The 56,112-nt window shown below is 69.3% G+C and carries 52 protein-coding genes, 2 tRNA genes and 1 pseudogene; 19 read left to right on the plus strand and 36 right to left on the minus strand.

Annotated elements, in window-relative coordinates:
* Positions 1-39 precede the first annotated feature (39 nt).
* The 7 genes from SSPS47_RS15935 to SSPS47_RS15965 form a co-directional block, all read right to left on the minus strand.
* Entirely contained in the window at positions 40-2,160 is a 2,121-nt protein-coding gene (locus SSPS47_RS15935; protein ID WP_164251681.1) for a hypothetical protein, read from the minus strand.
* Positions 2,160-3,740 carry a hypothetical protein gene (locus tag SSPS47_RS35435; protein WP_239065374.1) on the minus strand — a complete coding sequence of 527 codons (1,581 nt, stop codon included), beginning with the start codon at positions 3,738-3,740 and terminating at the stop codon, positions 2,160-2,162. Before SSPS47_RS35435 ends, SSPS47_RS15935 begins: the two co-directional genes overlap by 1 nt.
* An 83-nt stretch (positions 3,741-3,823) precedes the next feature.
* Positions 3,824-4,048, minus strand: coding sequence for a hypothetical protein (locus SSPS47_RS15945; RefSeq protein ID WP_164251682.1), 225 nt, complete (start codon positions 4,046-4,048; stop codon positions 3,824-3,826).
* Between the two features lie 42 nt (positions 4,049-4,090).
* The gene (locus SSPS47_RS15950) at positions 4,091-4,462 is read right to left on the minus strand and encodes an RRQRL motif-containing zinc-binding protein (protein ID WP_164251683.1); all 372 of its coding nucleotides are present in this window, start codon (positions 4,460-4,462) and stop codon (positions 4,091-4,093) included.
* Positions 4,462-5,349 (minus strand): DUF2637 domain-containing protein, encoded by an 888-nt coding sequence (locus SSPS47_RS15955; protein ID WP_164251684.1) that lies wholly within the window; start codon positions 5,347-5,349, stop codon positions 4,462-4,464. The genes SSPS47_RS15950 and SSPS47_RS15955 overlap by 1 nt, the downstream gene beginning before the upstream one ends.
* Positions 5,346-5,669 carry a hypothetical protein gene (locus SSPS47_RS15960; RefSeq protein ID WP_164251685.1) on the minus strand — a complete coding sequence of 108 codons (324 nt, stop codon included), beginning with the start codon at positions 5,667-5,669 and terminating at the stop codon, positions 5,346-5,348. The genes SSPS47_RS15955 and SSPS47_RS15960 overlap by 4 nt, the downstream gene beginning before the upstream one ends.
* Positions 5,666-5,956 (minus strand): hypothetical protein, encoded by a 291-nt coding sequence (locus SSPS47_RS15965; protein ID WP_164251686.1) that lies wholly within the window; start codon positions 5,954-5,956, stop codon positions 5,666-5,668. Before SSPS47_RS15965 ends, SSPS47_RS15960 begins: the two co-directional genes overlap by 4 nt.
* 616 nt (positions 5,957-6,572) lie before the next feature.
* On the opposite strand from SSPS47_RS15965, the gene SSPS47_RS15970 reads away from it, so the two are divergent.
* Complete coding sequence (locus SSPS47_RS15970) at positions 6,573-7,331, plus strand: helix-turn-helix transcriptional regulator (RefSeq protein ID WP_164251687.1); 759 nt, start codon at positions 6,573-6,575, stop codon at positions 7,329-7,331.
* Positions 7,332-7,333: 2 nt separating this feature from the next.
* Positions 7,334-7,807 (plus strand): NUDIX domain-containing protein, encoded by a 474-nt coding sequence (locus tag SSPS47_RS15975; protein WP_164251688.1) that lies wholly within the window; start codon positions 7,334-7,336, stop codon positions 7,805-7,807.
* Here the strand turns inward: SSPS47_RS15975 and SSPS47_RS15980 are convergent.
* From SSPS47_RS15980 to SSPS47_RS16000, 5 genes are all read right to left on the minus strand, one after another.
* Positions 7,795-8,367, minus strand: a complete 573-nt coding sequence (locus tag SSPS47_RS15980) for an HD domain-containing protein (protein ID WP_164251689.1) — start codon at positions 8,365-8,367, stop codon at positions 7,795-7,797. The two genes, SSPS47_RS15975 and SSPS47_RS15980, sit on opposite strands and share 13 nt — an antisense overlap.
* Complete coding sequence (locus tag SSPS47_RS15985; protein ID WP_164251690.1) at positions 8,364-8,822, minus strand: GntR family transcriptional regulator; 459 nt, start codon at positions 8,820-8,822, stop codon at positions 8,364-8,366. The genes SSPS47_RS15980 and SSPS47_RS15985 overlap by 4 nt, the downstream gene beginning before the upstream one ends.
* 89 nt (positions 8,823-8,911) lie before the next feature.
* Complete coding sequence (locus SSPS47_RS15990) at positions 8,912-10,363, minus strand: hypothetical protein (protein ID WP_164251691.1); 1,452 nt, start codon at positions 10,361-10,363, stop codon at positions 8,912-8,914.
* Between the two features lie 3 nt (positions 10,364-10,366).
* Positions 10,367-10,933 carry a hypothetical protein gene (locus SSPS47_RS15995; RefSeq protein ID WP_164251692.1) on the minus strand — a complete coding sequence of 189 codons (567 nt, stop codon included), beginning with the start codon at positions 10,931-10,933 and terminating at the stop codon, positions 10,367-10,369.
* 533 nt (positions 10,934-11,466) lie between these two features.
* Entirely contained in the window at positions 11,467-13,551 is a 2,085-nt protein-coding gene (locus tag SSPS47_RS16000; protein ID WP_239065277.1) for a discoidin domain-containing protein, read from the minus strand.
* Positions 13,552-14,072: 521 nt separating this feature from the next.
* On the opposite strand from SSPS47_RS16000, the gene SSPS47_RS34850 reads away from it, so the two are divergent.
* The 4 genes from SSPS47_RS34850 to SSPS47_RS16015 all read left to right on the plus strand — a co-directional run bounded on the left by SSPS47_RS34850 (position 14,073) and on the right by SSPS47_RS16015 (position 16,936).
* Positions 14,073-14,237 (plus strand): hypothetical protein, encoded by a 165-nt coding sequence (locus tag SSPS47_RS34850; RefSeq protein WP_187280354.1) that lies wholly within the window; start codon positions 14,073-14,075, stop codon positions 14,235-14,237.
* A 132-nt stretch (positions 14,238-14,369) separates the two neighbouring features.
* Complete coding sequence (locus SSPS47_RS16005) at positions 14,370-14,663, plus strand: Dabb family protein (protein WP_164251694.1); 294 nt, start codon at positions 14,370-14,372, stop codon at positions 14,661-14,663.
* A 255-nt stretch (positions 14,664-14,918) separates the two neighbouring features.
* Positions 14,919-15,839, plus strand: a complete 921-nt coding sequence (locus SSPS47_RS16010) for an RNA polymerase sigma factor SigF (RefSeq protein WP_164251695.1) — start codon at positions 14,919-14,921, stop codon at positions 15,837-15,839.
* Positions 15,840-16,060: 221 nt separating this feature from the next.
* Positions 16,061-16,936 carry an RNA polymerase sigma factor SigF gene (locus SSPS47_RS16015; RefSeq protein ID WP_147878119.1) on the plus strand — a complete coding sequence of 292 codons (876 nt, stop codon included), beginning with the start codon at positions 16,061-16,063 and terminating at the stop codon, positions 16,934-16,936.
* A 172-nt stretch (positions 16,937-17,108) separates the two neighbouring features.
* On the opposite strand, the gene SSPS47_RS16020 is transcribed toward SSPS47_RS16015, so the two are convergent.
* The gene (locus tag SSPS47_RS16020; protein WP_147878120.1) at positions 17,109-17,315 is read right to left on the minus strand and encodes a hypothetical protein; all 207 of its coding nucleotides are present in this window, start codon (positions 17,313-17,315) and stop codon (positions 17,109-17,111) included.
* A 278-nt stretch (positions 17,316-17,593) separates the two neighbouring features.
* Here SSPS47_RS16020 and SSPS47_RS16025 point away from each other — a divergent pair, with 278 nt between their 5' ends.
* From SSPS47_RS16025 to SSPS47_RS16040, 4 genes are all read left to right on the plus strand, one after another.
* The gene (locus tag SSPS47_RS16025) at positions 17,594-18,145 is read left to right on the plus strand and encodes a MarR family transcriptional regulator (RefSeq protein ID WP_164251696.1); all 552 of its coding nucleotides are present in this window, start codon (positions 17,594-17,596) and stop codon (positions 18,143-18,145) included.
* A 14-nt stretch (positions 18,146-18,159) separates the two neighbouring features.
* Positions 18,160-20,703 carry an MFS transporter gene (locus tag SSPS47_RS16030; protein WP_164251697.1) on the plus strand — a complete coding sequence of 848 codons (2,544 nt, stop codon included), beginning with the start codon at positions 18,160-18,162 and terminating at the stop codon, positions 20,701-20,703.
* Between the two features lie 175 nt (positions 20,704-20,878).
* Complete coding sequence (locus SSPS47_RS16035; protein WP_164251698.1) at positions 20,879-21,706, plus strand: YceI family protein; 828 nt, start codon at positions 20,879-20,881, stop codon at positions 21,704-21,706.
* Positions 21,707-21,716: 10 nt separating this feature from the next.
* Positions 21,717-22,187: a PPOX class F420-dependent oxidoreductase gene (locus tag SSPS47_RS16040; RefSeq protein WP_164251699.1), complete on the plus strand. Its 471-nt coding sequence runs from the start codon at positions 21,717-21,719 to the stop codon at positions 22,185-22,187.
* Positions 22,188-22,219: 32 nt separating this feature from the next.
* Here the strand turns inward: SSPS47_RS16040 and SSPS47_RS16045 are convergent, their stop codons facing one another.
* The 8 genes from SSPS47_RS16045 to SSPS47_RS16080 form a co-directional block, all read right to left on the minus strand.
* On the minus strand, positions 22,220-23,014 hold the full coding sequence (locus SSPS47_RS16045) for a TetR/AcrR family transcriptional regulator (RefSeq protein ID WP_164251700.1): 795 nt from the start codon (positions 23,012-23,014) through the stop codon (positions 22,220-22,222).
* A 110-nt stretch (positions 23,015-23,124) separates the two neighbouring features.
* A complete protein-coding gene (locus SSPS47_RS16050; RefSeq protein WP_164251701.1) occupies positions 23,125-25,251 on the minus strand; it encodes a glycosyltransferase family 39 protein in 2,127 nt (708 codons plus the stop codon).
* Complete coding sequence (locus SSPS47_RS16055) at positions 25,248-26,573, minus strand: bifunctional glycosyltransferase family 2/GtrA family protein (protein WP_164251702.1); 1,326 nt, start codon at positions 26,571-26,573, stop codon at positions 25,248-25,250. Before SSPS47_RS16055 ends, SSPS47_RS16050 begins: the two co-directional genes overlap by 4 nt.
* A gap of 26 nt (positions 26,574-26,599) precedes the next feature.
* Positions 26,600-28,273 (minus strand): HAMP domain-containing sensor histidine kinase, encoded by a 1,674-nt coding sequence (locus tag SSPS47_RS16060; protein WP_275405192.1) that lies wholly within the window; start codon positions 28,271-28,273, stop codon positions 26,600-26,602.
* Positions 28,274-28,281: 8 nt separating this feature from the next.
* Positions 28,282-29,028, minus strand: a complete 747-nt coding sequence (locus SSPS47_RS16065) for a response regulator transcription factor (protein ID WP_164251703.1) — start codon at positions 29,026-29,028, stop codon at positions 28,282-28,284.
* Positions 29,029-29,130: 102 nt separating this feature from the next.
* The gene (locus SSPS47_RS16070; protein ID WP_239064927.1) at positions 29,131-29,523 is read right to left on the minus strand and encodes a hypothetical protein; all 393 of its coding nucleotides are present in this window, start codon (positions 29,521-29,523) and stop codon (positions 29,131-29,133) included.
* Between the two features lie 87 nt (positions 29,524-29,610).
* Entirely contained in the window at positions 29,611-30,522 is a 912-nt protein-coding gene (locus SSPS47_RS16075; protein WP_164251704.1) for an amidohydrolase family protein, read from the minus strand.
* Positions 30,523-30,584: 62 nt separating this feature from the next.
* A complete protein-coding gene (locus SSPS47_RS16080) occupies positions 30,585-31,463 on the minus strand; it encodes a DUF2797 domain-containing protein (protein WP_164251705.1) in 879 nt (292 codons plus the stop codon).
* A gap of 29 nt (positions 31,464-31,492) precedes the next feature.
* Between SSPS47_RS16080 and SSPS47_RS16085 the strand changes: the two genes are divergently transcribed.
* Positions 31,493-31,912, plus strand: a complete 420-nt coding sequence (locus tag SSPS47_RS16085; RefSeq protein ID WP_164251706.1) for a hypothetical protein — start codon at positions 31,493-31,495, stop codon at positions 31,910-31,912.
* 4 nt (positions 31,913-31,916) lie between these two features.
* Here SSPS47_RS16085 and SSPS47_RS16090 read toward each other — a convergent pair whose 3' ends face one another.
* The 4 genes and pseudogenes from SSPS47_RS16090 to SSPS47_RS16105 all read right to left on the minus strand — a co-directional run bounded on the left by SSPS47_RS16090 (position 31,917) and on the right by SSPS47_RS16105 (position 35,035).
* Positions 31,917-32,489 carry an isochorismatase family protein gene (locus tag SSPS47_RS16090; protein ID WP_164251707.1) on the minus strand — a complete coding sequence of 191 codons (573 nt, stop codon included), beginning with the start codon at positions 32,487-32,489 and terminating at the stop codon, positions 31,917-31,919.
* A gap of 65 nt (positions 32,490-32,554) precedes the next feature.
* Complete coding sequence (locus SSPS47_RS16095) at positions 32,555-33,118, minus strand: dihydrofolate reductase family protein (protein ID WP_164251708.1); 564 nt, start codon at positions 33,116-33,118, stop codon at positions 32,555-32,557.
* Between the two features lie 95 nt (positions 33,119-33,213).
* Positions 33,214-34,209 (minus strand): annotated as a pseudogene (locus tag SSPS47_RS16100) (IS481 family transposase); the annotation flags it as partial.
* Between the two features lie 10 nt (positions 34,210-34,219).
* On the minus strand, positions 34,220-35,035 hold the full coding sequence (locus tag SSPS47_RS16105) for an NAD(P)H-binding protein (RefSeq protein ID WP_164251709.1): 816 nt from the start codon (positions 35,033-35,035) through the stop codon (positions 34,220-34,222).
* Between the two features lie 87 nt (positions 35,036-35,122).
* Here SSPS47_RS16105 and SSPS47_RS16110 point away from each other — a divergent pair, with 87 nt between their 5' ends.
* The 4 genes from SSPS47_RS16110 (at position 35,123) to SSPS47_RS16125 (ending at position 39,379) form a co-directional block, all read left to right on the plus strand.
* Entirely contained in the window at positions 35,123-35,545 is a 423-nt protein-coding gene (locus SSPS47_RS16110; RefSeq protein ID WP_164251710.1) for a helix-turn-helix domain-containing protein, read from the plus strand.
* A gap of 604 nt (positions 35,546-36,149) precedes the next feature.
* Positions 36,150-37,403 (plus strand): ice-binding family protein, encoded by a 1,254-nt coding sequence (locus SSPS47_RS16115; protein WP_164251711.1) that lies wholly within the window; start codon positions 36,150-36,152, stop codon positions 37,401-37,403.
* Positions 37,404-37,659: 256 nt separating this feature from the next.
* Positions 37,660-38,265: a DUF5819 family protein gene (locus tag SSPS47_RS16120; protein ID WP_164251712.1), complete on the plus strand. Its 606-nt coding sequence runs from the start codon at positions 37,660-37,662 to the stop codon at positions 38,263-38,265.
* On the plus strand, positions 38,255-39,379 hold the full coding sequence (locus SSPS47_RS16125) for an HTTM domain-containing protein (RefSeq protein ID WP_164251713.1): 1,125 nt from the start codon (positions 38,255-38,257) through the stop codon (positions 39,377-39,379). Before SSPS47_RS16120 ends, SSPS47_RS16125 begins: the two co-directional genes overlap by 11 nt.
* A gap of 244 nt (positions 39,380-39,623) precedes the next feature.
* On the opposite strand, the gene SSPS47_RS16130 is transcribed toward SSPS47_RS16125, so the two are convergent.
* Positions 39,624-39,696, minus strand: a tRNA-Arg gene (locus SSPS47_RS16130).
* Between the two features lie 195 nt (positions 39,697-39,891).
* A tRNA-Ser gene (locus tag SSPS47_RS16135) sits at positions 39,892-39,982 on the minus strand.
* 216 nt (positions 39,983-40,198) lie between these two features.
* On the opposite strand from SSPS47_RS16135, the gene SSPS47_RS16140 reads away from it, so the two are divergent.
* Positions 40,199-40,684, plus strand: coding sequence for an SSI family serine proteinase inhibitor (locus SSPS47_RS16140; RefSeq protein ID WP_239064928.1), 486 nt, complete (start codon positions 40,199-40,201; stop codon positions 40,682-40,684).
* A 168-nt stretch (positions 40,685-40,852) separates the two neighbouring features.
* Positions 40,853-44,944 carry a PAS domain-containing protein gene (locus SSPS47_RS16145; protein WP_164251715.1) on the plus strand — a complete coding sequence of 1,364 codons (4,092 nt, stop codon included), beginning with the start codon at positions 40,853-40,855 and terminating at the stop codon, positions 44,942-44,944.
* 70 nt (positions 44,945-45,014) lie between these two features.
* Here SSPS47_RS16145 and SSPS47_RS16150 read toward each other — a convergent pair whose 3' ends face one another.
* The 6 genes from SSPS47_RS16150 to SSPS47_RS16175 form a co-directional block, all read right to left on the minus strand.
* Positions 45,015-46,019, minus strand: a complete 1,005-nt coding sequence (locus SSPS47_RS16150) for an IS481 family transposase (protein WP_164251716.1) — start codon at positions 46,017-46,019, stop codon at positions 45,015-45,017.
* A complete protein-coding gene (locus tag SSPS47_RS16155) occupies positions 46,016-46,354 on the minus strand; it encodes a MarR family winged helix-turn-helix transcriptional regulator (protein ID WP_239064929.1) in 339 nt (112 codons plus the stop codon). Before SSPS47_RS16155 ends, SSPS47_RS16150 begins: the two co-directional genes overlap by 4 nt.
* 95 nt (positions 46,355-46,449) lie before the next feature.
* Positions 46,450-46,830, minus strand: a complete 381-nt coding sequence (locus SSPS47_RS16160; protein WP_164251718.1) for a hypothetical protein — start codon at positions 46,828-46,830, stop codon at positions 46,450-46,452.
* A gap of 73 nt (positions 46,831-46,903) precedes the next feature.
* Entirely contained in the window at positions 46,904-48,568 is a 1,665-nt protein-coding gene (locus SSPS47_RS16165; protein WP_164251719.1) for a long-chain fatty acid--CoA ligase, read from the minus strand.
* A 125-nt stretch (positions 48,569-48,693) separates the two neighbouring features.
* Positions 48,694-49,296 (minus strand): SigE family RNA polymerase sigma factor, encoded by a 603-nt coding sequence (locus tag SSPS47_RS16170; RefSeq protein WP_164251720.1) that lies wholly within the window; start codon positions 49,294-49,296, stop codon positions 48,694-48,696.
* Between the two features lie 544 nt (positions 49,297-49,840).
* On the minus strand, positions 49,841-50,146 hold the full coding sequence (locus SSPS47_RS16175; protein WP_078076311.1) for a hypothetical protein: 306 nt from the start codon (positions 50,144-50,146) through the stop codon (positions 49,841-49,843).
* Between the two features lie 330 nt (positions 50,147-50,476).
* Between SSPS47_RS16175 and SSPS47_RS16180 the strand changes: the two genes are divergently transcribed.
* Positions 50,477-51,478 (plus strand): bifunctional DNA primase/polymerase, encoded by a 1,002-nt coding sequence (locus SSPS47_RS16180; protein ID WP_164251721.1) that lies wholly within the window; start codon positions 50,477-50,479, stop codon positions 51,476-51,478.
* Positions 51,479-51,543: 65 nt separating this feature from the next.
* Here SSPS47_RS16180 and SSPS47_RS16185 read toward each other — a convergent pair whose 3' ends face one another.
* Positions 51,544-52,470, minus strand: a complete 927-nt coding sequence (locus SSPS47_RS16185) for a hypothetical protein (RefSeq protein WP_164251722.1) — start codon at positions 52,468-52,470, stop codon at positions 51,544-51,546.
* Between the two features lie 187 nt (positions 52,471-52,657).
* Positions 52,658-53,113, minus strand: a complete 456-nt coding sequence (locus SSPS47_RS16190) for a lamin tail domain-containing protein (RefSeq protein WP_164251723.1) — start codon at positions 53,111-53,113, stop codon at positions 52,658-52,660.
* Positions 53,114-53,382: 269 nt separating this feature from the next.
* On the opposite strand from SSPS47_RS16190, the gene SSPS47_RS16195 reads away from it, so the two are divergent.
* The gene (locus SSPS47_RS16195) at positions 53,383-54,513 is read left to right on the plus strand and encodes a hypothetical protein (RefSeq protein ID WP_164251724.1); all 1,131 of its coding nucleotides are present in this window, start codon (positions 53,383-53,385) and stop codon (positions 54,511-54,513) included.
* A 650-nt stretch (positions 54,514-55,163) separates the two neighbouring features.
* On the opposite strand, the gene SSPS47_RS16200 is transcribed toward SSPS47_RS16195, so the two are convergent.
* Entirely contained in the window at positions 55,164-55,529 is a 366-nt protein-coding gene (locus SSPS47_RS16200) for a hypothetical protein (protein WP_164251725.1), read from the minus strand.
* Positions 55,530-56,112 lie beyond the last annotated feature (583 nt).

The raw sequence follows: 56,112 nt of genomic DNA on the forward strand, positions 1-56,112 counted from the left end.
GCCCCACTACCCGGTACTCAGTAGCCGTGTGTGGCCGTTTCAGGCGTGGTCGGGGTGGACGTAGACGGAGTGCGGTCCGTTGTCCCGGTAGACCAGCTCCCCGCGCTCGACCGCGCTCCGCAGTGCGGCGCGAACGGTCTTGCGGTCCTTGCGGACCATGTCCGCGACGGCGGACGGCTTCATGCCCGACGCCCCCGCGGACTCGATCGCGTCGACCGCCTGCGCGAGCCATGCCGGACCGCTGTCCGAGCTGTCCTCGTCGCGCAGGGCGGACAGGTTCAGCCCGGTCGCGGCCGGCGGCTGGCTCCCGATGTTCGGTTCGGGGGTGTTGCCGAGGTGGGCGTCGACTTCTTCCATGAACGCCCGTACCGCCGCTTCCTCGTCCACCGTGCCCGTGTCGGCCCCGCCCGTGTCGCGCAGGGCCGACAGGTCCAGCCCGCCACCGCTCGTAGACGCTGTCGGCGCCGCTCCGGTCGACGCGGGGTTGGGGTTGAGGTGGTCGCGCATCCACGCGGTGCGGGTGGTGTCCCAGCGTCGTGCGTAGGCGGGTCCGGCGGCTTGTGCCGAGGGGGTGTCGAGTACGGGGTGGCGGTCGCTGGTGGCGGCGACGATGTCGCGGATCTGGTTGGGCAGGATCCGCCAGTTCTTGAACAGCGCCGCGGGTGACTCGGGGGTGCCCATGAACCCGGATCCCTTGTACGGGGCCTGGTCCACCCTGAGTCCGCGGGACCCGGGGAACAGCTTGGCCAGGTCCATGCCCTCGGTCTCGCCCCCGGTGAGCGCGACGCGCACCTTGGCTTCGCGTCGGATCATGAGGTTGCCGAGGACGGACCCGGTGGCACCGAGCGCGGTCAGCACCGTGCGGATGCCCATGGCGCGGGCAATGCGGATGACTTCGAGGATCTTCGCGGCGAGCTTCCGCATCTGGGGGTCGTTGCTCGCCAGGATCTCCGCACCCTCGTCAATCACCAGCATGACCTGCGGAATCGCCGAACTGATCGGCAGGAGATCGGTGTTGGCCTGCGAGAGGAGGTCCTGGTAGGCCATCTTGCGGTGCTTGGCCACCTTCACCGCCGCATCCAGCATGAGCACGGCTTCGTCGTAGGTTCCGGCGAGCCAGTCCACACCCGGCCGCATCCCGCTCGTGGTCTGCCCGGTGGAGTCGAGCGCGGGACGGACCCAGGGCAGGCCGGCCGACCCGGCGTTCAGGTCGATCACCCACGTCAGAATGTCCGTCGAGCGGGCGAAGCCGGCGAGGATGACGTGGACCATGTTCGTCTTGCCCGACCCCGTCGGCCCGACCACCAGAGCGCACTGCTCGCGCAGGTAGGCGCAGATCTCTTCGGCGTTGGTGCGGTAGCCCCACGGCAAGCCCGTGTAGATGGACAGCGGCCCGTAGTCGGTGGGGTAGTCGAGTTTCGCGGACAGGACATCGGCGGTGGTGACGTCGATCAGGACGCGGCCCTGGTGGATGCCGGGGCCGGCGGTGGCGGTGCAGCCGTGCGGCAGCCTCGCGTCCGCGCTGAGCTTGGCGGACTCCTTCGCGATCCGATCGTACGTCGTTCCCCCGGCGGGGAGTTCGGCGTCGATCGTGAACCCGGTACCGGTCGGCCACATCTCGACCGCGAGCACGCGCAGGGTGATCCCGCAGACGCGCTGAATCCGGTCGACCCACTCCGCTGCGATAGCACGCCGGTCCGCGGACAGCTCCGCTGCGACCTGGCGGGCCGCCGCGGCCAGCGCCTCTTCCTCGCGTGCCTCTTCGTACAGGCCGGCGGTGCGGGCGGCGGCGCCCATGCCGATCCCGATCGTGGCGAGCGAGCCAAGAGCGGTCCAGGTCAGCGGGCCGGTGGTCATGGCCCACGTGGTCCACCCGGCGCCGACGAGCCAGGATGCGGCGCGGGTGGCGATCGTGCGCCCCGCGTTCCGCACCCGGAGCCCTGCGATCGTGTGTCCGAGCGCCCCGGCGACACCGGCCGTGAGTGCCCAGCCGGGCGGCATGCCGGTGGCGGCTCCGGTGGTGGCGACGGCGAACGCCCCGGTGGTGGCGGACAGGGCGCCGGTCACCGGTCCGTGGCCGGCGGCCCAGTCCCACACCGGCCCCGTGCTGTCCTGCTGCTTCTTCGGGGTCTTGTTGCTGGTGGTGGTGTTGGTGGTCATCAGACGTTCCAGCCCTTCTCGGCTTCGGGGCCGTTGCGGGGGTCCTCGTGGCGGGCGATGTCCTGCTCGTGGGCCTGGCGGAAGAGCGGTCCGAGGTCACCGGCTGTGTTCACGGCGTGCATGAGGACCTGGAAGAGGTCGTCGAATCCGTCCGCCACGGTCTTCTCCAGCGGGAACTCGCTGTCGGAGCGCTCGGCGAGGATGCGGAAGGTGTTGGCCACGCAGGTCAGGGCCTCGGGCAGGTTCTCGACCATGGCCAGGATCTCCATGGCGTCGTCGGGGGCGTAGGAGCGGGCGGCGTTCTCCATCTCGGACGCGGCCTCTTCGAACCGGAATCCAGACACGTTCACTACCTCCGGGAATGCGGCGGGAATGCCGGGGATGAGCTGTGCGGGACGCTGGACGCGGTCCCCGATCACGTCGTCTTCGCTGCTGGCCGCGGCGTCGAGTGCGGCCTCTTCCTCTGCCAGCGCTTCACGGATCGCGTGGTCACGGGCGTCGCGGTCCGTGCGGGCGGCGCCGGTCATGCGCCGGTACAGGTGCCGGCCGGGGTGCATCAGCCAGCGCCAGCCGAGCTTGCGGCCCAGCGGGGTGGTGAGCATGCCGAGCACACCCAGCGGCGCGGCCAGGGCGGCGGCGAGCATGCGGCGGCCGTGCATCCGCAGCGCGGAACGGCGCAGGGCCGAACGCGCCCGGCGGCGGGCCTTGGCCTTGCGGAGCGCGTCGCGCTTGCCGTCGACCTTCTGCTGAGCGTTCCGGTCACGCGCCGCACGCACCGCGCGGACCGCCGCGTCACGCATCCGCCCGGCACGGCCTATGCCCTTGGACACGGCGCGGCCGATGCCGCCCTTCGATACCGAACGCGCCGTCCTGGCCGCCGCTTTGGCGGCGCGGCGGGCATCCGCCACCTTCCGCCGGGCGTCGGTGGCCTGCGTACGGGCAGCGGCACGCGTCGGCGCCTGCTGCTTCTGAGCTTGCCGAAGCGCCTTGACCTGCCCCAACCGCCCTGCCGACGTACGGCCGGAGCCGAGCGGAGAACGCCCCGCGCGGCCACCGGCAGACGCCCCGGCGGCGTGCTTTCCCTTGCCCGTACGGGACTTGGGACCCGCGGCGATTCCGCCGGAACGGGACATCAGCCCAGACGTCTTGCCGCGGCCACCGCCCGCGCCCGGACTTCCGGCGCGGCGGGACTGCGCGGGAACGCCACCGAGCCCGCCGGCACCGGTCCGGCGCGGCGTCGCACCGGACGCCGATCCCGCCTTGCGCCGCAACTGGTTGGCCTTGCGGCCGGTGCGGGACTGGCGAGCGGTGCGGGTGGCGGCGACGGTGCCGAGCACGGCGGCGCCGGTGGCAGCGACTGCTGCCGCCATCGGCCCGCCGGTGAGTGCGGCGGTGGCGATCAGGCCGGCGGTGGAGTTGGCGCCGGTCATCGCGAGCGGCACCACCGGCCAACCACCGGCCGTGTGTCCGCTCTGGTCGGCAGCCGGTGCCGGGGCGGGGGTCGTTTCGGGTGTCTTGTCGCTGGTGGGAGGGGGTGCAGCCGCAGGGGCTGCTACCGCTTCCGTACTCGTATCCGTCATGCTTGGGGCACTCCTTTTGGGGAGACAGGAGGCCCGACCGATTGCTGTGGAGGTAGGCGGTCGGGCCTCGGTGAACTGATGGGTCAGACCTGGTTGGGTTCGAGGGAGAAGAAGACGACGTTCGCCCGGTGCAGAGCCGGGGCGGAGCCGGTCAGCTCCGCGTACAGGGCGTTGAAGGCGTCCACGCGGGTCGCCCCGGCGGGCGGGGTGTAACTGCCGCTGGACGTGGCCGAAGCAAGACCCGGCTTCTCCACCGTCAGAACGAAGAAATGGCTTCCCTGCGATCGCGCGTGCGGCTGGCTGGTCACGATGAATCTCCTGGATGTTGAGGCGTTCAGGCGGCGCGCTGATCAGTTGGGGTACGCGCAGGGGACGCACATGCCGAGCGAGGGCGGGATGCAGTACCCGGCGTCCGTGCGGCAGTTGGGGCAGGTACGGCGCGCGAGCATCGCCTTGGCGAGCGCCGCGGCGCGGCCCGGCGTCATCGGCCGGACCGGCTTGGCCCGGTCGCGGCGGTAGAGGTAGGCGACCCGGATCGGCGGCCGGCCGGGGCGGCGGTAGCGGTTGGAGAACCACATGATCTGGATGGCGTCCTGCCCGCCGGGCCGAAGCCCGTCGGCGCGGAGCTGACGGCGCGTCGCGTAGCCGTCCGGGGCCATCCGGAAAGGGAAAGTCGGCATGCCGAAGCGGTCGCCGTCCGGGTCGAAGAACCGGGCGGACATCAGTGTTCGCCCCCGACAGCTACGAGGTGCGGGTGGTGCGAGTCGCTGGTCTCGCGTACGGCGAGGATCTGCTTGCGCGCCCACGACTCGCTCATGCCGTACGCCTCACCCAGCGCGCGGGCACTGAGCGGGCGGCCCGCCTGTGCGGACTCGGCGTACGTACGGCGTGCGTCCTGCCGCGTCCGCTCCAGCTCCGCTTCCTCGAACTGGGCCTGCCGCGCGTCCTCTTCCTGCGCGCCCGGCTCCGGTGTGCGGACAGCGTGCGGGCCGTGCGGATCCTCACCCCGCACACCGTCCACACCCTCCCCTACCAGGGCGGATACGGTCGGCACCGCAGGCACCTTCATGCCCGAAGCCGGGCTGACCGGGCCCACGTGGAGAGCAGGGGCGGGGGTGTGCGGACGGTGTGCGGACTCATCCGCACGCCCCGCATCCGCCGGTTCGCTCACGGTCGTCGGACGGTGGTGAAGCACCTTCGCGACCAGGTCCGAACCGAAGAAGATCGCACCGACCGGGAGGCTGGTGGCCAGGAGTACGAGCGGGTAGTAGGCGTACGGCTGGTCGGCCAGCGCGCCCCAGTTGACCGATTCCCCGTGCAGCTCGGGGATCGCGCCGTGGGTGAAGTTCAGGATCAGCGACGCCAGGGTGTAGCCACCCAGGACCCACAGCGCGACCGTCTTGTCACGGCCCACAAGAACCAGCGTCGCAACGAGCGCGAGAGCCATCAGGCCGTCGACCACGAACGGATAGAGCGTGGCGGCGGTAGTGTCCATCCCCAGCGCACGGGCCACGTCGTAGAGCGCGTTCCACGAGACGCGGAACGCCATGCCGACCACGCCGATCAGCGCGACCACCAGCAGGATCTTGGGCTTGTCGATGCTCTTCATGCCGCACCCCCGTCCGTGGCGGGCGCGTCGCTGTAGCCGTGCAGGTGCACGTCCGCACCGCAGTAGGCGATCGATGCCGTGAGCGACCGCGTGTGACCACTGGTGTGGACGCTGTGCGTGACGCTGTCCGGCGGGATGGCCAGAGCCTCACGCCATACCTCGAAGTCCCCCAGGCCCTCGTGGAACCGCAGCGTGAGCTGGTCGGGGTAGATGCCGCACAGGTCAACGGTGGGGGCGGGCAGGTGCCCGAAGTCCACAGCCAACAGGCGCAGCACACGCAGCGGAGCGGTCAGCGCGTCGAACGTCCGTGACTCGCTCATGCCGCGGCCCTCTTCCCCGTACGCACCCGGCGGGCCGTGCGCGGCAGGGAGACGACGTTGAACAGATCCGGAGCCAGCGCCTCAATCGTCTCCGCGGCAACCGTGCTCGCACGGTCCACCAGCGTGGGGTCGTCCGCGAGGATGTCGCGCGCCGCATCCTCACGCGCGGCCCGCTCCATCTCGCTCTCACCCTCGACACCCAGCCACAACTCCAGCGGCGTACCCAGGGCAAGCTCAACGAACTCATCAGCCGTAACGGCCGTATGACCAGCAACGATGATCCTCATGGGTCGAACTCCTCGTAGACGGTGGGAACGGCCCCAAGCGGCTCCGGTGCTCGAACACCGGAGCCGCGCCGTTCATGGGTGGAGCGCCCCGGCCGGGAGTCGAACCCGGCCTTGCGACCATCGGGGCGGTAGAACGTGGTGCGCGGCCCTGAGCCGCGCCGGCCACCTTGTGCGAGAGGTGACAGCCCGTCGTACGCGATATGGATCTGCGCCTCAGTCCCGCTCTCCCGAGGAATCGCCTTCTCGGTCTCATCGCGCGGCGTGCCCGCCTTCGGGGCAGATCCGTTCTTTTGAGTCGCCCCTCCCTCAGGAGGACTCGACTGGTCTCCACTCGCCCCGACCGGTGCAGTCACGGCCGTCAAAACGCGGTGGATCACGCTATGGAGTTGTTGACCGGTCGCAGTCCGAGGACCGCAACCGATGCAGTACCTCTATTACAGGTACTGCATGAAGTTCCGTCAAGTACGTCGGCGGAACTTCTCGCTTTCGCGCCGGGACTTCCTGGCGCACCATCAGAATCGCCCCAGGTCAGGGGCGATGGTTACCCCACCCATGGACACCTTGTGTCGATCTGGCTACCGTCAAGAGATCCCAAGACGTCCCACCGGGGGTGGAGATGCCCAACGAACGCTTGCGCTCGGCGCTCTTAGCTCAGGGGCTGACCGTGCAACAACTCGCAGAGGCGATCGAGGTCAACCCGAAGACGGTTGAGCGCTGGATCACGCAGGGGAAAGTGCCGTACCGGCGTCACCAGTACGCCACCGCGTCCATGCTCAAAGTCGACGTCACAACGCTGTGGGAGGACGCACGCGCGGTCGACACCTCCGCCGACCTGAGCCGGGCAGAAATCCTCACCGTCTACCCGCACCGCCACATGGTCCCCGCCGACTTGTGGCGGGAGATGTACGGGCGCGCGTCGCACCACGTTGACGCACTCGTCTATGCCGGCCTGTGGCTCTCCGAGGATCCCAAGTTCCTCGCGCTGCTCCGGATGAAGTCGGAGGCGGGGGCACAGGTTCGCCTCATGCTCGGGGATCCCGACTGTGCTGCTGTCCAGCAGCGCGGGATAGACGAGGGTCACCGGATCATGGATGGGAAGATCCGGAACGCGCTGGTGAACTACCGGCCGCTCTTTTCGACTCACCCTGACATCGGCTTCCGGCTCCACGACGCGACGCTCTACAACTCGCTCTTCCGGGCCGACGACGAGATGTTGGTCAACACGCACGTCTACGGCATCGGCGCGTACATGGCGCCCGTCCTGCACCTGCGGCGGCTCCCCGGCGGCGGTCTCTTCGACACGTACGCGAATAGCATCGAGCAGACCTGGACAGGCGGACGCCAGGTAACGGAGCACGACATCACAGGAGCCTGAGCATGGGACGTATCGACTACCTTCACGACCCTGACGCCCCGCCGGCGAACTCGGTCGTACCGTCCGTCGTCGCTTTCGTCCAGAACGAGGCGGGTCAGGTGTTGATGATCCAGCGCTCGGACAACGGCAGGTGGGCACTGCCCGGCGGCGGGCACGACGTCGGCGAGTCCATCAGTGACACCGTGGTGCGTGAGGTGTGGGAAGAGACAGGCATCAAGGCGGAAGTCGACGGGATGTCGGGGATCTACACCGACCCCGGTCACGTGATGCTCTACGACGACGGCGAGGCACGGCAGCAGTTCAGCATCTGCTTCCGTGCCCGACCGGTCGGCGGCGAGATCCGTACGAGCGACGAGACGACTCAGGTCCGCTGGGTGGACCCGGCGGACCTGGAGTCATACGACGTCCACCCCACCATGCGGCTCCGCATCGAGCACGCGATGGAGCAGGGGCGGACGTCCCCTTACATCGGCTGACGCTGAACAGCGGCGAGACGTTCGAGGACGCGCGCCGTGCTGGCGAGGATCTCCGGTTCGGCACGGCGGATGAACGTCCCGATCAGGCTGTCGGGGCCGTAGCGACCGGCGATCTCGTTCACGCGGTCCACGGGGTTCGTCGGCGTCCCGTCCGGGGTCGTGTTCATGTCGCAGTAGCAGAGCGCGTCAGCTAGGTGCGGGAGCTCCCGCGGGAACTCCTCTTCAAGCTCCTCGCGCATCCCGCGTGCTTCCGCTTCCATCCAGGCGCATGAGTGGTGCGCGACCAGCCGCACGAGACGCCCATCGGCTTGGGCCACGTCGCGCAAGTACCGGGCGCCGTCGAGCGGGTGAAAGCCAGTCTTGGCGAGGTCGGGCGAATACCCGACGTCGTGGAGAACTGCGGCGGCCTCCATCAAGTCCGCATCGGCACCGAGGATCGGGGCCAGCGATCGGGACCGTTCCGCCACCCCCTGAGAATGGGCCCAACGGCGCGGCAGCGGTTCGGCCAGCAAGGATTCAGCGATCGGGTAGGCCCACTCGACCAGTCCAGTAGTGCTCAAGATTGGGAACGCTCCTCTCGGCTTGGCAACGCTCGTACCGTCCGCACCTTGCCTTGCCCGCCCTCGGACAGCAGGCCGGCAGTTTCCAGCTTGTCCAGCACCTTGCTCACGGTCGGCCGCGATACGCCGAACTGCGCACTCAGCGTGGACGCGCTCGGAAACTCCGATCCAACGCCCACCTGCTCGACCAACGCCGCGATGCGCTCGACCAGCGGCCGACGGTCTTCGTGGCTTCCCTTGATGACCCTCCAGCGGGCGCCCGGTACCGACTCGGCTACTCCTTCATCACGCAAGACGTGGAAGGCCCGGAGCGCCAGACCGCGCGAGACGTCATAGTCACGCATGACATCCGCCAGCCTCGGCAGCTCCGTCATGCTCGGATCCTTCGCGATCTCAACCTTCAGTGCTTCTGCGATCTGCAAGAAGGTCCCGCGAGGACTTGCCTGCTGCGACACTCGTTCTCCCTCTTCCGGCCCCTGCCGTCGCACCCCAGCGTCCCACGGTCACGGCTCCTGAGGAGAGCGGTCAACGCTGGCGGCAGGGGTCACGACTGCTCAGGAACTGTTCCCAGCCGGCCACCCTTATCGTTCCACCAGGAAAAACGACCGCCGACCGTGACAAATTTCTGGAATTCTCTCAGCGTTTCCGGTGAGGCTTGACGAAGTAGATCTAAGCCCACGTAGGACAGGATATGGGGACTAAGCGCTACCCCTACGGACTCAACTGCCGAACCATCGAAATCGATGTCAATATTATGAAGGGACCTCGGCCATCGAAGTTCGACGGCCATGACCCGGGCGAACTCTCCGAGAGCCTCGGAAAGCGCCTGCATGTCCATCGATTCACGCAAGCCTTCCGTTGTGCTGCTCCGGATTCGAGTCTTGCTTCCGGGAGAAGTAAACTCGATCCCTTCAATTCCGTACCGATCAAGGCGGGGCTCAATCTCGAACCAGCGGGGAGCGATGCCCATTTCCTTGCGGTGAGAAATCTTACGCCGGTCATCGACAAATTTGAAGTCAACTGCACCACAACGTAGGTGCAGATGGAAGTCCACGACCTCCCAATAGGGAGGGCCATCAAGGTCATCGAACAAGTCAGGCTGAATTTGATCGACTGCCGCCCCGCGTGCAGTTATGCGGTCCAAGTTGGCATTCACCAGTAGATTCAGGTTCATACTCCCGCGCCAGTGTTCTAGTTCCTGCAAGTGCCCAATCGATAGGTTCTCGCCAAGATTCCTCCAAAAGTCGTTGTTAGCCACGTCTTCCAGGGAGAGCAGGAAAGGAAGAATCTGCGTCAACTCTCCAGACGACAAAGCTGCTGCTGTTTCGTGAGTACCCGGAAAGCGCTCCGCGTCACCGCCCTGACTGACCCACATGACTTGCATGACGCGCTCGATACGGGAAGAGAAAGCCGGTGAGAGGTAGTCATTCATGGATCTGACGCTAGCTGAAACCTCCGGCCCATCGAGCCTCAATAGCGCAGCGTCAGCATGTGAGACAGCTCGTTGAACCTCTGCGGCAGAATTGCCGATCAAATACCCCTTCCCTCCTTGCAACAAGGACGCCTTAAGCATTTGCGTTACAGGGGTTTGGGAATCCTCTCTGGCAATAGCTTCTAGCGCGGCGGTGCTTGACAGGAGACAGTCGTCGTACTGATAAGCCAAAGATTCAGGATCACTACCGGAGGGGCGCGCCCCATCGGAAATAGCGATGAATGCTGGCGACTCTTCATGCAGACTCTTCAAGTCCCTTCGAATCAGCGGCGCATCGACACTAAACCTCAGATAGATATCCCGCGTGGGTCGCTGATTTCCGGAGCCCCAAGTTAACACAAAGTCTGGAATGAACGTGTGATTGAAGTAGTCAGTAGCCTTGATCTCAGTCTTAGGATCCAAAGACTGTAGTTCCTTGGCAACTACATGCTTAACATCTCGCATGGCTGCCTCTGGGGAGGTCTGGTGCAGCGCATTCTGAATCTGAGCATCAATCGTCTGCATTACTCAAAGCCCCTTTGTGACGAAAGAGCGAATATGACCCAGATACTCACGTTTCATCATCAGCTCTTCTTGCCGTTCCGATAAGACAATGAGCCAGAGTCTCCCAGCTAGGAGTTTACCGATTTCTGGATCATACTCCTCCTCGCCAAGCTTCTCGGGATAATCGGCCACCGCCTCTTGGATCATGGCCTCATCGCATAGTTTCGTCCATGCGCCCATCGCGAACGGATGCCACGTTATCCACATGAATTCACATTCTTTATCCAGGCCGTCTTTGATCATTTTAGCTGTGGCCGAGTAGCAGTCGGTCAAGTATTCGCGATACTTCGGCCCTTGGTTGTCACTCGTGTAAGCCTTGATTTCCGCATAGAACGGATTCTTCTTCTTATTCTCAAAATAGCCAGCCACATCCCAGGATTCATGCTTCCCGTTCAATAGCGTCAACGTGGTCATCTGGTGCGCTTCGTAGACAATCCAGGGAGCGCTCACTCGCGTAGTGCTCTCCAGCCACGCCTGCGCGAAGTAGGCGCCCTCACGGCCCCGTTCCTGTTGCTGCTCCCCTGCCACCATGGGAGAAGTATGGCGAGGCTGGCTTCGGTGCCACCAGGGTGACCTCGTGTTTACTTTGGGTGATGCTTGGGCCAACGATTGCTTATTTCGTTGCGGCGCTCGAAGGGCACACACACTGAGGGTCTCAATCGGGGTCTCATTCACCTCCGTCCGGATCCGTTCAGGCCCGTTCACGCCCTGCCCCGGAGTACTGAAATGAACGAGTCTGAACAGCCCCGCCTAAGCCTTTGACCAGCAGGAACAGACCTCGAAAGCGAGTGTGGCGTAACCCGTCACCGTGGGTTCAAATCCCACCGCTACCGCTGGTAGAACGAAGGGGCGGACCTCACGAGGTCCGCCCCTTCGCGTTGCCCGGCACGGGAAGGCGACGGATCCGGCCCTCCCTCGGGCAGGGATGCCAACAGGAAGACCGCTTCACCCTAATTTTGCCTGTTATGACCACGTCGGCCCACGGCGTCCGCCGTGGGATCAGGGCCCGGTCTCTTCGCGAAGAGACCGGGCCCTGAGGTGTTACGTGTGGTCGCGCTGTCCGGCTACGGGAAGTTGATCACGTTCGACGGGACCGTCGACGTGCCCGATGTCGGTGATCCGATGCTGTTGATCACGTGGTTGTACTGGCCCATGCCGCCGAGCGAGACGACCAGGATGTTGTGGAACTTCACCCCTGGTTTCACCGGCGCCTGGAAGCCGTGTTCCTGACGGATGTTCGGGTCGGACGTGTAGTTGCAGTAGCTGCCCATCGCCCAGCCCTCATGGGTGACGACCGAGTCGTCCACCTTGTAGCCGGCGTAGCCCTGGATGCTGCCGTTCTGGATGGCGGCCTGGTTGGGGGCGTCGTACGCCTTCTCGTTCTGGAAGAAGATCGTCCGGCCCCGCTCACCGCTCCACCGCACGTCGTACTTGTTGAAGTGTTCGACGAACAGTCCGGTCGCCAGCACGTCGTCGCCGTTCACCTGGAGGCCGTAGTCGGCACGGTTGGTCTCCCAGCCGACGCCGTCACCGTGGTCGGCCCGCCAGATCCAGGTGTGGTCGATGATCGTGTCGTCGCTGTTGACGACCATGCTGGTGGTGGCCTTGCCGGGGCCCGCTCCGCCGATGCGGATGAAGACGTCCTGGACGGTCGTCGGGTTGGCGGAGTGGTCGGCCGACGCGTTCTGCGGTCCGACCTCCAGCAGCGTCGGGGAGTTGACCGGTCCCGCGTCGATCAGGAAGCCGGCCAGCTTCACGCCGTCGACGTCGGCGACCTTCATCGCGGTCACCCCGTTGTCCGGGATGATCGTGGCGTAGCCGAGGCCGAGGACCACGGTGTTCGCCCGGTTGACGTTGATGGACTGGTCGATGTGGTAGATGCCCGGGGTGAAGAGCAGGTGCAGGCCCTGGGCGAGCGCGGCGTTGATCGTGGCCGCCGTGGCGCCCGGCTTGACCACGTAGAACTGGTCGAGCGGGAGGGACTCGCCCTGCGGGGTGCCGTTCCAGGAGACGCCGCGCGCGTTGGTGCGCTTGGCCGGGACGAAGACCTTGTACGTGTTGCCGTCCAGGTAGAGGAACGGCTTCTCGCGAGAGGTCGGGGTGTTGTTCAGCGTCGTGTACGGGGGGTTCGGGAAGGACTGCGCGGGTGCGCCCTCGACCCCGGAGAATGCCATGTTCCAGACGCCGTTGCCCCAGCCGCCGATGGCGCTGTCGCGGGTGTACCACTGCTGCTGGGAGTAGGGCGTGATGGTGCCGTCGACCTTGCTGTCGGCGATGTAGCCGCCGCTGGCCCAGCCGTATCCGTTCGGCGCGAGGTTCAGCCCGCCCTTGACGTGCATACGGCGGAACGGCGCCGCCTGCGCGACCGCCCAGCGGTTGCTGCCGCTGACCGGGTTGAGCGCGAGGTTCTCGGCCGAGCGCCAGAAGTTCTGTGTGGCGTTGCCGTTGAACCAGCCGGCGTCGACGGTCACGTCACCGTTGATGTTCGTGTCGTCGGGCTTCAGGCCGAGACCGGAGATCGAGGTGTAGAAGCCGAGTTGGGCGTTGAGGTTGTTGTACGTGCCCGGCCTGAAGAGCAGTTGGTAGCGGCCGGTGCCGAACTGGGCCGACTCCTGCTGCTGGAAGATCTGGTCGAGCGTGCCCTGGATGTTGGGCGTCGAGGGGTCGAAGACCTTGACGTTGGGACCGAGGTCGCCACCGCCCTGGATCGGACCGCCGGGGCCGCCGCTCTCGCCGTAGACCTGGAACTCCCAGAGTGAGTAGCCGTACTGGGTGGCACGGGTGGTGCCGGTCAGCCGTACGTAGCGGGCGTCGCCCGAGATGTTCAGCGTCTCGTTGCCACCGGGGCCGGTGGTGGTGGAGTACGCGCTGGTCCAGGTGGTGCCGTTCGTGGAGAGCTCGATCCGGTACGCCTTGGCGTACGCGGTCTCCCAGCGCAGCACGACCTGGTTGACCGCGACCGTGGAGCCGAGGTCGATCCGGATCCACTGCGGGTCGGCGGCGGCGCTCGACCAGCGGGTGCCGTTGTCGCCGTCGACCGCGGCAGCGGCGGGCGTGCCGCCGTTCTCCGTGCTGGAGACGGTCACCGGCTTGCCCTGGGAGAGCAGGGTCGGGGCGGCGCTCGCGGCGGTGGTGCCGGGGATGAGCATCAGCAGGGAGGCGACCAGGGTGGCGGCGACGGACGCGGCGATGCCGCGGCGGCGCGCCGACGCGGGTCTCCTGAACACCGGTACAACGGACAGCGGAGCGTGCATGGGCAGGTCTCCTGAAGTCTCGGACGACGAGGGGGAGTTCGGGACGCACACGGAGAGATCGGGCAGAACCCGGAGAGCGCTCTCTCGCTACGGCAGATGGTTCTCCCGTGTTTCGTACACGTCAAGAGTTGTGCACGCACCGGCCTTCACCGACCGCCGTCCGATCAACAACTGGCCGACTCGGCGGGGCATTTACCCAGGTTCGCGATGTATCTTGCGGAGTGTCCGTTCAGATCCTGATGGTGCGGCCCGGGCACACGTCCCGCACAACACCTCGATCGAGTTGTGGCGACGAGGTGTCGATGTGGTGTGGCCAGAAGCGGTCACGCAGGTGATCGAAATCGTTCTCCGAAGCGGCCCATTCATGCGGTTAGACTCACGCGATCGCACTGGGGACGGCAGGGGAGGCAGCGCTGATGGTGCAAACGAAGAAGCTCGTGCTCTATCTGGTCATTGTCTTCGTGCTGTATACGATCATCACCTCACCCGAACGGTCCGCCGATCTCGTCCAGGTGGGGTTCGAGGGCATAGCCAGCGCGGCCGAGGGTGTCGGCGAGTTCATGACCGAGCTCGTACAGTAGCCACGGCAGTCAGCAGCCGCGGCAGCCACGGCCGAAGGCGCCGTGACCGCGCCAACGGACGCCGACGGCGCCGACCTCCGAGCGGTCCGCCGCCGCTCACCCCCCAGCCCTCCGCGCCCCCGGGAGACCGCCTTGATCCGCCACCTGGTCCTCTTCAAGCTCAACGAGGGCGTCTCCCGCGACGAGCCGCGGGTGGTCGCCGGCGCGCGGGCCTTCGCGGAGCTCGGCGGCACGATCCCGGAGCTGGAGTACTGGGAGTGCGGCTGGAACATCAGCGACCGGCCGATCGCCCATGACTTCGCCATCAACTCGGCGGTCGCCGACGCCGACGCGCTGACCCGTTATTTGGAGCACCCCGACCATCAGGCGGGCGTCGGACAGTGGCGGGAATTCGCCACCTGGGTGATCGCCGACTACGAGTTCTGATCGATTCCGACCGGATTTCGAGCCTCTGGCTCCGCCGACTCTCCCCCGCGGCCCTCCCACCGCGCTCCCGGCCCCACGCCTCATCGGTGTGGGGCTTTTCGGGTATGGGCGGCACATCCTCGTCAACACGGAGTTTTCTGGTGCTTGCACACAGTGGGCATGTCTTGTGATGCTATGACCGCTTTTGACGGATGAGTTGACCGTAGTTGACCGCAAAGGGGTGGCGTGACCGTGCCGGCCAGTACAACGCCTCAAATGCCGCCCCAGAGCGAACCCCGAGCCGCGCCCCAGGCCGGAAGCGGCTCCGGGAACCGGGCCGAGGCCCCCCTCGCCGAGCCCCCGAGTCCCGCCGAGCCACCCAGGCTCGTCGAGACCCCGAGCGAGACCGAGCCGAGACCGTCGACACCGCAGACGCGGGGCGCCGACACCAGGGCGCTGACGCAGCTCCTCTTCTCGCAGATCAAGGATCTGGAACGCGGCACCGCCGAGCACACCCGGGTCCGCAGCGCGCTCATCGAGGCGAATCTGCCGCTCGTGCGGTACGCCGCCGCCCGCTTCCGCAGCCGTAACGAGCCGATGGAGGACGTCGTCCAGGTCGGCACGATCGGCCTGATCAACGCGATCGACCGGTTCGACCCGGACCGCGGCGTACAGTTCCCGACCTTCGCGATGCCCACCGTCGTCGGCGAGATCAAACGCTACTTCCGCGACAACGTGCGCACCGTCCACGTACCGCGCCGGCTGCACGAGCTGTGGGTGCAGGTCACCGGCGCCACCGAGGACCTGACGACGGCTCACGGCCGCTCTCCCACCTCCGCCGAGATCGCCGAACGGCTGAAGATCTCCGAGGAGGAGGTCCTCGCCTGCATCGAGGCGGGCCGGTCGTACCACGCGACGTCACTGGAGGCCGCCCAGGAGGGCGACGGTCTGCCCGGCCTGCTCGACCGGCTCGGCTACGAGGACCCGGCGCTCGCCGGTGTCGAGCACCGCGATCTGGTCCGGCATCTGCTCGTACAACTGCCGGAGCGGGAACAGCGCATCCTGATGCTGCGCTACTACAACAACCTGACGCAGTCACAGATCAGCCAGGAACTCGGCGTCTCCCAGATGCATGTGTCCAGGCTCCTGGCGCGAAGCTTCGCGCGTTTGCGATCCGCAAACAGGATCGAGGCGTAACTCTTCCGGGTAGTAACCCCGCAGCGCCTCCAGCAGCAGCAAATTCGCATACCCCCATATTCCGGTGCAGATATGTCGACTTGGCGCTACAGCGTGTTGACGACATGTGACATTCTGCTGGAACCGCGTTTGCCGCAGCCCCACCTCCGGTATTCAGGTGGAGGCTGCGTTCCTTCGACGGGAGCGGCCACCGCGACCGTCAGCGACCTCAAGGGGGTGGCATGTCCGTAGAACAGGGCAGCTCGAAGGTGCTCACGCTCAACAAGAGCGAGCAGACACCGGAGGCGCCGGATGCTCTCGACCGTGCGGCCGAACCGCGCGTGTCCCAGCCGGAAGCCATCGACACCCGCACTCTGTCCCGCTCCCTGTTCCTGCGGCTCGCCGTACTCGACCAGGACAGCCCGGAGCGCACCTACGTACGTGACACCCTCATCGAGCTGAACCTGCCTCTGGTGCGTTACGCGGCGGCCCGGTTCCGCAGCCGCAACGAGCCGATGGAGGACATCGTCCAGGTCGGCACGATCGGCCTCATCAAGGCGATCGACCGCTTCGACTGCGAACGGGGCGTGGAATTCCCCACGTTCGCGATGCCGACCGTCGTCGGCGAGATCAAGCGCTTCTTCCGCGACACGTCGTGGTCGGTGCGCGTGCCCCGCCGGCTCCAGGAGTTGCGGCTCGCGCTCACGAAGGCCAGTGACGAGCTGGCGCAGAAGCTGGACCGCTCACCGACCGTCCCCGAACTCGCCCTGGTGCTGGGCGTGTCGGAGGAGGACGTGGTCGACGGCCTCGCGGTCGGGAACGCGTACACGGCCTCCTCGCTGGACTCGCCGTCCCCCGAGGACGACGGCGGCGAGGGCTCGCTCGCGGACCGTCTGGGGTACGAGGACACGGCCCTGGAGGGCGTGGAGTACCGGGAGTCGCTGAAGCCGCTGCTGGCCAAACTCCCGCCCCGCGAGCGGCAGATCATCATGCTGCGCTTCTTCGCGAACATGACGCAGTCCCAGATCGGCGAGGAGGTCGGCATCTCGCAGATGCATGTCTCACGCCTGCTGACCCGCACGCTCGCACAGCTGCGGGAAGGGCTGATCGCGGACTGATCGCGGACGTCACCGCGAGCACGGCCTCACCGGGGAGCGCTGCCTCGTCGCAGAGCGGGCCTCGCCGGTGCCGTCGCAGCGGTGGCGCCCCGCGTGGAGCGGAGCGCCACCGTCATGAGTGGGACCCGCGGCCGGCAGCGACCGGTGCGGGATTCCGTCCGTCCGTCCGTGGTCAGCCGAGCGCGAGCCAGGCGACCGCGGCCAGGACCGCGATCACGGCCACGACACCGACGATCAGTCCGGTTTTCGATCCGCTCCGCTGCGGGGCCTGCCGACGCTGTGGCTCACCCTCGTCGACGAAGGCGCGGAACATCTGGGTGTTGCCCGCGGGGTCGGGATTTCCCTCGGGGCCCTGCGGGGCATGGGGGTTGTGTGCCATGTGCCAGGACCCTAGCGAACACCGTGACCCCGCCCAACCCCCGGGGCCGACCGAAGGCATGTCCGGGCCCGCGCGGCGGCCTTTCCCGAGCGTGTTTCCGGCCCTCTCCCGGCCCCTTCCACCCCCTGCGCACCATTGACCTCGCACATGCGAAGCCTTTTGGGTTCCTTTACTGCAGATGATCTCTTTTAATTTGCCTTCAGCAACCAACCGCTTCTATGGTTGCCCCAAGCAACAACATAGGTGTGACAGACGCGAGGAACCTTCTCGGAGGGGTCATGGCCGCCAGAGGTCAGTACGCGGAACTGGCCCGCCAGCTCAGTGCCATCGGAGCCGTGAAACGGGGACTCTCCCGCGTCCTGCCACCCGACTGTCCGGGCGGCTCGGCCGCCGTACTGACCCTGCTGGAGCGGCACGGCGAGATGCGGATGAGCCGCCTCGCCGAGCTGCTGGCCGTGGACATGTCCGTAACCAGCAGGCATGTGGCACACGCGGCCGAGCGCGGCTGGATCGAGCGCGCGCCCGACCTCGCCGACCGCCGGTCGCGCATATTGCGGCTCACACCGGCGGGCCGCGAACTGCTCGACGAACTGGCGCGACGGACGACGGAGATCTTCGCCCGCACGCTGTCCGACTGGACCGACGACGAGGTCGGACAGCTGAACACCATGCTGGCACGCCTGCGCGAGAACTTCGGCGACTGCCGGCCCGGCCGCTACGGCACCGGGCCCGCGGCCGCACCCGTACCCTCTCCCGCAGCACCCGCACCCACCCCGGCACCCGTACCTGAGGCCGCACCGCGAGAAACCCCCGCGCGGCGACAGAGTTGAGACGAAGGAATTCAATGGCTACGACCAACACACCAACGGGTGTACGGGGCGGCCACGCCAAGCACGGCGGCGGCTCCCCCGCCACCGAACCCGACACGCCGATGACACACCGTCAGATCATGGAGGCGCTCTCCGGGCTGCTGCTCGGCATGTTCGTGGCGATCCTCTCCTCGACGGTCGTCACCAACGCCCTGCCCGAGATCATCTCCGACCTCGGCGGCGGACAGAACGCCTACACCTGGGTGGTGACCGCGTCGCTCCTGGCGATGACGGCGACCACTCCCCTGTGGGGCAAGCTCGCCGACCTGTTCAGCAAGAAGCTGCTGGTACAGATAGCCCTGACCCTCTATGTGGTCGCGTCGGCGGCGGCCGGGCTGTCCCAGAGCTCGGGGATGCTGATCGTCTTCCGTGTCGTCCAGGGCATAGGCGTCGGCGGTCTCACCGCGCTCGCCCAGATCATCATGGCCGCGATGATCGCCCCGCGTGAGCGCGGACGCTACAGCGGCTACCTCGGCGCGACGTTCGCCGTCGCCACCGTCGGCGGCCCGCTCATCGGCGGTGTCATCACCGACACGTCGTGGCTCGGCTGGCGCTGGTGCTTCTACGTCGGCGTCCCCTTCGCCGTCATCGCGCTGATCGTGCTTCAGAAGACCCTCAAGCTCCCGGTGGTCAAGCGCAAGGTCAGGATCGACTGGACCGGCGCGTTCCTCATCAGCGCGGCCGTCTCGCTGCTGCTGCTCTGGGTCACCTTCGCCGGTGACAAGTACGACTGGATCTCCTGGCAGACGTACGCGATGCTCGCCGGCACGGTCGTGCTCGTCGCGCTCTTCCTCCTCACCGAGTCACGGGCCACCGAACCGATCATCCCGCTGCGACTGTTCCGCAACCGCACGATCACCCTGGCCTCGCTGGCCTCGCTGTTCGTCGGAATCGCGCTGTTCGCCGGCACGGTCTTCTTCAGCCAGTACTTCCAGCTCGCGCGGGACAAGTCGCCGACCATGTCCGGTGTGATGACCATCCCGATGATCGGCGGGCTCTTCCTCTCCTCGACGGTCTCGGGCCTCATCATCACCAAGACGGGGCGCTGGAAGGCGTGGCTGGTCAGCGGCGGTGTACTGGTGACGGCCGGCCTCGGGCTGCTGGGCACCATCCGGTACGACACCGAGTACTGGCACATCGCGGTCTTCATGGCGATCATGGGCCTCGGCATCGGCATGATGATGCAGAACCTGGTCCTGTGCACGCAGAACCAGGTCTCCCCGCAGGACCTGGGCGCCGCGAGTTCCGTCGTCACCTTCTTCCGCTCCCTCGGCGGCGCGATCGGCGTCTCGGCGCTGGGCGCGGTGCTGGGCCACCGGGTCACCTCGTACGTCAAGGACGGTCTCGCCGATCTCGGCCCGGACGCCGCGGCGGCCGGTCACGCCGGTACGGGCGGCGGGGGCATCCCGGACCTGGACACGCTGCCCGTACCGATGCGGACCGTCGTGGAGGCGGCGTACGGGCACGGCGTCGCCGACGTCTTCCTCTACTCGGCGCCCGCCGCGCTGCTCGCTTTCCTCATCACGCTGTTCATCAAGGAGGTCGCGCTCAAGACGCGCGCCGCCGGTGAAGCGGAGGAGAGCCTGGAGAACACGCCGTTCGTACCGGTGGAGCAGGTCGTCCCGATCGGTGGCGGTGCCGAGGCGCCGGTGGCCGTCGAGGCCGCCGGCACGGGCACGGGCACGGACACGGGCACGGGCACGAGCACGAGCACGGACAAGGACTTGGGCACGGGAGCACCCGGCGGCGGCGACGGTATCCCCGTCCACGGCGTCGTACGCGGCACCGAGGGCGGACCCGTGCCACGGGCCGCTGTCACCCTCATCTCCCCGGCCGGGCGCCAGTTGGGCCGCGCGGTCGCCGGGGAGGACGGCGGCTACGAGGTGGACGCGCCGGAGTCCGGCTCGTACGTCCTCATCGCGTCGGCCGACGGCTTCCAGCCGCAGGCCGCCACGGTGTCCGTCGGCTCGGAGCCCCTGGCGTACGACCTCCTGCTCGTCGGTACGAGCGGCCTCACCGGCTCCGTACGGAGCGAGGAGGGCGACATGCCCGTCGAGGGCGCGATGGTCATCGTGACCGACGTGCGCGGCGATGTGCTGGCGACCGGGAAGTCCGGCGAGCGGGGCGAGTTCGCCTTCGCGGAGCTGCTGCCGGGCTCCGTGACCGTCGCCGTGAACGCGAGCGGATTCCGGCCGCTGGCCCTGCCGGTGGAGATCGGCGCCCAGGGCGTGACCCGCGTCGAGGCCGTCCTGCGGTCGGGCGCGCTCGTCCAGGGCACGGTCAGGGCGGGAGCCGACCGGCGTCCGCTGCCGGACGCGCGTGTCACGCTGATCGACGCGGCCGGGAACGTGGTCGCCACGGCGACGACGGGGGACGACGGGGTGTATGGCTTCGCGGACCTGGACGCGGGGGAGTACACGGTCATAGCGACCGGTTACCCGCCGGTGGCCGGCGCGCTGACCGTCGCCGGGCACGGGGTCGACGGCCACGACGTCGAACTCATGCACCCGGGCGACTGACGCCCGTCCAAGCCCCCGGGCGGGGCGCGCTCCCGAGCGGAGGCGTGCCCGCGTCCGGCGGTAGGGGCCCCGGTTGCGGGGGTGGCAGCCTGGGGACGGCGTGCCGCCGACGCGCCGGGGCCCGATTCTTGGCCGGCCGAGCTTGACGTGAACTGCGACCGAGGAGAGAAACGGGATGGGACTTCGCGCTCAGGTACGGACACCGGACGGCTGGGCCGTCCAGAACGCCGCCGTGACCCTGACCGACCGGACCGGCGCGCAAGTGGCGCGCGCCGACGCGGACGCGGACGGGCTGGTGTCCTCCGACGTGACACTGGCGCCGGGGCCGTACACCGTGATCGTGACGGCCGTCGGCTACGCGCCCTCCGCCGCCACCGCGTTCGTCACCTCCAGCGGTGTCGCCGACGCCGGGACGGTCGTCCTGACCCGGCAGGGCAATGTCGAACTGCCGCCGCCCGGCGTGTGGAACCTGGACCCCGCGCACTCGTCCGTGGTCACCATCGCCCAGCACCTCGGGATCTCCAGCGTGCGCGGCCGTTTCACCGACTTCGGCGGCCGGATCGCGATCGCGGCGGTGCCGGAGCACTCCCGCGTCGACGCGGTCATCGACGCGGCGAGCATCGACACCGGCAACGGGGTGCGGGACAAGCACCTGAGGTCGCCGGACTTCCTCGACGCGGAGCGGTACCCGGAGATCACGTATCACAGCACGGGGGTCAGCCAGGCCGGTCCGGACCGCTGGACGGTACGGGGTGAACTCTCGTTGCACGGCGTCGTACGGAAGGTGCCGCTGGACCTGTCGTACCTCGGGATCGGGCCCGACCCGTGGGGCGGTGAGCGGGCGGCCTTCCGCGCGACGACGGAACTGCTGCGGAGCGACTTCGCCATGAACTACAACCAGGTGGTGCAGGCGGGGATGACCATGATCGGCACGACGCTGCGGGTGGAACTCGACATCCAGGCGGTACGTGAGGTCGGTCCCGCGGACACGGCCGCGTCGTAGGCTGCGGGACATGGCACCCGACATCGCGACCAACACCACCGTGGCGCTCGCCGAGTTGCTGGAGTTCGTCCGGCCCAGGCACCACGCGATCCTGCTGACCACCCGTTCGGACGGCCGTCCGCAGGGCTCCCCGCTGACGTGCGGCGTGGACGACTCGGGCCGGATCGTCGTCTCCACCTACCCGGAGCGCGCGAAGACGCGGAACGCGAAGCGTGACCCGCGCGCGAGCGTGATCGTCCTGTCGGACACCTGGGACGGTCCGTGGGTGCAGATCGACGGTACGGCGCAGGTGCTGGACGTCCCGGAGTCGGTGGAGCCGCTGGTCGAGTACTTCCGCAACATCTCCGGGGAGCACCCGGACTGGGACGAGTACCGCGAGGCGATGGTGCGTCAGGGCAAGTCGATCATCCGCGTCACACCGGAGCGCTGGAGCCCGATCGCGACGGGCGGCTTCCCGGCGAGGCTGGCTCCGCCGGAGTAGAGGCGCCCTCAGGCCTGTCCGGCGGACAGGACCTAGCCGCGCGCCCGCATCGCCTCGATGCCAGCGATGAGGAGTTCGAGCGCGAACGTGAAGTCCCGTTCGCGCATCTCCTCGACCGTGTCGCCGCCGCGGGCCTCCATCATCTCCTCGGTCTGCTCGAACCGGCCCCGGTACTCCCGCTGTTCGCTCATCCGTCCCATGGCGTCCCGGTAGTACTGGTCCTGCGTCATCCCCGCCTCGGCGCACCGCTGGACGAAGTGGCCCTCGATCGTGCCGAAGCCGTACACGAACTGGAAGACGGAGGCGAGCGCGCCCGCCTGGCCGTGCGCCGGCAGTCCCGTACGGCGCATGACCCGCAGCACGGCGGCGGAGAACTCCATCGAGTGGGGGCCGATGTTGAGGAACTTGCCGACGAGCGCGGAGACCCAGGGGTGGCGGACCAGCAGGGCGCGGTACCTGCCGGCCAGGACGCGCAGGTCGTCGCGCCAGTCGCAGTGGGCGCCCGCCGTGTCGTGCGCCTCGTGCTCCGCGACTGCGATCTCCATGAAGACGGAGTCCAGGGCGAGTTCGAGGAGGTCGTCCTTCGTGTCCACGTACCAGTACAGGGACATCGCCGTCACGCCCAGCTCGGCCGCCAGCCGCCGCATGGAGAACTTCGCAGGCCCCTCCGCGTCGAGCAGCCGTACCGAGACCGAGATGATCCGGTCCCGGTCGAGACCGGTGGGGTGGTCGGAGCGCTCGCTCTTGCGACCGCGGGCGGCGGGCTTGCCTTCCAGCCAGACGCTCGTCCGCCGGGGCTGGTTGGCCTTGTCGGCTGCCGACTCCATGTTGAGCCTCCTCGGTTCCTCGCCCCGTTCATGCGGAACCGATGCTATGCGGGCGACTCCGGCCGGCCGGCCCGTTCGGCACGGCGGAGCGGCCCCCTTCAGCCGTACGACTACTTCGTGGCGGTCAGGTCGTAGAGGGTCGTGTCGCCCACGGTGACCTCCTTGAACGTGGACTCCACCCAGCTGGAGATGGACGAAGCCGTACCCTCCTGATCACCCCTGCCTCGGCCGCCCCCACCTCCGCCGCCGAACCCGCTGTCTCCGAAGAAGTAGTGGATCTCGCCGTCGGCGACGTACTCCTTGAACCGGTCGAGCGTCGGGGACGGATCGCTGCCGTTGAAGCCGCCGATCGCCATCACCGCTTCCCCGGTCGCGAGTTGGCTGGTCCCGGCGTTCTGGGAGCCGACCGTCGCGGCGGCCCAGGTGTAGTCACCGGCGTCCTTCCTCAGCGCCGCGACCACCTCGGAGTTGACCTCCCGGCCTTCGAGCAGACCGGACATACCACCACCGCCACCGACCCTGCCGGCTCCGCCTTCGCGCGCCAACTGCCGGCCGCCGCCCTGGGCAGCCCCGCCGCCCTGGGCAGCCCCGCCGCCCTGGGGAGGAGCCTGGCCGGCGCCGGGCCGCTGGCCGCGGGCGCCGTCGTCGCCCCCACCGGCGCCGCCCGCGGGACCACCGCCACCGCCGCCAGGACCGCCACCGGCACCGCCACGCGCCGCCGCCGGCCCCGCCGTCACGAGCGAGCCCGTGTGCGGGGTGTTGACCGTGGTCAGCGTGTACGCGAGCGGGGCCGCCAGCGACGCGGCGAGCGCCAGCACGGCGGCGCCCACCGCGAGCCGGGGTGCCAGGGTGCGCAGCCGCCCCTCACGCCCGATCCGGCCCACGACCGTCAGCGCGACCGCGGCGACCACTGCGCCGATCAGGACGGCCCAGCGCAGCCACGGGAGGTAGTCCGGCGTCCGGCCGAGCAGTACGAACGCCCAGACCGCCGTCCCCGCCACCGTCACACCCAGCGCGGCCGACGCGAGCGCCTTGGCGCGTTCCTCCCACAGCAGCGCCACGCCCATGCCGACCACCGCGGCGATGTACGGCGCGAGCGCCACCGTGTAGTACTCGTGGAAGATCCCCGCCATGAAGCTGAAGACCCCCGCCGTCATCAGCAGCGCACCGCCCCAGACCAGGAACGAGGCGCGGGCGAGGTCCGTGCGCCGGGCCCGCCGGGTCAGCACGAGACCGACGACCAGCAGGAACAGTGCGGCGGGCAGCAGCCAGGAGATCTGACCGCCGAGGCTGTCGCTGAACATCCGGCCGAGCCCGGTCTCACCGGTGCGCGGACCGCCTCCCCCGCCCCCGACGCTGCCGGGCTCGTTGCCGTTGATACGGCCAAGTCCGTTGTAGCCGAAGGTGAGTTCGAGGAACGAGTTGGTCTGTGAGCCCCCGATGTAGGGGCGGGACGCGGCGGGCCACAGCTCGACGATCGCCACCCACCAACCGGCGCTGACCACCAACGCGAATCCGGCGGCGGCCAGTTGGCCGATCCTGCGGCGTACGGTCGTGGGCGCGCACGCCGCGTACACGAGCACGAGCGGCGGCAGGATCAGGAACGCCTGGAGTGTCTTCGTCAGGAACGCGAAACCCATCGCGACCCCCGCCCACACCAGCCAGCGCGTCCGTGCCCCTTCCAGGGCCCGCAGCACGCAGTAGACGGTGACCGTCATCAGCAGCCCGAGGAGCGTGTCGGGGTTGTTGAAGCGGAACATCAGGGCGGCGACGGGCGTCAGCGCCAGCACACCGGCCGCGACGAGCCCCGCCGAGGCGCTGAAGCGGCGCCGTACGGCCGCGTACAGCACGGCGATGGTGCCGACACCCATCAGCGCCTCGGGCACCAGGATCTGCCACGAGCCGAGCCCGAAGAGCCTTACGGACAGGGCCATCGGCCACAGAGCGGCCGGGGGCTTGTCGACGGTGATGGAGTTCCCCGCGTCGGACGAGCCGAAGAAGAACGCCTTCCAACTCTCGCTGCCCGCTTGGACGGCAGCGGAGTAGAAGGAGTTGCCGTATCCGGAGTCGCCGAGACTCCAGAGGTTGAGGACCAGCGCCACGAGGAGGAGGCCGAGAAGCGCGGGGCGTACCCAGGGCGCGTCCTCGGGCCTGCCGCGTCGCAGGCGCGCGAGCAGGGAGGAGGCGGGGCGGGTGGATCCGGCGGCCGGTGCGCCGGTGGTGAGGGCCTGGGTCATCGGGCGCTCCGTTCCTGGGTGTTCGGTTCCATGCGGATCGTGGGCTGGTCGTCGCCGCCGCGCCGGTCGGGGAAGACCCATGCCCGGAAGAGGAGGAAGCGCAGCACCGTCGCCGCGAGATTGGCGCAGACCAGTACGGCCAACTCCGTGCCGTGGGAGGGATTCCCGGTAGCGGCGCCGAGCGCGGCCAGCGAGCCGCTGGTCAGCGCGAGCCCGATACCGAAGACGACGAGGCCCTGGGCCTGGTGGCGTACTGCGCGTTCCCGGCCCCGTACGCCGAAAGTCAGCCGGCGGTTCGCCGCGGTGTTCGCTATCGCCGACACCAGCAGCGCGGCAGCGTTGGCCGCTTGAGCCCCGGAGGCCGTACGGAAAAGGGAGTAGAGCAGCAGATAGAAGAGGGTCGACAGCGCGCCGACGACACAGAAGCCGACCAGTTGGCGCGCGAGTCCGCCGGGCACACCGCCGATCTCACGGTCCCTGGGGTCGTCACCGAAGGGCCGGGCGAGCCGGTCGAGCGGCAGCGCGCCGAGCGCGAGCGCGCGCCCGATCCGCCAGACGCCCTTGAGGTCCTCGACCGCCGTACTGACGATGCGCACGCGGCTGTCCGGGTCGTCGACCCAGTCCACCGGCACCTCGTGGATCCGCAGCCCGGCCCGTTCGGCGAGCACCAGCATCTCGGTGTCGAAGAACCACCCGGTGTCCTCGACCATCGGCAGCAGCCGCTCGGCGACCTCGCGCCGTATCGCCTTGAAGCCGCACTGCGCGTCGCTGAAGCGCGCCGAGAGCGACGACTTGAGGATCAGGTTGTAGGCGCGCGAGATGAACTCCCGTTTGGGGCCGCGCACGACGCGCGACGAGCGCGCGAGGCGCGAGCCGATCGCCAGGTCCGAGTGGCCCGAGATGAGCGGCGCGACGAGCGGCAGCAGCGCGTTGAGATCGGTGGACAGATCGACGTCCATGTAGGCGAGGACGGGGGAGTCGGAGCGCGACCAGACGGTGTGCAGCGCGCGCCCGCGCCCCTTCTCCTCCAGCCGGTACGCGGTGACCTCGGGGATCGACGCCGCGAGTCGGGCCGCCACGGCGGGGGTGCGGTCGGTGCTGGCGTTGTCCGCGACGGTGATGCGGAAGCGGTACGGGAAGGTGCGGGCGAGGTGGTCGTGAAGTCGCCGCACGCACGACTCCAGGTCCTGCTCCTCGTTGTGGACGGGGATGGTCACGTCGAGCACGGGGACGCCGGTGGGGGCTCTCGCGTCCGGCGCTTCGGCTGGGAGATGCTCCCTGGCCGGGAGGCTGCCCCACGGGGTGTCGGTGTCGGTTCGCATACGGACGATACTGGGCGGCCGGACTGTCACAGCGGTGTGGTGAGCCTGTGGTGCGGCTGTGAGTCCAGGTGGGTGAGGACGGGGGTGAGGGTGGCGTCGCCGGCGGTGGTGTCGGCCGGGAGGCGCACGGTGAAGGTGGTGCGGCCGGGCTCGCTCCGTACACGGACGTCACCGCCGTGCGCGGTGACGACGGCGTGCACGATGGCGAGGCCGAGGCCGGTGGAGTCGGCCGCCGTGGCGGCGGCACGTGAACGGGACGCGTCGCCGCGCGCGAAGCGTTCGAAGACGTGCGGGAGGAGGGTGGCCGGGATGCCGGGCCCGTCGTCCTCGATGTCCACGAGGACGCACCGGTCCCGGCCGTCGGCGGCGCCGGGAATGGTGGTGGTGACGGTTCGCACGCGCGCCGTGACGGTCGTCCCCGGCGGGGTGTGCGTCCGGGCGTTCGCCAGCAGGTTGACCAGCACCTGTTGGAGCCGGGGGCCGTCGCCGCGTACGTGCGCGGGCTCGTCCGGCAGCTCCAGCCGCCAGCGGTGGTCCTGCCCGGCGGCCCGCGCGTCGGCGACCGCGTCCACGACGAGCGGGGTGAGGTCCGTCGTCCCGTACGCGAGCGGCCGTCCTGCGTCGAGCCGTGCCAGCAGCAGCAGATCGTCCACCAGCCCGGTCATCCGCTCCGCCTCGGCCTCGATCCGGCCGAGCGCGTGCCGGGTGTCGGGGCCGATCTCCTCCCGGCCGCGCCGGGTGAGTTCGGCGTAGCCACGGATGGAGGCGAGCGGTGTCCGCAACTCGTGGCTCGCGTCGGCGACGAAGCGCCGTACCCGCGTCTCGCTCTCCTGCCGCGCGGTGAGCGCCGAACCGACGTGCCCCAGCATCCGGTTGAGCGCGGCGCCGACCTGGCCGACCTCGGTGCGCGGATCGGCCTCGGTCTCCGGCAGCCGCGTCAGCGGCGCCACTTCGCCGCTGTGCAGGGGGAGTTCGGAGACCAGGGTGGCGGTCGTGGCAACGCGCCGCAACGGCCGCAGGGCCACCCCGACGAGCACCCCGCCCGTGATCCCGGCGGCTACGAGACCGGCGACGGTGACGCAGATCTCGACCACGATCAGGGTGGCGAGGGTGTCCTGGACGTCACTGAGCGGGACTCCGACGAGGAAGGAGCCGTTGACGCCTTCCACGTACTCGACGCGGTAGTCACCGAGGTCAGCGAGGCTCACGCTGTGCGCGTCGCCGTCGCGCGGGACCGTCGCCAGGGCGGTGGTCTCGGAGTCGGTGAGCGCGTGCCCGGTGACCTGCTGGCCGGTATCGTCACCGCCCGTCTGGGCACTGATCATGCCCCGGCCGACGTCGCTCGGACCGGTGCCGGTCAGCTCGACGCCGACCGTGCCGATCGGGGCGCCACCGCCGGCGATGGTCCTGAGCGGCTCCCGCACCTCCGACAGGCGCGGCGGCGGGACGTCGTCCGGCAGCCGGTCGGCCCGCTCGTACGGCCCGGCGGCCCGCTGGGCGATCGCGTGGACCTGGGCGTCGAGCTGGTCGTACTGGTACGAACGGAACGCGATCGTCGTCACCGCGCCGATGACCGCCGCGACGACCGCGATCAGCGAGACCGCGGACACGACGAGGCGGGTGCGGAGCGACCAGCGCTTCGGGGCCTGTTTCCGGGCGGTACGTGCGCCCCGTCCGCGTACCCGGTCCCACACCGCCACCGCGGCCACTACTCTCCCGCCTCCCCCGGCTTGATCAGGTACCCCGCCCCGCGCCGGGTGTGGATCATCGGTGGCCGGCCCGCGTCGATCTTCCGTCGCAGGTACGAGATGTAGAGCTCCACCACGTTCGCCTGGCCGCCGAAGTCGTACGACCACACGCGGTCCAGGATCTGGGCCTTGCTCAGCACACGCCGCGGGTTGCGCATCAGGAAGCGCAGCAGCTCGAACTCGGTCGCCGTGAGATGGATGGACTGCCCCGCCCGGCTGACGTCGTGGCTGTCCTCGTCGAGGGTCAGGTCGCCGACCACCAGCATCGATTCGCTGCGAACGGCGGCGGTGCCGGAACGTCGTATCAACCCGCGCAGGCGCGCCACGACCTCCTCCAGGCTGAAGGGCTTGGTGACGTAGTCGTCACCGCCCGCGGTGAGCCCGGCGATCCGGTCCTCCACGGCGTCCTTGGCGGTGAGGAAGAGGACCGGCACCTGCGGCAGCTCCTCGCGGAGCCGCCCGAGGAGGGCGATGCCGTCCATGTCGGGCAGCATCACGTCCAGCACCACCGCGTCGGGCCGGAACTCCCGCGCCGAACGCACGGCGCCGGCCCCGTCACCAACGCTGCGCACTTCCCACCCCTCGTAGCGCAGGGTCATGGTCATGAGCTCGGCGAGCGAGGCCTCGTCGTCCACGACGAGGACCCGGACGGGGCTCCCGTCCGGCTTGATCATCTCGGTGCGCCCCCTGGGCGAGGTGACGGTCATGATGCCAAGACTGCGGAGGCCCCCTGAGAACGTCCTTGCCGCTTCCTGTGAATTCCCTGAGAACCGGTCGGCGGTCCGGGGCACGGGTGGTTCCCGGTCGCGCTAGTCGCCGGTGGCGCCCGCCGCGGCGAAACGGCGTGCCTCGCGGCGCCCCGTGTAACGCTCCCTGCGGTTGGCGGCCCTGGCCCACTCCTGCCGTTCCCTGATGTGGGAGCGGACCTTGCATCCGGCGCAGCAGGGCCGGGTGATCAGCGCCATGAGGGTCGGTGCCCAGCGGCAGCGGGTGTCGGTGTCCTCACGGGTCGGGCGGGGCGGCAGGTCGCAGGCGCCGTCACGGTGGTCGTGCACAGGCAGGGGGTGGTGCTCCGCGTGGCGTACCCACGGCGGCTTGGTCTTGTCCGTACGGGACATCTCGTTCCTCTCGGAACCCGCCGCCCGTGCTCCCGGAACCTCCGGGCGGGCGGCCAGGTCGACCGAGTGGTGTTCTGCGTCCACTTCACGGCACCGCGCTCCTCTCTCCGCCCACGGAAGTGAGCAGCCTTTCAGAATATCAGCGTGTCCCTCCGGTGCCCAGGACACGGTCTAGGGAACGTCTGCCGGCTCCAGCCCGAAGAGGCGGACCCCGTTCCCGTAACAGACCGCGCGTGTCCAGTCGTCGCCGAGTCCGAGCCCGTCGAGGACCTCCAACTGATGCAGGTACGGGTAGGGGATGTTGGGGAAGTCCGAACCGAGCAGGATCCGGTCGCCCAGATCCGCGAGCCGGGCCCTGGCCTCCGCCCCGGCCGGGAACGGCGCGAAGCCCTCGCTGAAGTCGGTGAACACCATCGTCGTGTCGAGCAGGACCCCGTCGTACCGGTCCGCGAGGTCCAGGAAGTCCGTGTACTCCGGCATCCCCATGTGCGCGACGACCAGCCGCAGTCGCGGATGGCGCGCGAGGAGCCGGCCGACGGGCTCAGGTCCGGTGAACCTGCCGGGCTGCGGGCCCGATCCGCAGTGCATCACCACCGGCACGCCGGCGTCGGCGAGCAACCCCCAGCTCCGGTCGAGGCGTTCGTCGTTGGGGTCGTAACCACCCACCTGGAGATGCGACTTGAAGATCCGGGCGCCGGACTCGACGGCCTCGCGTACGTACGTCTCCACGCCCTCCTCCGGGAAGAGGGTCGCGGTCTGGAGGCAGTCGGGCGTCCGCGCGGCGAAACCGGCGGCCCAGCCGTTGAGCCAGTCCGCCATGCCGGGCTTGTGCGGGTAGAGCATCGAGGTGTACGCGCGGACGCCGAACGCCCGCAGCAGCGCCACGCGTTGGTCCTCCTCGTGCCGGTAGGTGATGGGCCACTCCATGCCGGTGAGAGGACCGGCGCTGTCGAAGTACGCCCACACCTTCCGCAGGACGCGGTCGGGCATGAAGTGCGTGTGTATGTCGATGAGTCCGGGCAGCGAGAGCCGGTCCCGGAACTCCCTCACGGCCTCGATCTCCGCGGCTGCTTGATCATCCATCCCTCTGGCCTCCGATCCGGACGGCGTGCTGTCCAGCGGTACCCGCAGGACCGCGGATCACGTCAGAACAGCCCGTCCTGTACGGAGCGGTCGGAGCCGGCCACTTCGCGTACGGGCACACTCACGCCCCCGGTGTCCCCCGCCGCGGCAAGTTCCCACCCCTTGACCAGCCTTGTGTCGAGCACGAGCACCGCGCCGTCGTCGCACTCCAGGTGCAGGTCGGGCCCGGCGGCTGCCACGAGCCGCCCGCCCACGCGCCCTCCGTCGACCAGCTCGCCGATCACACCCGTCACGGGCGGGGTCCCGGTCAGTCCGAACACGCCCATGTGGTCGACCGGTCGGTAGTCGGCGCGCTCCAACGACTCGGGCCACCCGGCGAGCGCGACGGCCCGCGCGTACAACTCGCCCACCTCCGAGGCCCGTTCGGCGGGCGCGGTCGGCAGTGTGGCGCGTACGGCACGCTTCGCGGCGTACGGGACGCGGTCCGGCACGCCCAGCGCCGTACGCAGCAACTCCTCCGTGCGCCGCGCCGCCATCAGCGGCCCGCGCCCGAGCCGGGTGAACACCACGGCGCCCTGTTCGAGCAGCCGCGCCGACCCGCGTGCCTCGGCGGTGATCCCGACCTTGACCATGCCGGGCCCGAACCACGCCAGATAGACCAGGTACGGCTGCGGATCGTCGGCGACGGTGTCGGCCGCCACCGACCGCGACCGGTCGAGCCGCGCGCAGTCCGGGCACTGCCCGCCGGTGCTCCGCCCGCCCACGACGGCGCCGAGGGGACAGACCTGCCCCCGCACCCCGGCACAGCGCCGCTGCCCGACGGCCCGGAACCCGAGGTCACGCCCGTACCCGAGCACGCTGCGCCGCTCCCGCCCGCCGTCGCGCCACACCAACTCGGCCCCGCCGGGGCTCCACCGCAGCCCACCGCACCGCCACCCCATACGTGCTCCCGATCTGCTAGAAGTGCGAAATGCCGCTCCTCACGACCCTCACAACCCCCACCCTCCACTACATCCGCTTCCAGTCCCCGACCCGGAGCCCGCGCGGCCACTTCCCGGGCGTCTTCGCGCTGGCCAACGGCCTGGCGCGGGGCGGCAGGCTGACCCCGGAGCAGTGGAGTTCCTGGCGTACGAACAACGACTGGTACGACGCGGCCTACCCGGACCCCGCGAAGGCCGACCCGACGGTCTACGACCACGACGTCAACCCGGGCGCGACGGCCTGGTTCAAGTCGACGGCGGACGAACTGCTCGCGCGGGTGCCCGCCTATCTCGACCTGCTGGCCGCGCACGACGTCGCGTGCGTACGGCTCACGTCGCCGGTCGCGCCCGGCAGGGTGGTCTACGAGGACGGAAGCCAGATCGTGGTGGTCCCGGCGAGCCCGGCCTGAAGCCTCACCGCCCGCCCGCCTCGAAGCGCACGTCGACGGCGCGCGCGACGATCTCGGCCTCGTCCCCGAGCGCCCACTCCGCCACCCGCGACACGGTCGCGGCCGGGATGGCCTCGCTGATGCCGTCGGCGGCCGGGACGCCGTACGTCGAGTGGGCGTCGTGCGGCAGCACGACCCGGTAGCCACGCGCCAGCGCGGTCCGCGCGGTGGCCGACACGCACATCTCGGACATCACCCCGCACAGGGCGATCCCCTTCACCCCGGCGGCCACGAGCAGCCCGCCGAGCGAGGTCCCCGCGAACCCGTCGTCGTGCCGCTTCCGCACGACGACCTCGCGGTCCCCCTCCACGACGGGCAGGGCGAGCTCCCACCCCGCGGTCCCGGCCTCGTCATCGGCGCCGGCGGCCCCGTCGTTCTGCAGATGCACGACGAGCACACCACACTCCCGCGCCCGCCCGAGCATCCCTTCAACGGCTTCCCGCACGGCCGGCGCGCCGGGCACGGCCCCCTCCCCGCCGAAGAAGGCACGCTGCACATCGACAACAACCAAGGCCTGCACGGCCGCCAGCTCACCCATCCCGCGATAATCACCGCCCCCGGCCCGCGCCACAAACGGTTAGGCGACGTCGGGGAGCTCTTCGCTCAGGCCCGCGGGATGTCGCGGCCGGTCGGCCGGTACTCGACCAGCAGCACCCGGCCGTCCAGGGAACGGTGTTCGACCAGCTCCAGGTCGGCCGACAGCACATCCGCGAAGAACGGTTCGCGGCCCGACGGCCCGACGAGCAGCGGGAACGTCATCAGCCGCAGCCGGTCGACGAGACCCGCGTCGAGGAGTTGTCGCACCACGGAGAGACTTCCCATGGTGCGGAGCGGAACGTCGCTCTCGACCTTGAGCCGCCCGATCTCCCCGACGAGGTCGTCACGGCAGATACGCGTGTTCGGCCACGAGGCGGTCTTCAGCGTCTTCGAGAACACGACGGTGTTCAGCTCACCCATCCGCCGCCAGCCCGCGTCCCGCGCTTCCTCGGGCAGCCCCGCGAGCGCCTCGTAGGTGCGCCGCCCGAGAACGACCAGTTGCGGCAGGGCCGACTCAGCGGTGATCCACTGCTCCAGGTCGGGACCGAAGTACCCGAAATACCCGGGCGACGTCTCCCCGCCGGCCCACCCGTCGACCGAGATGAACACATCGACAGTCAGTTTCTGCACGGCCGTCCCTCCGGGGCTCGCGTCCCGGGCCCTGTTGGTCCCGAGCCCTTCCACGGGAGACGTCGGAGCCACACCGGGCTTCTCGACACGATCTACTAGGCGTATGAGGCCATGACGTTGGTGACACGTTGTTTGAGCGCGGCTGCGGGTGGCTGACCGCCGACGGCGCTGTGGGGGCGGTGGCAGTTGTAGTGCACGTGCCACACGGCGGTCGCGTCCGCGCGCTGGGCCTTGGAGGTCCAGGTGCGGGCGTAGAGGAACTCTTCGGCGAGGATCCGGTTGTACCTCTCGACCTTCCCGTTGTGCTTGGGCGTGTACGGCTTGATGCGCTTGTGCTTCGCGCCGACCAGGGCTCGGGCGAAGGCGTCCGCGCGGTAGCAAGCGCCGTTGTCAGTGACGATCTTCTCGATGTGCGTGATGCCGTGCGTGGCGAACCAGACCCTGGCCCGGTGCAGGAATCCGACTGCGGTGGCGGCCTTCTCGTCTGGCAACGGTTCGGTGTAGGCGATCCGGGTGTGCCCGTCGACGGCGGAATGCAGGTAGACGTAGCCGCGTTTGCCGGTCCTGATCTTGGATCTCGCGGCGGCGCGGGCTTGGTCGGAGTCGCGGCCGTGGGCACGCCACCCGCCACCATCGGGGATGCGGCCGACTTTCTTGACGTCGACGTGGACCATGTGTCCGGGACACTTGGCCACGATGGTGCGCGGCGTGCGGTTGGTGTCGCCGTCGGGGTCGATGAACCGGCGGCGGTTCAATCCGAGTTGAGCGAGCAGTCGGCTTACGGTGCGACGGCTGACCGTTGTGCCGGTGTCGTGGAGTTCGAACGCGATCCGGGCCGCCGACCACTTGTGCTCGCGACGCCAGGTCTCGATCTGTTCCACGGTCTCCGGCGGTGTCGCAGTCGGTTGGCGATGTGGCGTCGAGGAGCGGTCAAGCAGCCCGGCCTCGCCATGGCGGCGATAGCGGTTCACCCACTTCGACGCGCACGCCCGGGAGATGCCCATCTCCGCAGCCACGTGCGCGATCGGCCTGGCGCGGCATCGCTCGACGAGCCGTCGCCGGCCTTCAAGGGAGAGTGGCGCGTTGAGATGGTCGTCTGGGTCATCGTGCGGTGGGGCGCATCGTGGCGGCGGTGTCCATGGCGACGGTGAGCGGGTCGGTGAGCGGCCGGTCCAGTAGCTGGACGAGGTCGGGGCAGGTGTTGCTGAGGAAGCCGTGCCGGACGCTGGACGCGATCGAGGCGAGCATCGGCGGCTGGAACGGAAGCATGCCGTCATCACAGAGGAGGATGGCACGGTAGTCGGCGAGCCCGATCGTTCGATGCGCGACGCCCAGCTTGCCAGCGACGTCGGTGGCGGTGATCGGTTCGCCCAACAGGTCGTAGGTCCTGCCGGAGTGGACAGACGGGTTGCTGGCCACGATGGCTGCGGCGGCGGCCAGGTCGGTCCGCGCTGCCGCGGAGACAGCCCCGTCGCCAAAAGCTGATTCCAGTCCTTCGGCCGTCCAAGCCAGGAGCGCACCGAACAGTTCGGCGTAGAGCCCGTTGCGCAGGATCGTCCAGCCGAGTCCACTGGTCTTGATCATCCGCTCGGTCGCCCGGTGAGCGAGGGCGAAGCCGAGGTGGTCACCTTCGCCGGTCAGGCTGGTGTAAACGACATGAGCTACACCGCCGCGTACGGCAGCGTCGAGAACGGCACCGTGGCGGGCGATGACCAGGTCGTCCTCGGCATACCCTGCCGACACCAGAACCAGCGTCGAGACCCCGCTGAGGTCGAGGGTTGCAGGGTCGTCGAAGTCGAGTCGACGCTGCCCGTTGGCTGGCGTGCGGCTGCCACCCAGGGCGGGCACCTTTCGCTCTGCCAGCTCCTGAAGCGTGAGAGAGGCGAGCTGTCCGTTCGCTCCGGTCACCATGATCATTGTGATCCTGTCTCCTACCGTGGTTCTCTTCAGTAACTACGGTGAGATCCTCAACCGACAGTGGTCGGCCCACAAGGAGGCAGTTTCGTGTCAGTGACGCACACCGAGATAACCGCTGGAGCCGCCGAGCTCGAGCCGTGCGGACAGCCGGACCACCCCGATTGCGGGATCAGGGATGTCCTCGATCGGGTCGGCGACAAATGGTCTGTTTTCGTCATCGCCGAACTCACTAACGGGCCGCGACGCTTCCGGCAACTCCAGCGCGCCATCGACGGGATCTCCCAGCGAATGCTGACCCTGACGGTGCGCAGGCTGGAGCGCGACGGCTTGGTCTTGCGGACCGTCTATCCGACTGTGCCCGCCCAGGTCGACTACCGGCTCACCGAGACCGGAGCGAGCCTGACCTACCTCGTCAAGGCACTCGCCGACTGGTCACTGGGACATCGGGCCAGCATTGCCCAGGCTCGTCAGTCCTACGACAAGGACCACCCCGACAGCGAGATTCGATGACTCGTACGAGTCCTTGGTGTCGCCCCGCGTTTCCGGCTTCCTCCTGGCCGGTCCCGCTGGCGACATGAGACACATACGAAGAGGCGGCACCCACCGGCATGGGCCCCGAGACCCAACCCCGGGCCCAACCCACGAACTGTGCCCCGCGTCCCACCTCCCCACCGAACGCTCCGCCGCCGTCAGGCTGGGCCCCTGAATACAGGAAAGCGCAGAAGCCCTCACGGGGCGTTGATCGTTCCCTGCGGGAAGGAGACTCGCCGACAGGCGACTTGGCGCGCTGCCGAGACCGCGTACCCGAGATGACTACATGAGCTTTGATGAACAGCGCCTCCGTGCGAGTGCGAAAACAGTACCGCGCGCCGGTAACCCCAACCGAAGAATCCATTCTGCACAGTCAAAAAAAAACCAGAACCATTCCGATGCAAGGTTAAGCCATTCACAACCTTCTCTCACAATATGGAAAATAAAATGCGTCGAGACACCTCTGCGCGTATTGCCGCCGGGAGGAAATTCGTGCGTAGTCTGCCCCGCGACAGAATGAAGGCTTTCCGGGCGATCGGTAGAGGCCCGGCCGGCCCCCGGTCTCCCGAGAGAAATGGTCTCGATGAAGCTCAACATCCCTGGCGTGGTTCGACCACGATCCGTTTCCGGCTGGCTGACCGCCACACTCACGGCTGCCGTCGCCGCCGCAATGGTCGCGGTGACGCCGACCCAGGCGCTCGCCATTGCCACACCCGTGCCTCTGGGCACGGCCGACGCCTTTGCTGTTCTGGCCGGTGAGTCGATCACCAACACCGGCCCCTCGGTCATCACCGGCGACATCGGTGTGAGCCCCGGAACGGCCATCACCGGCTTTCCGCCGGGTCTGGTCCTCGGCGCGCAGCACTCCGCGGACGCGGTGGCCCTGCAGGCCAAGTCCGACCTCGTGACCGCGTTCAACAACGCCGCGGGACAGGCCACGGACGCGGTGCTCCCGCCGGACGCCGGCGGCCTGACGCTCGTCGGCGGTGTCTACACCGCGCCCTCGACCCTGGGCCTGACCGGCACCCTCACCCTCGACGCGCAGAACAACCCCAACACCGTCTGGGTCTTCCAGGTCGGCTCCGGACTGACGACCGCCTCCGCCAGCCGGGTCGCGCTCATCAACGGCGCGCAGGCGTGCAACGTGTTCTGGGAGATCGGAAGTTCGGCCACCCTGGGCACCAACTCGACGTTCGTCGGCAACATCCTGGCCCTGACCTCGATCAGCGCCACGACCGGGGCGACCATCGACGGTCGCGCGCTCGCGCGCAACGGTTCGGTGACCCTGGACACCAACCGGATCACCCGCTCCACCTGCACCGGCGGCACCACGTCCGGGACGACGACCGGCACCACCACAGGGACGACGACCGGCACCACGACCGGCACCACGACCGGTACCACCACGGGGACCACGACCGGAACGACGGGCAGTGTGCTCGGCGGCGTGCTCGGTGGCGTGCTCGGCGGTGGGACGACCGGCACCAACACCGGCGGCGTGCTGGGTGGCGTGCTCGGCGGCGTCGTGACCGGCGGCACCACGGGCGGCACCACGGGTGGGACGACCGGCGGCACCACCGGCGGGTCCACGGGCGGGGTCATCTCAGGCAACACCACCGGGAACACGACCGGGAACACGGTGGGCAACACCTCCGGCGGCGGACACGGCGGCAAGCCTCCGGGGAAGCCGGGCCACGGTCACGGGAAGCCCGACCACGGTCACGGAAAGCCGGGCCACGGTCACGGAAAGCCCGACCACGGTGAGAAGCCCGGCTACGGCGACGACAAGCCCTCGGAGCACGGCGGCTACGGCGACAAGCCCGAGCACCTGGCCTGACCGAACCGGCCCATGGATCGCGCCGCGCGGTGGAATCTCATCGATTCCGCCGCGCGGCGTCCCAGGAAGTCCCGCGAAAATCCGGGTGTGAGTAGCTGATATGAAAGAGACAGGGTGGGTGTCGGTGCCGGGCGGAATTGATTCGGTGGAATCAGTTGAGTCGGTTGAAGCCGTTGGAACCGTTCATACGGCTGATGGAGCGGGTTCGACGGGGGTACGGGAAACCGACCCCACCGGGGTACCGGCCACTTCCCGCGTGCTGAAGGCGGGTTTGCGTACCGTCGTACTCCTCTGTCTGGCGACCGTGCTGGCGCACGCGGCGTTGGTGTTCCTGCACGTCGCGCCCTCCAATGCCGTCTCACAGCGCTACGCCCGGCAGATCAACGCCTGGGTCTATCCGCTCTTCGAACAGAACTGGCGGCTCTTCGCCCCTGATCCGGACTCCGTCAACCGGCAGATCTCCGCGCGCACGGCACGCACGGCGGCCGACGGATCGATCCAGGTGAGTAAGTGGTTCGACCTGACAGCCGTCGACAACGCGGCGGTCGAGCACACCCCGTTCCCCAGCCACACCGCGCAGAACGAACTGCGCCGGGCCTGGACCTCGTATCTCGAACTGCACGGTGGGAGCGACGAGTCGCGCTCGGAACGGGCCGTGATGATGCAGAAGTATCTGCGCAACATCGCGGTGGCGCGGATGTCCGAACGGTTCGGCGGACGTTCCGCGTTCATCCAGCTCAGGGTCGTCACCGTGCCCATCGCGGCCCCGGGGACGGACGGTGGGCGAACGGCCCAGGGCTCGCCGAAGAACCCCGAGACCCGGCTCCTGCCCTGGTGGAAGGTGACTCCCGATGGCAACTGAACAGCTCTCACCGCGCGAACGGGGTCGGCGCCTGTACGCCCTCCTGACGGAACGGCCGCTCTCGCTCTACGCCACGGCAGCGCTGCGCATCGGCTACGGCCTGCTCTATCTGGGCTTCCTGCTCCGGGAGTTCCCGCATCGCGACGAGATCTGGGGCCCCGGTTCGCCCTGGACCCCGGAGCTGGCGGCACAGCTCTACGACCAGACCGGCTGGGCCAGCATTCTCGCCCTGTCCGACAGCCGCACCTACTTCGAACTCTGCTACGCGCTGGCTGTCGTCACCTCCGCGCTGTTCGCGCTCGGCTGGCGCACCCGCGCCGTGTCCGTCCTCTTCGCCCTGGTCGTGGCCTCGTTCCACTCCCGGTCGATCTTCATGACGGACGGCGGCGACAACCTCATCCTGCTGATGGCCTTCTACCTCGTACTCACCGCCTGCGGCCGGCGCTGGTCCCTGGACGCGCGCAGAGCGGCCCGGGACGGCGCGAAGGGCGACGGGCGTACGACGACGCCGACAGGTCAACTCCGCTACGCCCGCATCATGTTGGTCACGGTGCTGCACAACTGCGGACTGATCGTCATCGCCGTGCAGGTCTGCTTCCTCTACGGATCGGCGGGGCTTTACAAGGTGCAGGGTGGTACGTGGGGCAGTGGCACCGCCATGCACTACGTACTGAATCTCGACCTCTTCCGGCCCTGGCCCGGACTCTCGCAGATCGCGGACGAGCAGACCGTACTGCTCGCGATCACCGGATACGCGACGGTGCTCCTCCAGGTCGCGTTCCCGTTCGTCCTGTTCGGCAGGCTCAAGTACCCCGTCCTGACCGCGTTGTTGGGCATGCACATCGGGATCGCGGTACTCATGGGACTGCCGCTCTTCTCCGGCGCGATGATCGTCGCGGACCTGGTCTTCCTCCCCGATCGCTTCTACCTCGCGCTGCGGCGCCTGTGCGGGCGCGCGGTCCGGCGCGCCGGGCTCGGGAAGACCACGAGACCGGCGGACAAGGCACTGCCGACCAGCCCCCTGCTGCCGCAACAGGGCGGAGCTGACGGGCCGGCTGATTCACGGCACACGGCCGGACCCCGCGTCCCACCCACCCGGCGCGTTCGGCGATGACGTCGGCCTCAACGTCATGGGCCTGCGGTAAAGAGAACTGAAGTCGGGTGTGCCGCCGTCACGTGGTGACAATCTGCTCATGAAGGGCACCGCGGCCCCTGACTGCCTCTGGGCACCCGGCCCGGGCTCACCTCGGCAGTACCCGTTGCTGTACGTCGCCGCTGTACGTCGCCGCTGTACGTCGCCGCTGTACGGCTCAACGCGAGAGGCCCCGGACTCGTCGTCCAGGGCCTCTGGCCTGCTGTGCACTCGGCAGGATTCGAACCTGCAACCTTCTGATCCGTAGTCAGATGCTCTATCCGTTAAGCTACGAGTGCTTGGTGTGCTGGGCTTTTGTGGCCCGGCTGCGTTGCGAGAACAACATTACATGACCTGCGGCGTCACGTGAAATCCATTAGCCGGACCAGGTCTGAGCTGCGGAAACACCTCGAAACGACCCTCACCGAGCGACCTGAACGGCCCGGAACGGCCGAAGCCCCGGCCAGGTGGCCGGGGCTTCGGTGATTCGTGCGCGGAGGCGGAGGGATTTGAACCCTCGATGGGCTTTAAGACCCAAACCGCATTAGCAGTGCGGCGCCATAGACCGGACTAGGCGACGCCTCCAGCACACCCGCGCGGGCGCGGGTGGTGCGTGTCAGATGATGACACAGTCGAGCGCGGTGTCACCAATCGCCGCCCACGGTACTAGGCGGGAACCCCGCAAAGCAAAGCGCTTCTTCAGGCCCCGGGTCCGTGCGCAACGACTGGGGCTCACGCGCGTTAGTGATGGCGGGCGCGCACCGTCGGGCCCTTCGGAATCGTCTGCCGTCAGGAGCTCCCGTGTCGCGTCGTTCCTCCCTCACCCGCACCGCCGCCCGCACCGCCGCCTTCGCCGCCTCGATCGCCGCCGTGGCCGCCTTCGCGCCCACCGCCGCCGCCGGGACCCTCGATCTCGCGTGGACCGCGCTGCCGCCGCTGTTCCAGGAGCAGAAGGCGCAGGACCGGCTCACCGTGACCGTCGTCGACACCAACATCACCCGCGCCGACGGTACGTACGAGCTGAAGTGCGGACCCAGCGGCGGTACGCACCCCGAGGCCGGGTCCGCGTGCGCGCGGCTCGACGAGCTCGCCGGGGAGGGAAGGGACCCGTTCGCCCCGGTGCCCGAGGGCCAGATGTGCACCATGCAGATGGGCGGGCCGGCCACCGCCCGGGTCACCGGGACGTGGCAGGGGCGGAGCGTCGACGCGACGTTCAGCCGCAAGAACGGCTGCGAGATCACCCGCTGGCAGAACCTCGTCCCCGTACTCCCCGCCGCCAGGGGCTGACGCGGTGGGTACGGGGTCCGCACACAACCTTGGTGAGAGCTCCCCCTCATCCGCCGTCCCGGCCCGCCCCCAGCGCTTAGACTCCCTCCAGTGACAGGCTGAGACTCAGAGGGGCAAGATGGGACCGGCCGTCCGCAAGGTGCAGTGGTTCAGGGAGGAAGCGTCGTCGTGAGTGGCAGGCCATCCCGAGGCGCTGCTCGCCTCGCGGCGATACTTGACGCACTTCCCGACGGTCTGGTGCTGGTCAACGGCAACGGGACCGTCGTCAACGCCAACACCATCGCCCTCGAAACCTTCGAAACCCCCGGTACGGCCCTGGTCGGACGCGGTCTGCTCGATCTCCTGCCGGAGTTCGACCCGCGGCTGATCCCCGGTTCGATGCGCCGGCCGGAGGCCAGTGACGAGCGGGGCCGTACCAAGCCGACCCGGATGATCGCGCGGCGTACGGACGGCAACGAGTTCCCCGTCGAGGTCACCAGCGCCAATCTGGAGGACGGCCAGCAGGCGTACGACCTGCACAACTACACCGGCGACGAGCTTCTGATGCTCGTCGTCCGCGACCTGTCGGGGACCGTCGACACCGAGGCGGAGCTGGCGCGTTCGCAGCGGCAGACCGAGATGATCCTGCGGGCCGCCGCCGAGGGCGTGGTCGGTACGGACACGGACGGCCGCGTCGTACTCGTCAACCCCGCCGCCGCGCAGATCCTCGGCTTCCGGGCCAGCGATCTGGGCGGCCAGGAGCTGCACCCGCTCATCCTGCACTCGCGCGGGGACGGCGAGCCGTTCCCGTACGAGGAGTCGCCCCTCGCCGACACGCTCAAGTCGGGCCGCAAGCACCGGGTGCGCGGGCAGGTGCTGTGGGCGAAGAACGGCAAGCAGGTGCCCGTCGACCTGACCACCGCGCCCGTGCGGGACGGTGAGCAGCTCGTCGGCGCGGTGATGACGTTCACCGACCGGCGTCCGTACGAGGAACTGGTCGAGGCGCACACCACGGAGGCCACCGAGACCGCCGAGCGGCACGCGGCGGAGCTGGCGGAGACGGTCGAGCGTCATACGGCGGAGCTGGCCGCCGCCGTCGAGCGGCACACCGCCGAACTGGCGGACCGCAGCGACCGGTACGCGGCCGAGATCGAGGAGTTGGCGGAGCGGTACGACAACACGGCCCGTCGGCACCACCAGCTGGCCGCCGTCCTGGGCGACGCGCTGCGCGGGCCGTTGGAGGAGCTGCGCGGTGAGCTGTCGACGCTCGCCGCCGACCCGGCGGGGCAGCTGTGGCCCGAGGCGAACCAGATGCTGCACCACCTGTCGGCCGGGTACGCCCGGATGACGACGCTGGTGGACAACGTCCTCGGCTACCAGCGGCTCGACGAGGGCCTGGACCAGCTGAACAAGGTGAACGTGCTGCTCGACGCGGTCGTGGCGGCCGGTGTCGAGGGCGCGATCGAGCTGATCGGCCCCGGCCGGGCGCAGTTCGCCGTGCACGCGCCGCCGATCGAGGCGGAGGTCGACCCGGTACGGCTGGCGACGGCGCTCGCGCATCTCACGGCGGACGTGGCGGGCGTCGACTCGACCGGCCGGACGCGGGCGGTGCCGGGCGGCGGTTACGTCGACTCGACGATCGTGGTGGCGGCGGCGCAGCGCGGTGACGTCGTACGGATCGAGGTGCGCGGACCGTTCGCCGGGGGCGATCCGGTGCACGAGCCGATCGTGCGCGGGATCGTGCGGGCGCACGGCGGCGTGTTGCAGACGCACGAGATGCCGGGCATGGGCGGCAGCGCGTACGTTCTGGAAGTGCCGTTGGGGGAGGGGTCGGGTACGTTCCAGCCGCCCGCGGCCGAGGAGAGCCAGAGCCCGGTTTCGGAGGGGTCGGGCCCGGAGGCCGGGTCGACGGGGGGATCCGGTCGGCCGGGCGGTGGGCGACGGCGGGCGCGGCGGGCGTCCACGGACGCGTTCCTCGGGGCGGCCGGCGAGGAGCCCGGCGAGCCCACGGGGCGGCGCAGGGCCCGTACGGATTCGGCTCCCGGGCCGGACTCCGGAGCGGTCCCGAAGTCGGCCTCGGGCCCGGCCTCGGGTTCGGCCTCCGGGGCGGATCCGCAGACGGCCGCGCGGCAGAATCCGCGGCAGGAACTCATCCCGGCCCAGGATTCGGGCGGAAGTACCGGTGGTACGGGCCGCAGGCGCGGCCGGCCGAGCCCGGCGGAGAACGCGGCCGGTGCCGTACCGGGCGCCGAACTCGCGGTGTCTTCCCCTCCCGCTCCCCCCTCCGCCGCGTCCCCGGCGTCCGAGGGAGCGGTCGTGACGGCCGCCGAGGGATCTCACCCGACCGGACGCGCCGCCCTCGGGCAGGCGGTGCCGCCGCAGGGCGTACCGCAGGGGGCGCAGAACGGCGCACAGCAGGAGGCCGCGGCAGCGGGTACGGGGCGCAGGGCCCGGCGTGACGGCCAGAACGCCCTCCCGGCCCTGCCCTCCGGTCCCTCGCCCGTACCGCAACAGGGCCAGCAGCACACACAGCAGCCGGCCCAGCACTCGGCCCAGCCACAGGCAGCGCCTGCGGCCCCGGCGCAGTCGCCGGCCGTCCGTCGGCCCCGGCGCGCGCTGGCGCCCGCGCAGCAGCGCCCCGCGCCCGCTGCCGACGCGGCGCCGCCCCGCGCACAGTTCGCGCTTCCGCCCGCCGACGCCGACCGCGCCCCGGCGCCCGGTGCACAGGGCGCGCCCGACGCGTCGGCGCCGGGGAGGCACGACACCGCGCGGTCGGACCCCCGCGCGGACCACACGCCGCTGAAGCCGCACCCGGTCGCGTCCACTAACGACCCGCGTGAGGCACTCGCGGCGGCCGAGACCGATGCCCCGCCCATGGATCCCAACAGCTGGGCGCCCGCGATGCCCACGTCCTCGGGCGTCGGCGTGATGCCGGGGGCGCCCGGCCAGCAGCCGTCGTGGCCCGTCCCCGGAGCCGTACCGGCACCGACCCCGGCCCCGGCCGCCGAGCACGCCCACACGGACGACGACACCGACGGCACAGGCTCAGGTACGGGTACGGGTACGGGTACGGGTACGGGCTCAGGCACAGCCAACGGCAGCGGCGCGGGCGCCGCCCCCGAAGACCCCCGCGCGTCCCAGCCGTTGCCCCCCGCCCAGCCCCTGCCCGATGAGGAGCCGGTGTCGGCGGACTCCACACAGGGACGGGCGTTCAGCGTCCGTACGCTCGGCCAGGGGGTGCCCTTCGCCCAGCAGATCACCAAGCAGCAGAACCAGACCCTCGGCTCGGGCCGCCGCCGCAGGCTGTCCGCCCCGCAGGAACCCGAAGACCCCCGCAGCGGCACAGGGCCCGGCTCCGCGCCCCCGGCCCCGCACCCCTCCGGCCCCTCCCACGGCGGCCAGGGCGGTTCCCTCGGGCACGGCCCCCACTCCGAGGGCCGCGCCTACGCCATAGGAGCCCCCGACGAGGGCGCCGAAGGCCCCCAGCCGCTGGACGGCCCCGGCGGCGCGGTCGAGGTCGCGAACCGCCCCCAGCCCCGCCCCGTCGACGACGAGCTGCCCCCCGAGCCGCTGGACAACCCGCGTCGGCTGCTGGTCTGGCCCGCACCCGACGTCTCCACCCAGCAGGCCCTGAGCGACCGCGGCTACCGCCCGGTGATCGTGCACTCCCGCGAGGAGGTCGACGCGCAGATCGCCGCCTTCCCCGCGGCGCTCTTCGTCGACCCGCTGACCGGCCCGATCACCCGGACCGCGCTCCAGTCACTGCGCCAGGCCGCCGTCGCCGCCGAGGTCCCGGTGCTCGTGACGGCCGGGCTCGGGCAGGCGACGCGCGAGGCGGCGTACGGCGCCGACCCCGCCGTCCTGCTCAAGGCCCTGGCGCCGCGCGACAGCGAACAGCACCCGTCGCGCGTGCTGTTGATCGAGGAGAGCGAGGAGATCGCGCTCGCGCTGACGGCGACGCTGGAACGCCGCGGCATGCAGGTGGCGCGCGCGGGAACGGACAGCGAAGCGGTCACGCTCGCGGGCCAGATGCGGCCGAACCTGGTGGTCATGGACCTGATGCAGGTACGGCGCCGGCGCGCGGGCATCATCGACTGGCTGCGCGCGAACGGCCAGTTGAACCGGACACCGCTGGTCGTTTACACCTCCACCGGCATCGACCGCGCCGAACTGCCGCAGCTCTCCGCCGGGGAGACGGTGCTCTTCCTGGCCGAGCGGTCCACGAGTGAGGACGTGCAGTCGCGGATCGTGGAACTGCTCGCGAAGATCGGCACCAACTGACCCTCGACCGACCCTCAAGAAGATTCGCCCGAGGGTCGGTTGGTGCGGCGGCCTTGGACAAGGGCGCGCCCTAGATGTATGAGGGCTGGACGTTGGTGACGCCGCCCCGAAGTCGAGATGCTGGCGGCCGGCCACCAACTCCGCTGTGCGGGCGGTGGTAGTTGTAGTGGATGTTCCAGACGGCGATCGCGGAAGAGCGGGCGTCCTCGCTATTGAACTCGCGGGCATAGAGCAGTTCCTCGGCCAGGATTCGCTGGTAGCGCTCAACCTTGCCGTTGTGGCGCGGGGTGTACGGCTTGGTCTTCTGATGCCGCGTGCTTCTGCCGACGATCCGGGCGAAGTCACCGGAGCGGTAGCAGGCCCCGTTGTCGGTGACGACCCGGTGGATGTGCGTGATGCCGTGCGCGGCGAACCAGACCTTGGCTCGTGCCAGGAACGCTGCAGCGGTGGCTCCCTTCTCGTCGGGCAGGGGCTCGGTGTAGGAGAGCCGGGAGAATCCGTCGACGGCAGAGTGCAAGTAGGTGTAGCCGCGCTTCGCACCAGCTGACTTCGCTCGATCGACGGTCTTGGCCTGGTCGCTGTCGCGGCCGTGAATGCGCCAACCGCCGCCATCGGGGATCCTGCCGACCTTCTTCACGTCAAGGTGCACCATGTGTCCGGGCCAGCGAGCGGTGATCTTCCCAGGCTTGCGGTTGTTTTCGCCGCCGGGGTCGATGAACTTTCGCCTGCCCAGTCCGAGCCTGGTCAGGTGCCGGGTGACGGTGCGGCGGTTGATCGTGAACCCGAGGTCGGCGAGCTCATCGGCGATGCGCTGAGCGGACCACTTGTGCTCGCGTCGCCAAGTCTCGATCTGCTCGATGGCCCAAGCTGGTGTGGCGTTCGGGCTCCGGTGGGGGCTCGATGAGCTGTCGAGAAGTCCGGCGTCGCCGTGACTCCGCCAACGGTTGACCCACTTCGATGCGCAGGCACGTGAGATCCCCATCTCGGCGGCCACGTGGGCGATGGGACGCGTCTTGCATCGCTCGACCAGCCGGCGGCGCCCCTCGAGACTGAGCGGGGCGTTGGCGTGGCTCATGCGTCCATCGCGTAGGAGCGCTCGATCAGGTCGGTCATCGCCTGTTGGAAGTCGCGGCGCTTCTGGTCGCTCCAGTTCTCGGTCAGCTCCGCGAACACGTCCTCCTGCCAACGATGCGCCTGGTCCAGCATCATCTGACCCGCAGAGGTGAGTGATGCTTCGCGTCGTCGGCCGTCGGTCGCGGACGCTGCCATGACGAGATACCCGGCTGCGGTGGCGCTCTTGATCAACCGTGACGCGCCGCTCTGGTCGATCCCGACCTCTTGCGCGATTGCGTTCACCGTTGCCGGGGTCGCGCGGAGATTGAGCGCATGGACAGCTTCGCAGACGAGCACGAGTCGCCCCTGCTCACCGCCTGTGTCTGCTGCGACAGACCGTCGTGACCAGTGCCTGACGAAATGGAACAGGACCTGTCCCGGGCCGAGGTCTGTCACTCGGTTGCCGCCATCTCGCGGCAGATGTAGGCCAGCTCGAGAGCGGCCTTGAGGTCCGGCAGCCTGAGAGCAGCCGTGACCTTCCCGCCGGTAGCGCGGAAGACCGTCGCTACTCGCGTGGATTCCGTGCTCTCGGGCCAGGTCGCGTCCTCCTCGACCACCATCAGTCGCTCGCTGACTGGGTGCCAGGACCGCGGGATCAACTTGATGCCCGAGCGCTCCACCCACTCGGCGAACTGCGCAGGCGTGATCGGACCCGCGCCCTTCGGGCCGAGCACGACGACCGGATCGCCGACCGCCCGCGCAGATCGCTGCAGGTCGCCGGCATTGACGCTTGCGTGCCACTCATTGATCGCTTCTTCAAGGTTGGGTTCCATGACCAGAAGTGTATGTGATTCGCATACATCGCGCTCCGCGTAGCCACGGCATCAACCTCCTGCCCCGCAACACCTAGAGGCGTGTGACGTCCAGCTCGCCGTCCGCGTACCGCTTCCGGATCACCTTCTTGTCGAACTTGCCGACGCTCGTCTTCGGCACCGAATCCACGACCGACCACCGCTCCGGGAGCTGCCACTTGGCGACCTTCTCGGCGAGGAAGGTCTTCAGCGACTCGTAGTCGGCGCTCGCCCCGTCCTTCAACACGACTGTCGCGAGGGGGCGTTCACCCCACTTGTCGTCGGGCACGGCGACGACCGCCGCCTCGGCGACGTCCGGATGGCCCATGAGCGCGTTCTCCAGTTCCACACTGGAGATCCACTCGCCGCCGGACTTGATGACGTCCTTCGCGCGGTCGGTGAGGGTGAGGTAGCCGTCGGGGCTGATGACGCCCACGTCGCCCGTCTTGAGCCAGCCGTCCTCGCTGAACTTGTCCTCGGGCCTGAGCGGTTCGGCGTCGGCGCCGCCGTAGTACGCGGCGGCGATCCAGGCCCCGCGTACCTCCAGCTCGCCGGCCGACTCGTTGTCCCACGGCAGGGTGTCACCGCCGGGGCCGGTCAGCCGCGCCTCGACGCCGACGGGGAAGCGGCCCTGTGTGACGCGGTAGGGCCACTCCTCCTCGGCGGTGAGACCGGCGGGCGGGTTGGACGTCGTACCGAGCGGCGAGGTCTCCGTCATGCCCCAGGCGTGGCAGAGCCGTACGCCGAGCTTGTCGTACGCCTCCATCATCGCGGGCGGACAGGCCGAACCGCCGATCGTGACGCGGACCATGGAGCTCAGATCGCGCGGCTTCGCCGTGACCTCGGCGAGGAGCCCCTGCCAGATCGTCGGCACGGCGGCCGCGTGCGAGGGCTTCTCGCGCTCGATCATGTCGGCCAGCGGCGCCGGCTGGAGGAAGCGGTCGGGCATCAGCATGCTGATGCCGGTCATGAAGGTGGCGTGCGGCAGGCCCCAGGCGTTCACATGGAACTGCGGTACGACGACGAGAGTCGTGTCCTTGTCCGTCAGCCCCATCGACTCGGCCATGTTGACCTGCATGGAGTGCAGATAGATCGAACGGTGCGAGTAGACGACGCCCTTGGGATCGCCGGTGGTGCCGGAGGTGTAGCACATGGCGGCGGCGGTGCGTTCGTCCAGCTCGGGCCAGTCGTACGTGGTGGGGCGCCCGGCGATCAGGTCCTCGTACTCGTGCACCTGGACGCGGCCGTCTGTCGCCGCGACGGCTTCGGCGAGCGGCCCCCGGTCGCCGGGGCCGGAGACGACGACGTGCTCGACGGTCGGCAGATGAGGCAGGAGCGGCACGAGGAGCGGCAGCAGTGAGCCGTTCGCGAGGACGACGCGGTCGGCGGCGTGGTTGACGATCCAGACCAACTGCTCCGGTGGAAGGCGCAGGTTGAGCGTGTGGAGGACCGCTCCCATGGAGGGAATCGCGAAGTATGCCTCGACATGTTCAGAGTTGTTCCACATCAGGGTGGCGATCCGCTCGTCACCCGCGACTCCGAGTTCGTCGCGCAGGGCGCCGGCGAGCTGTGCGGCCCGCGCACCGACCTCCGCGAAACTGCGGCGCTGCGGCTCGCTCTCCCCGGTCCAGGTGATGACCTGCGACTTCGCGTGGATGGTCATCCCGTGACGCAGGATGCGGGTCACTGTCAGCGGTACGTCCTGCATGGTGCTCAGCACGGCGTCCTCCCGGTGGGCGCTGGCGCTACGCGACAGAAGCGCGGCGTGTCGACAAGCTGTGCGGCGATTCTGCGCACATACCACGCGGCATGTCACTACCCGGGGGTAGAAAACACGGCTGTGACTCAGCGGACGGGCACCAGCTCCGGGTCCTCGCGGAGCTTCCCGAGCGCCCGCGACACCGCGCTCTTCACCGTGCCGACGGAGACCCCCAGCACCTCGGCGGTCTGCACCTCGCTGAGGTCCTCGTAGTAACGGAGCACCACCATCGCGCGCTGGCGGTCCGGCAGCTTCATCACCGCGCGCCACATCGCGTCGTGGAGCACCTGCTCCTCGGCGGGATCGGGCGCCGGGAGCCCGGCCGGCTCGGGCAGTTCCTCGCAGGCGAACTCGTCGACCTTGCGCTTGCGCCACTGCGAGGTACGGGTGTTGACGAGGGCGCGGCGGACGTATCCGTCGAGGGCACGGTGGTCCTGGATCCGGTCCCAGGCGACGTACGTCTTGGTGAGAGCGGTCTGGAGAAGGTCCTCGGCGTCGCTCGGATTCGCGGTGAGCGAGCGCGCGGTACGCAGCAGCACGGGCCCCCGCGCCCGTACGTACGACGAGAAGGACTTGTAGGGCGTGTGCGGGTGCGACTGGTGCGCGGAGTGCGCGGGTGGATGCGAGTTCGGGTGATACGGCGAATACGAGGCGGCCTTGGAGGCGCTCGCGCAGACAGGCGTGGTCATGGCTCCCACGCTAGGAGCGGGCCCCTCCCAGGGGATCGGCCCCAGGTCCCGAAGCTGCGTCCGCCTCAGGGAGTAGGGGGAGTACCGGCTCCACCTCCTGAAGGTGGAGGAGCGGTGGACACTCGTCAGGGTCGGCATCCGAGGCGTGGGGCCGGTGTGGATCTTGATTCCCGCGTGGCGGGGCGGTCTTGAGCCCCTGTGGGGACGGGCCCCGCAGGTGGGAGCCGTGCGGGCCGCGCTCGCGAGGGCGGTGGTGTCGGAGCCGTACACCTTGACGAGGAGGGGGAGGCGCGGCGCGACGTGTACGACCAGGGGTGGCGACGGGGGGTGGTGACGCGGGAAGGGCGTACGCCTGTGGGCGGTCGGGCGCCGAGGGGGCGCGCACCGCACGGGTGGGCACCGCGGGGGCGTACACCGGAGGAGTGGGCACCGCGGGGGCGTGCACCGCATGGGCACATACGAGGACGGCCTGCGCCCCGGCACCGAAGTGCCGTCGCGCAGACCGTCGCTCACCCCTCAGCAAACTCCCCCGTCGGGCCGCGTATCACCAGAGGTTGACGAAGTTCACCGCGACATTCTCGTTGGACTGGTCGATCACCGTGAAGCCGGATCCGTTCACGTTGGCGGTGTTGTTCTGGTTAGACGCACCGGCACCCGTAGCGACCTGCTGGGTGGTCGTCGAATTACCGGAATTGTCATCACCGACGCCGCTGCCCACGATCGTGGCCACGCTGGCGTTCGATCCGTCGTCCGCGAAGTCGTCGGCCGACGCCGAGGTGGTGAAGAGGGCCGCGGCGAGGGGCAGGGCGGCGACGGCGGCGAAGACGCGGGCGGTACGGAAGCTTGCCATGTCAGTTCCTCCAGGAACGAGATCTTCGTGAACGAGAAGTACGGCTTCTGTCCGGGCAGTTGGCCAGCCGCCCCGACGTTGTGCTCGACGTCGCGGATCAAGACTTGCCCACCGAATCCCTGGCGAACCAGCCCCGAGAGGGTTATTCCCTCGCAAGCGTGATGACAAGTCGATAAACCCCCTTCCTGACATCAACAGGCCAGTTCGGCTCGTATCGACCCGTACGGATCACATCGCGACCCGCCCCCCGCAAGGGGCGAAGCGTTTCGGCACGCTTTCGGCCAATCTTTCCCACTCCCGTTATTCGAATATTAGTGCGAACATGGATCCATGGCCATCACAGCCCCGCACTCGACCACCCTGGCCCTCGCTCACGCCCTCTCCGCCGCCGAGAGCGGCTTCCCCGTCATCCCGCTCTCCCCCAGCAAGCTCCCCGCACTGCGCTCACCACACCGGAACGAGCCCGGTTCAGGGGCGACCAGCGGACAGCGCGCGGGCGGGCCGGGCATGTGCCGCGGGGAGTGCGGCCTGCCGGGTCACGGCGTGCACGACGCCACGACCGACCCCGCCGCCGTACGGGCGCTGTTCGCCGCCGCGCCCTGGGCGACGGGTTACGGCATCGCCTGCGGACGGGCTCCGCACCATCTGATCGGCGTCGACCTGGACGTGACGCCGACGACCGCAGCGTCGGCGCACAGCCGTGCGGGCGACCACGCGGGCGACCACGCGGGCGACCACGCGGGCGGCTCGAACAGCGCACCGGACCCGACCCCGGATTCGGTCGCCGCGCTCCAGCAGCTCGCCTTCCAGCACCTGTTCACGCTGCCGGAGACCGTGGTCGTGCTCACCCCGAGCGGTGGCCGGCACATCTGGCTGTCGGGTCCATCCGGGATCACCGTCCCCAACTCTGCGGGGCGCCTGGCACCCGGCATCGACGTACGGGGCGCGGGCGGCTATCTCGTCGGTCCCGGCTCCGTCACCGCCCGGGGCGCGTACCGCCTCGCCCCCGGCTCCGCCGGACTCACCCCCGCGCCCTGCCCGCGCGCCCTGCTGCGCCTGCTCACGCCCCCCGAGCGCGGGCGCCACTCGGGGCCGGGAGGGCACCGGGGCCGCCCGGCGCAGGGGCACGGCCTCGTCCAGTTCGTACTCGCCGCGCACGCGGGCCAGCGCAACACCCGGCTGTTGTGGGCGGCCTGCCGGGCGTACGAGCACGGCTTCGGCGACTCCCTCCTGGAGACGCTCGTCGACGCCGCCGTACGGACGGGCCTGACCGAACGCGAGGCGCGCGCGACGATCGCGTCGGCGTCCCGCCTGACGGCGGGACCGGCGTAGGTCCGTATACGCGGGAAGGGCGTTCACCGGCGTCGTGCCGGCGAACGCCCCTCCGTCTTCCGCGCTTACAGCACGTCGATGCTCAACGTGGCCCTGTTGTTGGTCTTGTTGGTGTCGTAGACGGGCTCGATGTCGTAGTTGGAGGTGGCCTTGACCTCGCCCGACGTGTCCGTCCGCCGCCCCTTGTCGATCCTCAGGACGAAGGCGAACGCCTCGGTCTCACCGACCTCCAGGGTGTAGTCGTCCTCCTGGCAGACGTACTTCGGGTGTCCCGGCTCCGAGGGGCCGGTCGGTCCGTCGATCCCGAACGGCTTGCACTCCGCGGGGACTTCGACGGCCTTCGTGCCCTTGGGGACGTTCACGAGGAGCGCCGGGTGGTCGTCGCTCTCGTTGTTCTGGATCCAGCCCGGTCCGTCGTTGCGGATCGAGGGCGTGACGATGACCTCGCTGCCGGACTTCCCCTTGGCCTGGTCCCCCGTGGCGACGAGGTCGGCCGAGTTGTCGGTGTCCAGCGCGAGGCGGCGGTGGGCCTCGTCGTAGCCCTCCCCCGGGTCGTCACCGGTACGGCTCGTGCCGTACTCGACGACCTCCATCAGCGCCTTCTTCAGCACCGTGAACCTGACCGGCACCGTGTAGCTCTCACCCGGCGCGATGCCGACGTCCAGCTCGCACACGGCCTGCTTGATCTTGTCCCCCACAGTCGAGTACGTACAGCCGTCGACGGGCCGGGTGAAGGCCAGTCCGCGGGTGAGCCGCACCCGGAAGGTGACACCGTCCGTGGCGGCGGTGCCGTTGTTGGTGAGCTTGACGGAGTCGTCGCGGACCTCGCCGGGCCTGAGCTGATTCCCCGACAGCTCGGACACGGTCAGATCCGGCGCGACGGGCTCGTCCGCATGGGCGCCGGGGGCGAGGGCGAGCGGGAGGGCCGCGGCGACCGCGACGGCGGCCACCGTTGTCGATGTCAGGCGCGAGAGGCGCTTGTGCTGGCGCACGGTGAGTCTCCTCGAACGTACGGAAGCGGGACGGCGTGTCCCACTGGTCACCTGCTAGACACCGCAATTCCAGGCCTGGTTGTGCGTCGGGTTGTGGAGGATCCATGACCGGGCCGGGGGCGCCGGGACGGCGGCGCGCGCCGGCGTCCGCCCTCACTTCGAAGGGCGAACGCCGGCGCGCCTCGGATCAGCAGACCTTGTAGTCGACCCGTGTCGAGTTGTACGAACAGGTGTCCACCGTGGCGCCGTTGGACTTCTTGAGCGTCGCCTTGTCGCGGTCGTTGTTCCAGACGTACGCGGCGCGCCCCTGGTAGCGGTTGGCCGCGGTGTTCGTGCCCCTCCCCGTACGCACGGTCACGGTCTTGCCCCGGGCGAGGGAGTAACTGCCGAACGTGTACTTGTGATTCGACCCGTCGACGACCGACCACCCCGTCAGGCTGACCGCCCTGGTGGTGGTGTTGCGGATCTGCACGTACTCGCCGTTGAGACTGGCGTTGGAGCGGGTGTCCGTGCCGGGGCTGTCGTAGTAGATCTTGTACAGATGTACCGACCCGGCGGCCTGCGCCTGCGAAGGCAACAGAACCGTTCCGGCGACCACCGCGGCGGTCGCCGCGACGGTGGAGAGCGTGCGGGAGTAGCGCATGTGCGTCCTTCTGATCGAGGCCGGGCACCCCCCAAAGGGCCCGGCAGGCGGCCAGAGTATGACCAAGCGCCCGCAACGGGTCGCCTTTTCCGGAACAAGGACATACCGGCCGGTAGAGCCGCCAACTCCCGTACAGTGAGGCTCATTTCGCCCCATACGGCCAACCGACCGCGTTGCCGGCCATTGCCGATCCCCGGCAGCGGGCAGCACGTCATGGGTGCACACCTCACCCATGTCGCTTCCCACTCCCACCGCCACACAATGTGCAGGTGACACCCAAGAAGGCCGGTCCGATCCCTCGCCCGAGCCCCCGCCCGCGGAACCGTGCGACGATGCGCCGCGCGGCGGTGACGGGCATCCTGTGCGCGCTGGTGGCGGCGTGGCTGCTGCTGGTCAATGTGCGGGGGGCGATCGACGACGAACGCGCTTTCAGGGCTGCGGTCAGCTGTGACTCCGGCGACGACTGCCTGCGTACGACCGGGGCTCGGATCGACCGGACCGAGCGCGTGGAGGGAAAGAAGACAGCCTCGTACTTCCTGTACGTCACCGAGGCGGACGGCACGACCAGCAGCCCCCGCCTCTGGGGCAGCCCGTCGGATCCCCCGGCCGCCACGAATGGAACGCGCGTCGAGGTGACGTATTGGCGGGGGGAAATCCGGTACGTCGACTTCGACTCCACGCGCCGGTACACAACGGCGGACCCACGCGGCGACTACCGCCCCTTCGCCTCCTTCGGCCTCGCCATCGGCCTCTTCGGCGCGGGCATCCTGTGGGTCTGGTACTGGTGGGCCCGCCACTCCCGGTCCTCGGTCCGGGCGGATCCGTGGCAGATCGGCGTCCCGACCACGGGCGCGGTCCTCCTCACCCTGCCGGGAGCGGGCGCGCCCTGGGTCACCGACAGCTTCGGGTCCGCGCTGCGGCTCCTCGGCCTGTGCTCACTGCCGATCCTCGCGGGCTGCTCGGTGGCGGCCCTGCTCGTGAGACGACGCCAACGCGGCGACGACACCATCGCGATGACACCGTCCGTACCGACCGAGGAGCGGATCCTCACCGCCCGGATCGTGGGCGGGGTCCCGTACGCGACCCAGGGATTCCTGGTCGCCGGCCCCACATCCCTCTGGTCGACCCCCGACCCCACGGGCAAGGCGTTCCGCCGCCGAATCCCCACCACTCTGACCCCGATCCGCGTCCGCCCGCAGTACTGGAGGGATCCGGACCAGCCCAACTACGGCGCCAAGGCGGTGGTGCTGGAGTGCGAGGACGACGGCAGGCCGGTGCTGGTCGTCACGGACAGGAAGAACATGCCGTGGCTCCTGGGCACGCTCGGATCGACGTCCACCCGCCCGGAACAGCCGCTCCCTTTGCGGCGCCGCACCCGGGCTGATGCCGTGAAACCGTGAGCCGGACTCAACCCGGAAGGGGCGCTCCCGAGCCGGAAACACCCCTCCTGACCTGCTGCGGTGGGTGTGGGATCTGAACCCACGGTGACATCGCTGCCACGACGGTTTTCAAGACCTTCTGGCGGTCGAGCGGCTTCCGTTCTCTGTCGCAGGTCAGGCACGTACGAGCGCCCCGGCGGAACCGTTGTCGTCGTCATCGTGCCCGCTGCGTACCCCAGGCTGCTCAGCGCAACGCTCACGGGCACTGTGTGGTCATGAGTGCGTTGTGGCAAAGGCAGTCCTGTTCGACAGGGCACCAGCCTCGCCCTACACGACCAAAACCACCTCGACGCCGTCGCCACCGAGCTGAACAACCGCCCACGCAAGACGCTCGGCTGGGAAGCCCCGGCCGAGCGCATGCGCGAACTGCTCGCCATCACAGGCCAGAGATCCACAACCCGAGTCACACCGCTCGTTTGGCAGCCCCCGACCATGACCCACCGACCCACCAGGCCAGATCCTCGAACCGGCTGGTCGAAGAATCCGTAACGCCCCTCCCCGGCCAGCCCACCTCCGAGTCAGACCTACTCTCCTGCCCGCACCGATCTCGTCGCAGGGGAGGCGGAGCTGGGTTGTGAGCGTCGGCCTCGCAAGCGTCTGCCATGATCAGGTCAGCTCATCTGGGCCTTGATGTGTTCGACGACCTCGTGGAACTCCTTCGTCGGCGAGAAGTCCACGTACTCGCAATCCTCAAGCGCCTCGGGGGCGTGGCCAGGGGGCCAGTAGAACGCTTGTCCCTCTTGGTAGACCTCATCACCGTGCCCGGTCCGCATTTTCAGGCTGCCCTTGAGCAGGTATCCCCAGTGCGGGCACTGGCACAGGTCGTCGGGCAGTCCTTTGCAGACCGGTGCCAGGTCCGCACCCTTGGGGAGCCGCGCAAAAGCCGCGGTCATGTTTCCCCCGATTTCCTTCATGCGCAGCTCCACGCCGCCCCCCTCGATCGCGACCGGAGCATCACTACGCGTCGTTGCGGTCATCGCACGCCACTCCTCTCGATACCCGTCCCCTTCCACCCTGCGCCTCATCCGCGCCGTCGGCCACGCGGCACCCCGGCCCGCCCCGTGCTACTGCAGTAGCCACCCACGGCAGAGTCTGTACAGCGAGCATGCAACCCCCACGAACTGCAGTTGCCACGAAGCGGGCGAGAGGTCGATGTGCTGTACGCGACGTGCGGGGTTCCGCCACCGGTAGCCATGAAGGGAAGTCAAACACTCACTCCTCAGTGAGCGCGGTCCCACACTTGGCGCAGTAGAAGACGGTCATACATCGGGTTCTACCGCGTGCCGGGCCGGGACGTCGAAGGGGTTCATCAGGAGAGCGGCCCCGGACCAGGTGCATGGTCAGGGGCCGTTCAACTACCAGGAGAGGCGCGGTGGTCAGTCCGAAGCGGCACCGGCAGAGCCGTCGCCGGTGTCCGACCCACTGAGCCAGCTGTCCGCCGCTTCCGCCACCTGGTCGTCACGACCAGCCACAGGCCGGGCGTAGGACCCGCGTAGGCGAGCAAGGAGATCAGCAGATCATGCGGCTTCGTCGCGCTCCGCACAATCCGTGAGGCTTCCA

It is taken from the genome of Streptomyces sp. S4.7 (assembly GCF_010384365.1).
In the GTDB taxonomy this organism is placed as follows: domain Bacteria; phylum Actinomycetota; class Actinomycetes; order Streptomycetales; family Streptomycetaceae; genus Streptomyces.

Excerpts from the sequence above, each read along its gene's own strand:
- SSPS47_RS35435 (WP_239065374.1), bottom strand. The coding sequence starts at position 3,740 with ATGACGGATACGAGTACGGAAGCGGTAGCAGCCCCTGCGGCTGCACCC.
- SSPS47_RS15990 (WP_164251691.1), bottom strand. The coding sequence starts at position 10,363 with ATGCAGACGATTGATGCTCAGATTCAGAATGCGCTGCACCAGACCTCC.
- SSPS47_RS16080 (WP_164251705.1), bottom strand. The coding sequence starts at position 31,463 with ATGGGGTGGCGGTGCGGTGGGCTGCGGTGGAGCCCCGGCGGGGCCGAG.
- SSPS47_RS15975 (WP_164251688.1), top strand. The coding sequence starts at position 7,334 with ATGGGACGTATCGACTACCTTCACGACCCTGACGCCCCGCCGGCGAAC.
- SSPS47_RS16020 (WP_147878120.1), bottom strand. The coding sequence starts at position 17,315 with ATGGCACACAACCCCCATGCCCCGCAGGGCCCCGAGGGAAATCCCGAC.
- SSPS47_RS16055 (WP_164251702.1), bottom strand. The coding sequence starts at position 26,573 with ATGCGAACCGACACCGACACCCCGTGGGGCAGCCTCCCGGCCAGGGAG.
- SSPS47_RS16160 (WP_164251718.1), bottom strand. The coding sequence starts at position 46,830 with ATGGAACCCAACCTTGAAGAAGCGATCAATGAGTGGCACGCAAGCGTC.
- SSPS47_RS16030 (WP_164251697.1), top strand. The coding sequence starts at position 18,160 with ATGGCTACGACCAACACACCAACGGGTGTACGGGGCGGCCACGCCAAG.
- SSPS47_RS16035 (WP_164251698.1), top strand. The coding sequence starts at position 20,879 with ATGGGACTTCGCGCTCAGGTACGGACACCGGACGGCTGGGCCGTCCAG.
- SSPS47_RS16150 (WP_164251716.1), bottom strand. The coding sequence starts at position 46,019 with ATGAGCCACGCCAACGCCCCGCTCAGTCTCGAGGGGCGCCGCCGGCTG.
- SSPS47_RS16010 (WP_164251695.1), top strand. The coding sequence starts at position 14,919 with ATGCCGCCCCAGAGCGAACCCCGAGCCGCGCCCCAGGCCGGAAGCGGC.
- SSPS47_RS16125 (WP_164251713.1), top strand. The coding sequence starts at position 38,255 with ATGGCAACTGAACAGCTCTCACCGCGCGAACGGGGTCGGCGCCTGTAC.
- SSPS47_RS16200 (WP_164251725.1), bottom strand. The coding sequence starts at position 55,529 with ATGACCGCAACGACGCGTAGTGATGCTCCGGTCGCGATCGAGGGGGGC.
- SSPS47_RS16090 (WP_164251707.1), bottom strand. The coding sequence starts at position 32,489 with ATGGGTGAGCTGGCGGCCGTGCAGGCCTTGGTTGTTGTCGATGTGCAG.
- SSPS47_RS34850 (WP_187280354.1), top strand. The coding sequence starts at position 14,073 with ATGGTGCAAACGAAGAAGCTCGTGCTCTATCTGGTCATTGTCTTCGTG.
- SSPS47_RS16015 (WP_147878119.1), top strand. The coding sequence starts at position 16,061 with ATGTCCGTAGAACAGGGCAGCTCGAAGGTGCTCACGCTCAACAAGAGC.
- SSPS47_RS16050 (WP_164251701.1), bottom strand. The coding sequence starts at position 25,251 with ATGACCCAGGCCCTCACCACCGGCGCACCGGCCGCCGGATCCACCCGC.
- SSPS47_RS16065 (WP_164251703.1), bottom strand. The coding sequence starts at position 29,028 with ATGACCGTCACCTCGCCCAGGGGGCGCACCGAGATGATCAAGCCGGAC.
- SSPS47_RS15935 (WP_164251681.1), bottom strand. The coding sequence starts at position 2,160 with ATGACCACCAACACCACCACCAGCAACAAGACCCCGAAGAAGCAGCAG.
- SSPS47_RS15965 (WP_164251686.1), bottom strand. The coding sequence starts at position 5,956 with ATGAGGATCATCGTTGCTGGTCATACGGCCGTTACGGCTGATGAGTTC.
- SSPS47_RS16175 (WP_078076311.1), bottom strand. The coding sequence starts at position 50,146 with ATGGCAAGCTTCCGTACCGCCCGCGTCTTCGCCGCCGTCGCCGCCCTG.
- SSPS47_RS16000 (WP_239065277.1), bottom strand. The coding sequence starts at position 13,551 with ATGCTCATCCCCGGCACCACCGCCGCGAGCGCCGCCCCGACCCTGCTC.
- SSPS47_RS16170 (WP_164251720.1), bottom strand. The coding sequence starts at position 49,296 with ATGACCACGCCTGTCTGCGCGAGCGCCTCCAAGGCCGCCTCGTATTCG.
- SSPS47_RS16040 (WP_164251699.1), top strand. The coding sequence starts at position 21,717 with ATGGCACCCGACATCGCGACCAACACCACCGTGGCGCTCGCCGAGTTG.
- SSPS47_RS15950 (WP_164251683.1), bottom strand. The coding sequence starts at position 4,462 with ATGTCCGCCCGGTTCTTCGACCCGGACGGCGACCGCTTCGGCATGCCG.
- SSPS47_RS16180 (WP_164251721.1), top strand. The coding sequence starts at position 50,477 with ATGGCCATCACAGCCCCGCACTCGACCACCCTGGCCCTCGCTCACGCC.
- SSPS47_RS15970 (WP_164251687.1), top strand. The coding sequence starts at position 6,573 with ATGCCCAACGAACGCTTGCGCTCGGCGCTCTTAGCTCAGGGGCTGACC.
- SSPS47_RS15955 (WP_164251684.1), bottom strand. The coding sequence starts at position 5,349 with ATGAAGAGCATCGACAAGCCCAAGATCCTGCTGGTGGTCGCGCTGATC.
- SSPS47_RS16045 (WP_164251700.1), bottom strand. The coding sequence starts at position 23,014 with ATGGAGTCGGCAGCCGACAAGGCCAACCAGCCCCGGCGGACGAGCGTC.
- SSPS47_RS16075 (WP_164251704.1), bottom strand. The coding sequence starts at position 30,522 with ATGGATGATCAAGCAGCCGCGGAGATCGAGGCCGTGAGGGAGTTCCGG.
- SSPS47_RS16025 (WP_164251696.1), top strand. The coding sequence starts at position 17,594 with ATGGCCGCCAGAGGTCAGTACGCGGAACTGGCCCGCCAGCTCAGTGCC.
- SSPS47_RS16085 (WP_164251706.1), top strand. The coding sequence starts at position 31,493 with ATGCCGCTCCTCACGACCCTCACAACCCCCACCCTCCACTACATCCGC.
- SSPS47_RS16105 (WP_164251709.1), bottom strand. The coding sequence starts at position 35,035 with ATGATCATGGTGACCGGAGCGAACGGACAGCTCGCCTCTCTCACGCTT.
- SSPS47_RS15995 (WP_164251692.1), bottom strand. The coding sequence starts at position 10,933 with ATGGTGGCAGGGGAGCAGCAACAGGAACGGGGCCGTGAGGGCGCCTAC.
- SSPS47_RS16115 (WP_164251711.1), top strand. The coding sequence starts at position 36,150 with ATGAAGCTCAACATCCCTGGCGTGGTTCGACCACGATCCGTTTCCGGC.
- SSPS47_RS16190 (WP_164251723.1), bottom strand. The coding sequence starts at position 53,113 with ATGCGCTACTCCCGCACGCTCTCCACCGTCGCGGCGACCGCCGCGGTG.
- SSPS47_RS15960 (WP_164251685.1), bottom strand. The coding sequence starts at position 5,669 with ATGAGCGAGTCACGGACGTTCGACGCGCTGACCGCTCCGCTGCGTGTG.